Origin of the sequence: Streptomyces sp. NPDC058751 (assembly GCF_042746485.1) — a bacterium.
In the GTDB taxonomy this organism is placed as follows: domain Bacteria; phylum Actinomycetota; class Actinomycetes; order Streptomycetales; family Streptomycetaceae; genus Streptomyces.
The window spans coordinates 113,189-169,286 of the sequence record NZ_JBHYPZ010000007.1 but is presented as its reverse complement, the minus strand read 5'-3'; the positions used below and the strand labels follow the sequence as shown (position 1 = coordinate 169,286).

Genomic DNA, 56,098 nt, shown 5'->3' with positions numbered 1-56,098 from the left:
CTGCTGAACTGGCGGAAGGCGCTGGAATGGCTCGCCGGACGCTTCGCGGAACTGGCGCCGCCGCCGGACGCCTCCCCCGAGGACCGGAGCTGGCACCTGGAACGGGCCTGCGTACGGCTGGTGACCGTGGCGGTGGACTCGGGCACGGACTCCTGGCCCGGGCAGTCAGGCCGGCTCCTGCGCTGGTTCCTCACCAGCACCGGGATGGACCAGGAGGAGGCCGGACGGCTGGTGGAGGCCGCGATCGGCGGCCGGTTCGAGAGCTGGGTGACCCCCACGCCCTCGCTGATCGACTCGGTCGGGGAGCACATCGCCGTCGAGCTCACCGGCCACCTCCCCTACCGGGACCACCGTGAGCGGGCCGATCTGGAGGACTTCCATGACAACCGCCGCTGACAGCCTCGCGGTCTGGCTGCGGGTGCGCCGCGAGGCCGACTGGCAGGGGGCTCCGGCCCTGCGGCGGGGACCGTCCGGGCGCGACGGTTTCCGGGCCTGGTGCGCGGGACCGGTCCACCGGCGCGACCCCGTCCGCGCCGAGCGCCTGCTGCGCGCCCACGACCGGGCCCTCGCCGACGCCGGGCGGCGCGCTCCCCTGGACTTCGCCCTGCTGGCCGGCTGGCAGCGCGAGGTCCTCGGGGTGCCGGACGCGCCGTTCCGCACGGGGGACGCCCACGCGAAGGGCGGACGCGAGCGCTACGGCCTGACCGCGCGGACCCGGGACGACTTCGCCACCTGTCTGCGCGAGGCGGCCGACCCGGACGTGCCGCTCGCGGGCCGTGCGGCGCGCGCGTATCTCGACGTGGCGTTCTTCCATCCCTTCGCCGACGGCAACGCCCGTGCGGCCCTGCTGACCCTCGTGCACGTCCTGGCCCGCGAGGGCGTCGTGCTCCCGGAGGTCGGCCCGCTCCAGACGACGCGCTACGCCGACGATCCCGAGGGCGCCGCCGACCTGGCCGTCCTCGTCGGCGTGCTCGACCGCCGGCACCACGGCCCGGAGCGGCGCGAAGCCCCCGGCTCCCTGTTCGGGAACCGGGGGCTTCGTGCGCGCGTGGGTCAGCAGCCGACGAGACGGGCGGCCAGGTAGCCCTCGATCTGGTCGAGCGAGACGCGCTCCTGCTTCATCGAGTCGCGCTCGCGCACCGTGACGGCGTTGTCGTCGAGGGTGTCGAAGTCGACGGTGACGCAGAACGGCGTGCCGATCTCGTCCTGACGGCGGTAGCGGCGGCCGATGGCGCCGGCGTCGTCGAACTCGATGTTCCAGTGCTGGCGCAGCGCCGCGGCGAGGCCCTTGGCCTTCGGGGACAGGTCCGCGTTGCGGGACAGCGGCAGGACCGCGGCCTTCACCGGGGCGAGGCGGTGGTCGAGGCGCAGCACCGTGCGCTTCTCCATCTTGCCCTTGGCGTTCGGGGCCTCGTCCTCGACGTAGGCGTCGAGGAGGAAGGCGAGCATGGCGCGGCCGACACCGGCGGCGGGCTCGATGACGTAGGGGGTCCAGCGCTCCTGGGCCTCCTGGTCGTAGTAGACGAGGTCCTGGCCGGAGGCCTTGGAGTGCGCGTTGAGGTCGTAGTCGGTGCGGTTGGCGACGCCCTCCAGCTCACCCCACTCGTTGCCGCCGAACTGGAAGCGGTACTCGATGTCGGCGGTGCGCTTGGAGTAGTGGGAGAGCTTCTCCTTCGGGTGCTCGTACCACCGCATGTTCTCCTCGCGCATGCCGAGGCCGGTGTACCAGTTCCAGCGCTGCTGCATCCAGTACTCCTGCCACTGCTCGTCCTCGCCCGGCTTGACGAAGAACTCCATCTCCATCTGCTCGAACTCGCGGGTGCGGAAGATGAAGTTGCCGGGCGTGATCTCGTTGCGGAAGGACTTGCCCATCTGGGCGATGCCGAACGGCGGCTTCTTGCGCGCGGTGGTGTGCACCTGGGCGAAGTTGGTGAAGATGCCCTGGGCGGTCTCGGGACGCAGGTAGGCGACCGAGCCGCTGTCCTGGGTCGGGCCGAGGTGGGTGGAGAGCAGGCCCGAGAACTGCTTGGGCTCGGTGAAGGTGCCCTTGTTGCCGCAGTGCGGGCAGTTCAGGTCGGCCAGGCCGTTCTCCGGCAGGCGGCCGTGCTTGGCCTCGTAGGCCTCTTCCAGGTGGTCGGCGCGGAAGCGCTTGTGGCACGAGGTGCACTCGGTCAGCGGGTCCGTGAACGTGGCGACGTGACCGGAGGCGACCCACACCTCGGGGGCCAGGATCACGGACGAGTCGAGGCCGACCACGTCCTCGCGCGACGTGACCATGTAGCGCCACCACTGGCGCTTCAGGTTCTCCTTGAGTTCGACGCCGAGGGGACCGTAGTCCCAGGCGGCGCGCTGTCCGCCGTAGATCTCACTACAGGGGAAAACGAAGCCACGGCGCTTGCTCAGGCTGACGATGGTCTCGATCTTGTCGGCGGCCACGGTGCTCTCTTCATTACGAACGGACGGCAGCGAATGATTCAGGTTACCGGCGCCAGCCGCCCCTGTATCAAATCGGTTCGCGCAGTGGACTGCTTTCTGCCGGTTGGATCCGCTTGATGCCTGTTGCCGGAGGAGGCACGGGCGCCCGCACGAGGGCTTGTTGACAATCGTTTCCAAGTTTGTTGAAAATGACTGTCATGAACGTACGACGACGCCTCATACCGGGGGCCGCTGCCGTGGCGGCCACCGCCCTCGGCCTCGGCGCTCTCACGGCCTGCTCGGGTTCCGCCTCGGCCGACGCCCGGAACGACGGCAGACTCGACGTGGTGGCCTCGTTCTACCCGCTCCAGTACCTCGTCGAGGAGATCGGCGGGTCGCACGTGAGCGTCACGAACCTGACCCGTCCCGGCCAGGAACCGCACGACCTGGAGATCAGCGCCAGCAAGACCGCGCGGCTCCAGGAGGCCGACGCGGTGTTCTACATCAAGCACCTCCAGCCGGCCGTCGACGACGCGATCGCCCAGTCCGGGGTCGGGACCAAGGTCGACGCGGCCTCGCTGACGACGCTGGAGAAGCACGACGACGAGGTCGGCGGGCACGACCACGGCGACGACCACGACCACGACCACGGCGCCACCGACCCGCACGTCTGGCTCGACCCGGTGCGCTTCCGCCAGGTGGCCGAGGGCGTGTCGGCCGCTCTGAAGAAGGCCGACCCGAAGCACGCCGCGGACTACGACAAGAACATGGCGGCGCTGGGGAAGAAGTTCACCGCGCTGGACGAGGACTTCCGCGAGGGCCTCGCGAACACGAGGACCAGGACCTTCATCACCACCCACGCCGCGTTCGGCTACCTCGCCGAGCGCTACGGGCTGATCGAGGAGGCCGTGAACGGCATCGACCCCGAGTCGGAGCCCAGCGTGAACCGGGTGCGGGCCCTGGAGAACCTGGCGAAGGCCGACGGCGTCACGACGGTCTTCTACGAGACGCTCGTCAGCGACGAGACCGCCGGCACGATCGCCCGGGACGTGGGGCTGCGGACGGACGTCCTCGACCCCCTCGAAGGCATCACGGAAAAGTCCAGGGGCGACGACTACATGCAGGTCATGCGGTCGAACCTGAAAGCGCTCCAGTCAGCTCTCGGAACGAAGTGATCACTGTGGAGGACGTCGTGAACGAGTCCGTCGTGTCCCTGCGCGGCGTCCGGGCGGAGCTGGGTTCGCGCCCCGTCCTGCGCGGCGTGGACCTGACCGTGCGGCGCGGGGAGGTCGTCGCGCTGCTCGGCGCCAACGGCTCCGGCAAGTCGACCGCCGTGCGGGGCATCATCGGCCAGGTCGCCCCCAGCGCGGGCGAGATCGAGATCTTCGGCGTTCCGCGCCGCCGCTTCCGCGACTGGCACCGGGTGGGCTACGTCCCGCAGCGGACCACGGCCGCGGGCGGCGTGCCGGCGACGGTCACCGAGATCGTCGCCTCGGGGCGGCTCTCCCGTGCCCGCTTCGGCATCCTGCGCAAGGCCGACCACGCGGCCGTGCGACGGGCCCTGGAGCTCGTCGGGATGGCCGACCGCGCCAAGGACTCCGTGAACGCCCTGTCGGGCGGACAGCACCAGCGGGTCCTCATCGCCCGCGCGCTGGCCTCCGAGCCCGAACTGCTGATCATGGACGAGCCGATGGCGGGCGTGGACCTCGCCAGCCAGGAGGTGCTGGCGAAGACCCTGCGCGGCCAGGTCGACCGGGGCGCGTCCGTGCTGCTCGTCCTGCACGAACTGGGGCCCCTGGAGCCGCTGATCGACCGCGCGGTCGTCCTGCGGGACGGCTGCGTCCTGCACGACGGCCCGCCCCCGAGAGCGGTCGGCCAGCACGCCCTGCCCGGCCACGACCACGTACACCCGCACGCGGCTCACGACGCCGAACCGATCCGGACGGGACTCCTGAGCTGATGGACATCCTCGAATACTCCTTCATGCAGCGGGCGCTGCTCGCCGCCGTCCTGGTGGGCGTCATCGCGCCCGCCGTCGGCATCTACCTGGTCCAGCGCCGTCAGGCCCTGATGGGCGACGGCATCGGCCACGTGGCGATGACGGGCGTCGGCCTCGGTTTCCTGCTGTCCACGTCCCCGGTGTGGACGGCGACGGCCGTGTCCGTGCTGGGCGCCGTGCTCATGGAGCTGATCCGCTGGTACGGCAGGACCCGCGGGGACATCGCGCTGGCCATGCTCTTCTACGGGGGCATGGCGGGCGGCGTGATGTTCATCAACCTCGCGCCCGGCGGCTCGAACGCCAACCTGACCTCGTACCTCTTCGGCTCGCTGTCGACGGTGAGCGCGTCCGACGTGACGGCGATCTGCCTGCTGGCCGCCTTCGTCCTGGTGGTCACGCTCGGACTGCGCCGGCAGTTGTTCGCGGTCAGCCAGGACGAGGAGTTCGCCCGGGTGACCGGTCTGCCGGTGCGCGCCCTGAACCTGCTGACGGCGGTCACGGCGGCCGTCACGGTCACCGTCGCGATGCGCGTGGTCGGCCTGCTGCTGGTGAGCGCGCTGATGGTGGTGCCGGTGGCGGCGGCCCAGCAGCTCACCCGGAGTTTCGCGGCGACGTTCGCCGTCGCGGTGGCGATCGGGGTGAGCGTGACGATCGGCGGCACGGTGACGTCGTTCTACCAGGACGTGCCGCCCGGTTCGACGATCGTGCTCCTGACGATCGGCGCGTTCATCGCACTGACCGCGCTGGCGTCGCCGCTGGCCCGGCGCCGGGCCCGTGCGCTGGCCGCGGCGCAGACGGCCGGGGATCCCGCGGAGTGCGCAATTCCGGCCACACGCGGCCCGGAGAGCACCGCCGGCGTCTGAACACGCCCCGCCCGGACTGGCACAATGGCCGGGCAGGCGCAGACGCGAGGAGGCAACGGTGACAACCGCTGGATCGCCCGTCCGGGGCCGCTCCACCCGGCAGCGTGCCGCCGTGGCGGCGGCGCTCGACGAGGTGACCGAGTTCCGCAGCGCGCAAGAGCTGCACGACATGCTCAAGCACAAGGGCGACTCGGTCGGACTCACCACCGTCTACCGCACGCTCCAGTCCCTCGCCGACGCCGGCGAGGTCGACGTCCTGCGCACCTCCGACGGCGAGTCCGTCTACCGGCGCTGCTCCAGCGGCGAGCACCACCACCACCTGGTCTGCCGCGTCTGCGGCAAGGCCGTCGAGGTGGAGGGCCCCGCGGTGGAGAAGTGGGCCGAGGCCATCGCCGCGGAGCACGGCTACGTGAACGTGGCGCACACGGTGGAGATCTTCGGCACGTGCGCGGAGTGCGCGTCGGCGAACGCCTGAGCCCTCTGCGGGGCGCGGACGCTCAGACGCGGGTCAGGTTGCGGTCGAGGATCGCCCGCAGCCTGTCGACGTCCTCGGGGGTGCGGACGGCCCGCTTGGGCAGCAGGGTCATGCCGTCGATGCTCTTGTCGGGGCCGAGCACGACGAAGACGCCCCTCGTCTCCCGGTAGCGGGGCTGGGCGGCCCACTCGCGCACCTTGGTGGATCTGTCCGTGGTCACGATCACCCCGGTGTTCGTGACGGTCACCCGGGACGTGCCGTGGGGCTCCGCCTCACGTTGCAGCCGACGGGCCCAGGACACCGGCACGGACCAGGCTATGCACAGGAATACGGGCAGCCCGCCCAACCGGATCGCCACCGACGTCATGTGGCCCTCGGACCACGAGATCGCGGCACTCACGAAGCTGGCGACGACGAAGTAGACGAACCACCAGAACCACTTCCGGCTCTCCCGGCCGACGCGCATCAGCGCCCGCACCGCCGACGTGAAGTCCTCGGCCGTCGGCCGGTACTCCAGCTCGACGGCATCCGCCCCGTGCGCCCACTCCAGCATCCCGTACGGCCCGTACGGCCCAGCACCCTCGACCACGGCCCCTCCCCAGTCCTGTGGTGATGGGCCGTGATCGTAGCGCCGGATTCGAACAATGCCACCGGGCAGCGGGTGTTACGACCCGTCGCCCCGCATCGCCTGCTCCATCGCGAGCAGCTGCTCGTTCGGGACGGCGCCGCCGAAGCGGCGGTCGCGCTGGGCGTACTCGACGCAGGCCCGCCACAGGTCACGCCGGTCGAAGTCGGGCCACAGCACGTCCTGGAAGACCATCTCGGCGTACGCGCTCTGCCAGATCAGGTAGTTCGAGGTGCGCTGCTCGCCGCTCGGGCGCAGGAACAGGTCCACGTCCGGCATGTCCGGGTAGTACATGTACTTCGAGAGGGTCTTCTCGTTGACCTTCGACGGGTCGAGCCGGCCCGCCTTCACGTCCTCGGCCATCGCCTGCGCCGCGTCGGCGATCTCGGCGCGGCCGCCGTAGTTCATGCAGAAGTACAGCGTGAGCGCGTCGTTGTCCTTGGTCTGCTCCTGGGCGATCTGGAGCTCCTTGGCGACCGACTTCCACAGCTTGGGCATGCGGCCCACCCAGCGCACCCGGATGCCGAGCTCGTCGAGGGTGTCGCGGGTCTTGCGGATGAAGTCGCGGTTGAAGTTCATCAGGAAGCGCACCTCGTCGGGCGAGCGCTTCCAGTTCTCGGTGGAGAAGGCGTACAGGGAGATGCTGCCGACGCCGACCTCGACCGCGCCCTGGAGCACGTCGAGCACGCGCTCGGCGCCGACCTTGTGCCCCTCGGTGCGCGGCAGCCCGCGCTCCTTGGCCCAGCGGCCGTTCCCGTCCATGACGATCGCCACGTGGTTCGGGACGAGCTCGCCGGGGAGTTTGGGCGCACGGGCACCGGAGGGGTGCGGCTCCGGCGCCTTGTACTCGCGGCGCCGGCCGCCCAGGATCCCGCGTACGACCATGTGCTTCTCGTCTCCCTCTTGCTCGCGTGCGCCGGGCGCCCGTCTCGTTCTGCCTGCTGTTCACTGCCGCGCTCGCGCGCTCTCGCCGCCCGGACCTCCGGGCGTCGCCTACTTCTCCACGTACCGCAAGGAACGCAGCCCGCGCTCCAGGTGCCAGTGCAGATAGGCCGACACCAGCCCGCTGCCCTCCCGGACGTACCGCGGCTCGCACGCGTCCGCGGTCTCCCAGTCTCCCGTGAGCAGCGCGCCGAGGAGTTCGAGGGCCTGAGGCGAGGGTACGACGCTGCCGGGCACCCGGCAGTCGGCGCATACGGTTCCTCCCGCGGCGACCGAGAAGAAGCGGTTCGGTCCCGGCATGCCGCATTTGGCACAGTCGCTGAAGCTGGGCGCGTAGCCGTTGACCGCGAGGGAGCGCAGCAGGAAGGCGTCGAGGACGAGGTGCGGCTCGTGCTCACCGCGGGCCAGGGTGCGGAGCCCGCCGACCAGCAGCAGGTACTGCTGCACCGCCGGCTCCCCCTCGTGGTCGGTGAACCGCTCGGCGGTCTCCAGCATCGCGGTTCCCGCGGTGTAGCGCGGGTAGTCGGTGACGATCCCGCCACCGTACGGGGCGATCGTCTCGCTCTGGGTGCACAGGGGAAGCCCGCGGCCGATCAGCTCGCTGCCCCGCGCGAAGAACTGCACGTCCACGTGGGAGAAGGGTTCGAGGCGCGCCCCGAACTTCGACTTGGTCCGGCGGACCCCGCGCGCCACCGCCCGTACGCGGCCGTGACCGCGCGTGAGCAGCGTGATGATCCGGTCCGCCTCACCCAGCTTCTGGGTGCGCAGCACGATGCCGTCGTCGCGGAACAGACTCATGCGGCCCATTCTCGCCTACGGCGCGCCCGGGCCGCCCCGGTGGTCCGAGGGGCCCGGGCTTCGGGAGGGGCCGCGCTTCAGGGCACCTCGCCACGGCTGCGGGCGTTGACGTACGCGGTCGCCGCGCTGATCCGCTCCGTCGGGGTCGCCTGCCGGACGGCCTCCGGCAGGCAGTCCCACTCCCTGCCGCCACCGAGCGGTCTGAGCTGCACGTACGGCCCCTCGTGCCCCATGACCACGCCGACCCTGCCGGTGCGGGTGTCGACGGCGCAGGAGCCGGTCGGCGGCGGCACCTCCCTCATCGCAGGGCCGCCGCGAGCCGGGCCGCGACCTCGACGGAGCAGCCGCCCAGGACGATCAGCGGGCAGGGTGTGTCGCGCGCCACACTCGCGAGGTCGACTCCCAGGGAGGGCAAGGTGATGCCGGCTCCCGCGAGCGCCGTCCGTAAATCCTGCACGGTTTCCTCCGCCTCTTCGACGCGGTGCGCCGAGTCCCGCCGACCGTCAGGCGGCGTGTGTACGTGGGGTCGTCCTTGCGCCGGTACGTGTGCTCGTGCGTGTTCTTCCCTCACCTTGCCCCACCGATCTGCCGTTTTCACGCTTCGCATCTCCATCGTGACGCTCCGCATCTAGAATCGGCAGGGTCCCGTCCGCTACAAGCGTGGTGCAGCGCAGAAGGGTTGGCCCATGGCCAACGGTTCGCGGCAGGCCGCCTGGGAGTTTTTCGGTTCAGAACTGAAACGACGCAGGGAGGACGCGGGTTTCACCCAAGTGGAACTGGGGGCTCGGGTTTTCGTCTCCGGGGGCTATATCGGCCAGTTCGAACAGGCCGTCCGGAAGCCTCAGTTGGACGTGGCCCAGCGCATCGACTCACTGCTGCGGAGCGACGGCTTCTTCGAGCGGATGTGGCACAAGCTCATCGACGACAAGCGGTACGCGGGGTACTTCGCGACGGTCGTCGAACTGGAGCGCACGGCGACGAGGATCGCGGAGTTCGCGCCCGCGCTGGTGCCGGGTCTTCTGCAGACGGCGGGGTATGCGCGGGCGGTGACGCTGGCCTCCAATCCGTTCGCCACGGACGAGTACGCGGAGGAGAAGGTGACCGCCCGGCTCGAACGGGCCCATGTCCTCGCCGACGCTACAAGGCCCTTGTATTGGGCGGTGCTGCACGAGAACGTGCTGCGCATCCCGGTGGGCGGGGCGGTGACGATGTCCGGACAGCTCGGCCATCTCACGGGTGTGGTGCGGGAGCGGAAGGCCGTCGTGCAGGTGATCCCGTACGCGGCCGGGGCGCACGCGCTCATGGCCGGGGACCTCCGGCTCATGGAGTTCGAGGACGCTCCGCCGACCGCCTATACGGAGACGTCCTTTTCGGGAACGCTCGTCGACGATCCGGCTGTGGTGAAGCGTGCGCAGCACACCTACGATCTGCTCAGGGCCGTCGCGCTGTCGCCCGAGGCGTCCCTAGCCCTGATCGAGGCGGCGGCGGAGGACTTCAGACGATGCGCGCCCATGACCTGAGCAACACCCACTGGCGCAAGAGCAGTCACAGCAACGGCGAGGGCGGCAACTGCCTCGAAGTCGCCGACGGAGTCCCGGGGCTCGTTCCCGTCCGGGACAGCAAGGTGCCCGACGGGCCCGTCCTGCTGATCGGCACGAACGCCTGGACCGCGTTCGTCGCCGGCGTCACGGGCTGAACCTCCGCGTCACCGGGCCGTGTCACCGGGCCGCGTCACGGGTCCGCGCCGACCGGTTCACCGACACCAGCCCCGCCTCGTACGCGATGATCACCAGCTGGACGCGGTCCCTGGCGTCCAGCTTCGAGAGCAGCCGGGTGAGGTACGTCTTCGCCGTGGCCACGCTGATGAAGAGCCGCTCGGCGATCTCCGCGTTGGACAGCCCGCTGCCGACCAGTGTCAGGACCTCGCGCTCGCGGTCGGTGACGCCTTTCAACTCGGAATGCTTGCCCACCATTTCGGGGCGGGCGGCGGTGAAGTCCTGGATGAGCCGGCGGGTGACGCCGGGGGCGATGAGCGCGTCCCCGGCGGCCACCACGCGGATCGCCCCGATGATGTCGTCCAGGCCCATGTCCTTGACCAGGAACCCGGACGCGCCGGCGCGCAGCGCCCCGTACACGTAATCGTCGTCGTCGAACGTGGTGAGGACGACGATCCGCGTCGGGCCCGTCGGCGCGGAGGTGTCCGCCGTGATCCGGCGGGTCGCCTCGATGCCGTTCATGCCGGGCATGCGGATGTCCATGACGACGACGTCGGGGCGCAGTTCTCCGGCGAGCGCCACCGCCTCCTCGCCGTTCTCCGCCTCGCCCACCACCTCGATGTCCTCGATGTCGGCGATGACCATGCGCAGGGCCGTGCGGATGAGCTGCTGGTCGTCGGCGAGGACCACGCGCACCGTCATCGGGCGCCCGCCCCGCCCGTGGCCGGGAGCGGGAGGCGGGCGCTCACCCGGAACCCGCCCTCGGGGCGCGGGCCCGCGGTGAACTCGCCGTGCAGCAGGGCGGCCCGCTCGCGCATGCCGATGAGACCGAACCCGGTGTCCGTGCCTCCGCCCCCGCCCCGGCCGTCGTCGGTGATCTCGACCGCGACCTCCGTGTCACGGTGGTCGACGGTCACCCGGCAGACGGTCGTCGCCGCGTGCCGCAGGACGTTGGTGACGGACTCCTGCACGATCCGGAACGCGGACAGGTCGATCTCCGGCGGGAGCCGGCGCCGCTCGCCGGTCCAGTGGACGTCCACGCGGACCCCGGCCGCGGTCGCCGCGGCGGCCAGCCGGTCGAGGTCGGCCAGGCCCTCGGCCGGGCGCAGCGGCACGGTCCGCGCGGTCCCCGCCCCGTCCTCGCCGGGAGGGGCCGTCTCCGCGGCGCCGTGTTCCCGGGACCGGCCCCGCGGGTCCACGTCGCCGTCGCCGCCCGGATCCCCCGAGGGGCGGCGCCGCTCGCCCCCGTCCGTCCGGGCCTCCTGGTCCCCGTGGTCCGCCTCGCGCAGTGCGACGAGCATGCGGCGAAGCCCGGCGAGGGTCTCGCGGCCGGCCGTCTCGACCGCCGTCATCGCCTCGCGGGCGGCGTCCGGCTGGGTGTGCGCGACCCGGGCCGCCGCGCCCGCCTGGAGGGCGATGATGCCGATGCTGTGGGCGACCATGTCGTGCATCTCCCGGGCTATGCGCAGGCGTTCGTCGGTGACGGCCTGGCCCGCCGCCCGGGTCCGCAGTTGTTCGGCGTGGACACGGGTGCGGTGGGTGGCGTCGCCGAGCAGCCAGGAGACGACGACGGTCAGCGCCACGGTCAGCTCGACGAGGGTGTCGATTCCCCAGCCCTGCAACAGCCGTACCGACAGCCAGGCGACCAGGACGGCGAGCGCCATGGCGAGTCCGACGGCTCCGGTGCGGCGGGGCCGGGTGGCCGCGATGAAGTAGAGGGCGACGTCGACGGCCAGGTACTGGGCGAGCTGGATCGCTCCGACGCCGAGGTTGACGGTGAACAGGGCGCCCGCCGCGAGCAGGAGGCTCAGGGCGGCGAGGGGCCGGCGCCCGAGCCAGGCGCTGCCGGCCAGGGCCAGGCCGCAGGCCACGGTCAGGAACAGCATCCCGTTCCAGCGGTAGAACTGGGCGGCGGCCAGTTCGTTGGGCCCGCTCTGGCCGGGCAGCCGGATCCGCGCGAGGAACGTGAACACGGTGCTGGCGCACCAGGCCAGGACCACCCAGGCGCCGGGCGGAACACGTCTGAGCGAGGGGAGCGACGGCGTGACATGCATGTGCCCGATCGTAGGCAGGCGGTGCGGCCGGGGCATCGGACCGTGGACGTACGACCGGGGTCGACACGGGACATGACGAACGCATGTGCCCGTGATCGCTGGTGCGGGTGACGGTGGGGGAAGGGGGTACGGGTGTGCGTTGCTCGCACGTACGGTCCTGGTGTGCGGGGCGGAACGCCGCCCGTGGCGTGGGTGGGGAGGGGAGGGGTATGGCGGTCACCGTGGTGAGGGAACCGGGCGCTGCCGGTGGGCATGCCCGTTACACCTTCCGGCTCCGGGTGTCCGCCACGGGCCGGGCCGCGCTGGAGGCGGAGTGGGGGCGCTGCCGGTGGATCTGGAACGAGTGCGTGGCCAGGTCCAGGGCGGTGCACCTGCACAACAAGGCGCACCCTCAGGACAGGTGGACGTGCGGTCCCGCGCAGCTCGACAGGATGCTGACCGGGGCCCGCGCCCGCATTCCGTGGCTGGCCGGGGGCTCCTCGGTGGTGCAGCAGCAGACCGTCCGCGACTTCGCCAAGGCCCGTGCGAAGGCGCAGAAGGACGTCAAGGACCGGCTGCCGGTGCACCGCCGTGCTGGGATGCCCCGGCACAAGAAGAAGCGCGAGGCACTGCCCACGCTGAACCACACCAGGCGTGGATTCCGGCTGAAGGGCGGGCGCCTGCACCTCGCGGGCAAGATCGTGCTGACGGTGGTGCGGTCGCGGGACCTGCCGTCCGACCCGTCCTCGGTGCGCGTGTACCAGGACGCGCTGGGGCACTGGTACTGCTCGTTCGTCGTGCCTGCCCACGTGCAGCCACTGCCGAAGACGGGCCGCGTGCTCGGCGTGGACTGGGGGTGAAGGAGACCGCCACCACCACCTCCGACACGCATGACCTCCCGCACGCCCAGCACGGGAAGAAGGCTCGGCACAAGCTCTCGCGGTACGACCGGATGACGGCCCGCCGCAGACCGAAGAAGGGCCAGGCCGCCTCGAAGGGCTACCGCGAGGCGAAGAGGTGGCGGGCGAAGACCTACGCGAAGATCGCCCGCCAGCGGCAGGACACGGCCCGTAAATGGGCGAAGAAGGTCGTGACCGACCACGACGCCGTCGCTGTCGAGGACTTCCGCCCGAAGTTCCTCGCCAGGTCGTCGATGGCACGCAAGGCGGCGGACGCCGCGATCGGCGCCACGAAGAAGGCCCTGGTCGAAATGGGCCGCAAGCACGGACGGGACATCCGCCTCGTGCACCCCGCGCACACCACCATGGACTGCGCACAGTGCGGAGCGAGAACCAAGCACGCTCCCCCACTGCCTTAAAGGCGTGGGGGGACCCCCACCCGCTGTCCGAACGCACCTACACCTGCAACGCGTGCGGAGCCGTGTCCCCCAGGGACAAGAACTCCGCCCGCGTGATGCTCCACCGGGCTGGTCTCAACCCGGCTGGCGCCGAGGGCACAAGACCCCCGGGAGCGCCGCTCCCGGAGGCAGCCTGAGCCAGAAATCCCCTCCCCTTCAGGGCGGGGAGGATTCAAGGACGTGTCCGTGGCCGTGCACGCGGGAGGCGGCGTCCTGCGCTTCCGGGCGACACGGCCGTAGGGAGCTCAGAGGGCCTGATCAGTCGCGGGTGCCGAAGCGGCGTACGTACGCGCGCTGCCACGGCGTCTCCACCGCGTGCCGGTCGTAGTGCCGGCGCACGTACGCCACCGCTTCCTCCGGCGGCACCCCGTCAAGGACGGCGACGCAGGCCAGGGCCGTGCCGGTGCGGCCCCGGCCGCCGTGGCAGGCGATCTCGACGCGTTCACCGGCGGCCCGCTCCCACGCCCGGGCGATGACCTCGCGGGCCTCCGCCCGGTCGGCGGGCAGCCGGAAGTCGGGCCAGCGCAGCCAGTGGGCCTCCCAGGGGACCTGGGGCGGCTCCTTGCCGAGCAGGTACACGGCGTACGCGGGCTCGGGGCCGCCGTCGGCCGGGAGCGGCCGGCGCAGTCCCCGGCCCCGGATCAGCCGGCCGGAGGGCAACGCCAGCACCCCCGCGCCGTCCGCGTCCCAGGTGCCGCCGCCGGCCCGGGAAGCGGGCGAGGAGTCGGGCTGGATGTCGGTCATGCGGCCAGCCTAGGCCGGACACCGGTACGAAGGCGGCTCGGGAGAAACGCCTGGCCGAAAGCGGTCTCGTTTCAGCCCACGCCGCGGGAGCCCTGGGCGGCACGTGCCTCGATGCCCCGGAAGTGGTCGGCCATCGCGCGCCGGGCACCCTCGACGTCCTGTACCCGCAGGGCGTCGAGGATGTCCCGGTGGCGGCGGGCCGTGACCTCCGGGGTGATGTCGTCGGTCCAGCCGCGCACCGCGGCGACCCGCCGGAAGACGGTCCAGAACGCGCCGAGCAGCTGGGGGACGAGCGGGTTGCCGAGCGAGGCGTACAGCAACTCGTGGAACCTGATGTCGAGTTCGGGAAAGGAGCGGCCCTCGTCGCCCGCCGTCTCCATCTCCGCGACGACGGCTTCGAGCCGGTCCAGCTCCTCCTCGGTCAGCACTTCGGCCACCCGGCTTATCAGGCCCTCCTCCAGCACCTCGCGGACCTGGAGGATCTCGGCCAGTGCCCCGGTCGGATCGTCCGGACGGGCGAGCGTACGGAAGGTCAGCCCGTCGACGAACGGCGACATGGACGCCTCACCCACATAGGTGCCGTAGCCGTGCCGGATCTCGACTATGTCGAGCGCCTGAAGGGCCTTGAGCGCCTCGCGGACCGAATTGCGGCTCACCCCGAGATCGTTCATCAGCTCGGTCTCGGTGGGCAGCGGCGCACCGGCCGGAAGCCCCTGGTCGAGGATCAGCTGCATGACCTCGCGCTGGATCTGGCTGCTCACCCGGCGCTCGGGCCGGCGCCGGCTCCCGGTCTCCTCAGGCATGCGCCGCATCGTACGCTCGCTGGACATCGGACGTCCCACCTCCGGGCTGATCAAACGCCAAGTCTCGGCCAACTACCCCTGTTTCATACCGCCATTGGTCGCGCCTGTGGAAGATACGCCATTCGTGTGCGGGCCCTTGACCCCCTCCGCGCCCTTTCCTATGGTCGCGCTGCCCCCCCATGACGTAGGACGTCGTATCTCCTGTGTCCCGGGGCGGCCGTACCGACCGCTCGACCGCCCCACCGGACCGTTCAACTGGACCACTCCTTGCTGGAGGAACCGTGCGCGACGTGAACCCCGCTCCGGCGCCGCACCGCCGGTCGTTCCTGAAGTACACCGGGGCCCTGGGCGCGGCCGCCGCCCTCTCCTCGACGCTCGGCGCCTGCTCGTCCGGACCGGAGTCGACGAACGACACCGGCGGTCCGGGCAGCGGACGGAACGCCACGCTGACGGCCGTGATCGGCTACGGGAACGACGGGAGCTGGGACCCGACGCAGACCGCTTCCGCCTTCTGCATGGCGGCCAACAACCACATCTACGAGGGCCTGCTCGACACCGACCCGATCTCCCGCGAGCCCTACGCGGCGCTCGCCACCCGGGTGCCGGCCGACCTCACCGGCACGTCCTGGAAGTTCACGCTGCGGGCGGGAGCCACGTTCCACGACGGGAAGCCGGTCACCGCCGACGACGTGGTCTTCGTCTTCGACCGGATCCTCGACCCGAAGACCCAGACCCTCGCCAAGGGCTTCTTCGCCCCCTGGCTGAAGGAAGTGCGCAAGCTCGACGCGCGGAACGTCGAGCTGGTCCTCAGGTTCCCCTTCCCCGAGGGGATCTCCCGGCTCACCCTGGCGAAGATCATGCCGAAGCACGTCTTCTCGCAGCTGGGTGCCTGGGACGACGCGATCAAGGGCAAGGCGATCGGTTCGGGGCCCTACCGGCAGACCGCGCACCACCCGAAGTCCAACACGACGTTCGAGGCGTTCGCCGCCTACAACGGTCCGCGCAGGGCCGCCTTCAAGAAGATGAACTGGCTGACCATAGTGGACGCCGCGCCCCGCGTCGCGAAGATCTCCGGGGCGAGCGCCGGGGCCCAGATCGCCGACAACGTCCCGTACGCCAACATCGCGCGGCTCCGCGAGGGCGGCATGACCGTCCAGGGCGGGGCGGGCATGAACAACCTGTTCCTGATGTTCAACACGGCGCGCAAGCCGTTCGACGACGTGCGCGTCCGTCAGGCCCTGCACTACGCCATCGACACCGGCAAGATGGTCGAGGTTGCGCTCAAGGGCCACGGGAAGCCGTCGAGTTCCTTCCTCAACGAGGCCAACCCCTCCTACCGGCCCGCGAAGACCGTCTACGCCTACGACCCGGAGAAGGCGAAGAAGCTCCTGAAGGCGGCCGGGGTCGAGAAGCTGAAGATCGAGATCATGTCGGTGAACGTGAGCTGGATCGTCGACTGCCTGCCGACCGTCAAGGCCTCCTGGGACGCGATCGGCGTGGAGACGACGCTCGCCCCGCAGGAGACCACGGCCGTGTTCACCAAGATGGACCAGAAGCAGGACTACCAGGTCGTCGCCGCCGCCTCGAACCCCAACCAGTTCGGCCTCGACGCCGACCTGATCATGCACTACAACTACGGCCCCCAGAACCTGTGGATGGGCTACGCCCGCTGGGCCGGCGACCCGGTCGCCAGGCAGCTCTTCAAGGACATGGACCGGGCGACGCGGGAACCGGACGCCGACAAGAAGAAGGCGATGATCCAGGACTACATCGACGTCGTCGCCGAACAGGCCGTGCTCTACCCGGTCGTGCACAACGAGCTGATGACGGCCTGGAACCCGCGCCGCCTCGCGGGGATAAGGCCGCAGCCCTATCCGGGCATCAACCTGCTCCAGGCCAAGTGGGCCTAGGCGACAGAGGAGTCCGTACGTGGTCACCGTCGTCAGGATCCTGCTGCGCCGTATCGCGCTGCTCGTGCCGCTGATGCTCGGGATCGTCCTGTTCGTGTTCCTGGTGATGAGGTTCTCGGACGTCGATCCGGCGTCCGCGTTCTTCCAGGGAGCCAACCCGACCCCCGAGCAGCTGCACGACTTCAGGGAGGAGAACGGGCTGCTCGATCCGCTGCCCGTGCGCTACGTCCACTTCGTGGGGGACCTGGCGCACGGCGACATGGGCACCAGCGCGCTGACCCGGGCGCCGGTCGTCGAGCAGGTCACCACCGCGCTGCCGCTCACGCTCCAGCTCACCTTCCTGGGGCTCGGCATCGCGGTGGTGCTGGCGCTGATCGGCGGGGTCACGGCCGCGATCCACCGCGACCGGCTGCCCGACCAGATCATCCGGGTGGTGTCCCTGACCGGGGTCGCCGCACCGGGCTTCTGGCTGGCGCTGCTGATGATCCAGTACCTCGCCGTCGACCGGGGCTGGTTCCCGACCGGCGGCTACGTCAACCCGGCCGACTCGCTGTCCGGCTGGCTGAAGACCATGGCGCTGCCGGCGCTCGCGCTCTCCCTGCCGGTCGCCGCCCAGCTCACCCGGACCGTGCGCACCTCCGTGGTCGAGGAGCTCGACAAGGACTACGTCCGCACCGCGATCGGCAGCGGGCTGCCGCCCCGGGTGGTCGTCGGCCGCAACGTCCTGCGCAACGCCCTGATGAACCCGCTCACCGTGCTGGGCCTGCGCGTGGGCTATCTGCTCGGCGGGGCGGTCGTCATCGAGACGATCTTCTCGCTGCCCGGCATGGGCAAGCTGATGATCGACGCCGTGCAGAACGGCGACCCCGCCGTCGTGCAGGGCGTCGTCCTGACCACGGCCGTCGGCTTCGTGGTCGTGAACCTCGCCATCGACATCCTGTACCTGCTGGTCAACCCACGACTGAGGGAAGCGGCCTGATGTTCACGCGGAAGGATCTCGCGGGTGCCCTCGCCCGGCCCGGCGTCCGGCTGCGCGGCTGGCACAGGCTGCCGCCGCTGTCGCGGATCGCGGTCTGCTTCCTGGCCGTGGTCCTGGTGACGGCGGTGTTCGCCCCGCTGCTCGCGCCGCACGACCCGCTCGACCAGCAGCCCCAGGCGGACGGCACCGGGCATCCGTCGGCGGACCACTGGATGGGGCAGGACAGCCTCGGCCGGGACATCCTCAGCCGGCTGATGTACGGGGCGCGCTGGTCCCTGGCCATCGGGCTCGGCGCCACCGCCCTCGCCCTGGTCGTGGGAGCGCTGATCGGCGCGGTCGCCGCGACCTCGCGGGGGGCGGTCGACGAGACGCTGATGCGCGCCCTGGACGTGGTGATGGCGTTCCCCGGCATCGCGCTCGCCGCCGTGCTCGTCGCCGTGTTCGGCGGCGGCATCACCGTCCTGATCTGCGCGATCGCGTTCCTGTTCACCCCGCCCGTCGCCCGGGTCGTCCGGGCGAACGTCCTCTCCCAGTACGGCGAGGACTACGTCACCGCCGAGCGGGTGATCGGCGCCCGCACCCCGCACATCGTGCTCCGGCACGTGGCCGTCAACTGCGCGGCCCCGGTCCTGGTGTTCTGCACCGTGCAGGTCGCCGAGGCGATCGTGTTCGAGGCGTCGCTGTCCTTCATCGGCGCCGGTGTGCGGCCCCCGGACCCGTCCTGGGGCAGTGTCATCGCCGACGGCAAGAACATGGTGCTGACGGGCGGCTGGTGGGCCACCGTCTTCCCCGGACTGCTGATGCTTCTCACCGTGCTGTCGCTGAACGTCCTCTCCGAGGGCGTCTCCGACGCATGGGCCGCGCCGGCCGCCCGCGCGGTGTCCGTGCCGCCCGCCGAGGACCGGCTCGAAGCCCCGGAGCCGGGCGGCGGCACGGTCGTCGAACTGCCCGGCCTCGCCGGGGCCGCGGCCCGGCTGCGCGCGCGGGCCCGGCCGCCCGTCACGGGCGGGCAGCCCGTTCTCTCCGTCGAGCGCCTGGCCATCGGCTTCGACGACCGGCACGGCGGTGTCGACATCGTCGACGGCATCGGCTTCGAGGTGTACCCGGGTGAAGTACTCGGCCTGGTGGGCGAGTCGGGCTGCGGGAAGTCGCTGACGGCCCTGACGGTGATGGGCCTGGAACCGAAGGGCGCCCGGGTGCGCGGCCAGGTCCGGTTCCACGGACGGCAGCTGCTCGGCGAGCCGATGCGGGTACGGCGCCGGCTGCTCGGCCACGAGATGGCAATGGTCTACCAGGACGCGCTGTCCTCCCTGAACCCGGCGATGACGATCAGGGCGCAGCTGGGGCAGGTGGTACGGCGGGGCGGCAGGCGCACGGCGGCCGAGCTCCTGGCCCTGGTCGGCCTCGACCCCGAGCGGACCCTGCGCAGTTACCCCCACGAGCTCTCCGGGGGCCAGCGCCAGCGCGTGCTGATCGCGATGGCGCTGTCCCGCGAGCCCGCGCTGATCGTCGCGGACGAGCCGACGACGGCCCTGGACGTCACGGTCCAGGCGCAGGTCATGGAGCTGCTGCTGCGGCTGCGGGCGGAGCTGGACTTCGCCCTGGTCCTCGTCTCGCACGACCTGGCGCTGGTCTCGGCGGTCACCGACCGGGTGGTCGTGATGTACGGCGGGCAGATCGTCGAGACGGGGGTGACGGCGGACCTGGTGGAGTTCCCGGCCCACCACTACACGCGCGGGCTGCTGGGCAGCGTCCTGTCGCTGGAGTCGGCGGCCGAGCGCATGACGCAGATCAGGGGGGTCGTCCCCTCCCCCGCCGACTTCCCGGCCGGCTGCCGGTTCGCCGACCGCTGTCCGACGGCGGACGGGACGTGCCGGACGACGGCGCCGGACCTGATCGGCACCCCCACGCACACGGCGGCCTGCCACCACCCGGCCGTCGACCTGGTGACCACGGAGAGCGAGGCCGTGAAATGAGCACGTCCCCGGCACAGGCGCTCGTCCGGCTCACCGACGTGCACGTCGTCCACAAGGCGCGCAGCGGCGGTGTGTTCACCCGGGACCGGGTGTACGCGCTGACGGGCGCCGATCTCGTGGTCGCGCCCGGCGAGACGATCGGCGTCGTCGGCGAGTCGGGCTGCGGGAAGTCGACCCTGGCGAAGGTGCTGGTGGGAGTGCAGCGGCCGACCTCGGGCACGGTGGCCTTCGGCGGCCGTGACCTGTGGTCCCTGGGGCCGGACGAGCGGCGCACGGCCGTCGGCGCCGGCACGGGCATGATCTTCCAGGACCCCTCGACGGCCCTGAACCGCCGGATGCCCGTGCGCCGGATCCTGCGCGACCCGCTGGACGTGCACCGGCGCGGCGGCGCGGCCGAACGGGCCGACCGGGTGGACGAGTTGATGTCCCTGGTCGGGCTGCCCCGGGCGCTCGCGGACGCGTTGCCGGGCCAGCTCTCCGGCGGCCAGCGCCAGCGGGTGGCGATCGCCCGCGCCCTGGCCCTGGACCCCGGTCTCGTGGTGGCCGACGAGCCGACGAGCGCGCTGGACGTGTCGGTGCGCGCGCAGATCCTCAACCTCCTGCTGGATCTGAAGGAACGCCTCGGTCTGGCACTGGTGTTCGTGTCCCACGACATCCAGACGGTGCGCCGGATGAGCGACCGGGTGGTCACGATGTACCTGGGCCGGATCGTCGAGGAGTCCCCGGCCGGCGAGGTCACCGAGGGCTCCCGTCACCCGTACACCCGGGCGCTGTTCTCGGCGACCCCGGGCCTGCTGGACCCCGTCGAACCGATCCCGCTGACCGGGCCCGTCCCCTCGGCGACGCGCCCGCCGAGCGGCTGCCCGTTCCGCACCCGCTGCTGGAAGGCGGACGCGCGGTGCGCGACCCGGATGCCGGAGTTCACGGCCGCGTCGGCGCCCGGCCACCGCTTCCGGTGCCACCATCCTGTCGAGGAGGGCCGGGCGACGCGCACCCTCGTCGCGCAGGCCGAGTCCGCCGCCGTGGCCGACGTTCCGTTCCAGCAGCACATCCGGGAGCCCTCATGACCTTCCCCGCCCCGCTGACCGGTGTCGTACCGCCCGTCTGCACGCCCCTGACACCGGACCGCGAGGTGGACGTCCCGTCGCTCACCCGGCTGATCGACCATCTGGTGGACGCAGGGGTGCACGGCCTGTTCGTCCTCGGCTCGACGTCCGAGGTGGCCTATCTGACGGACGCCCAGCGCAGGCTCGTGGTGGAGACGACGGTGGCGCACGTCGCCGGCGGGCTCCCCGTCCTGGCCGGCGCGATCGACATGACCACGCCCCGCGTCCTGGACCACGCGCGCGCCGCCCGTGCCGCGGGCGCGGACGCGATCGTCGTCACGGCCCCCTTCTACACGCGCACCCATCCCGCCGAGATCGACCGGCACTTCCGTACGATCGCCGCCCGCGCCCCGCTCCCCCTGTTCGCGTACGACCTGCCGGCCTCCGTCCACACCAAGCTGAGCCCCGAACTGGTCCTCGAACTGGCCTCCGACGGTGTCCTGGCGGGCCTGAAGGACTCCAGCGGCGACCTCGGCGGCTTCCGGGCGGTCGTCACCGGCGTCCGCGGGCGCCCCGGCGCCGGCGGCTTCAGCGCGCTCACCGGCTCCGAGGTGGTCGTCGACTCGGCGCTGGCCCTCGGGGCGGACGGCGTGGTCCCCGGCCTCGCCAACGTCGACCCGGTGGGCTACGTGCGGCTGTACGAGCTGTGCGCGGCGGGCGACCAGCGGCGGGCGCGGGCGGAGCAGGAGCGGCTGTGCGAGCTGTTCGGCGTGGTGGGCGTCGGCGACCCGGCCCGGATGGGCGGCAGTTCCTCGGCGCTCGGCGCCTTCAAGGCCGCGCTGCACCTGCGGGGCGTCATCGACTGCCCCGCGACGGCGGAACCCCAGGTGCCGCTGTCGCAGGACGAGGTCGAACGGGTCGGGAAGTACCTGGCCTCGGCGGGGCTGCTCTGAGCCGCCCGGGCGGCTGAACTACCCGAGCGGCCCGCTCAGCGGCAGCCGCCGGAACTCGATGGTCTCGTACGGGCCCGCGTCGCCGGTCTCGTAGAGGACGCCGACCCGGAAGGCGCCGAGCTGGACGAGGTCCGAGTAGGCGGCCCGCCGCGTGGACAGCGTGGCCGCCCTCGTGAAGTCCGCGCCCGCGGTCGTGCTGCGCCAGACGGCCATGGACTGCCGGGCGGTGGGGACGGACGGGCCCGAGAAGAGGAGCGGGGCGGAGCGGCCGGTGAGCTGGAGGACGCTGCCCTGGACGACGGGGACGTCGTTCAGGGACGGCTGGACGGCGAAGGGGCGGTCCAGGGTCTCGGCGCCGTCGCTGGAGTAGGAGTCGAGGCGGTTGCCCGTGCTCGTGCCGTTCTGGTCGCGGGAGGTGAAGTAGAGCCTGCCGTCGGGGAGTTCGGCCACCGAACTCTCGTTGGCGTTGTCGGTGCCGTCGTAGGAGTCGTCGACGAAGCCGAGCCGCCAGGTGCGCCCGCCGTCGTCGCTGTAGAGGGCGTGCGCCCCGTAGTACCTGGCCTCCTGGCCGGTGTCCGCGGAGCCGGCGGGCGGGGCGGCGGAGTGGTTGGCGGGCACGACCAGGCGCCCCGCGTGCGGTCCGTGGCGCAGCGCGATCGCGTGGCCGGGCCCGGTGGCGTACCAGCGCCAGTCCGGCCGCTTCACCTGGTCCGTGATGTCCCGCGGGGCGGTGAAGTGCCGCCCGTCGTCGCGGCTGGTCTGGACGAAGACGCGTCGGCTCCGCTCCGCCGTGACCTCGCCGCGCATGATCTGCGCCTCGGTCACCGCACCGCTGTTGTAGGACGTGAGCAGGACGATCCGCCCGGTCCTCGGGTCCACCACCGGCGCCGGGTTGCCGCGGGTGTCGCCGTCCCCGGAGGCGACGACCCGCACCGGACTCCAGGTGCAGCCGCCGTCGAAGGAGCGCTTGAGGACGACGTCGATGTTCCCGGTGTCGCCCGCCCCGCTGCGCCGCCCCTCGGCGAAGGCGAGCAGCGTGCCCGCCCCGGTCGTGACGGTCGCCGGGATGCGGTAGGTGTCGTAGCCGTCCTGGCCCGATGTGTACGGGACGGAGGAGGCGCAGTCCCCGCCGCCCCGGGGCGCGGCCGAGGCGGCGTGGCCGGTGGCGACGAGCGCGGTGAGGAGTCCGGTGGCGGCGGCGAACGCGAGCGTGCGGCTCATGCTGGTCATGACACTCCCTGGCTGCGTCGGACACGGGGCGACCGCGTCGGGCACGGGACGACATGGGACGTGGGACGTCCTGGTGAACCTAATGCGCCCGGGGTGCCGCGGCAATGTCCGTGCCGTCACGGCGTGTTGACCGGGCGTCAGCCGTTCCGGCCGCGCCCGGGGCCGCCGCGGCCCGGGCCCGGGTCCCGGCTCTCGGCCGCCGCCGGGTCAGGCCCGGCCCACGTCTCCCGGGGTCACCAGGCCCGACTCGTACGCCACGATGACGAGCTGGGTCCGGTCGCGGGCGCCCAGCTTGCCCATGATGCGGCTGACATGGGTCTTCGCGGTGAGCGGACTGAGCCCCAACGCCGCCGCGATCTCGGTGTTGTTGAGGCCGCGCGCGACCAGGGTGAGCACCTCGCGCTCGCGCTCGGACAGCCCCTCGGGGCCGCCCACGGCGAGCGCGGGAACGGCGGGGGCGCGCAGGAAGCGGGCGACCAGGCGGGCGGTGGGGCCCGGCGAGAGCAGCGCGTCCCCGGCGGCCACCGTGCGGATCGCGTCGAGGAGTTCGGCGGGCCGGGTGTCCTTCACCAGGAAGCCGGAGGCGCCCGCGCGCAGCGCCTCCACGATGTGCTCGTCGGTGTCGTACGTGGTGAGCACGAGCACGCGGACCCCGGCGAGGTTCTCGTCGGCGGCGATGAGCCGGGTCGCCTCGATGCCGTCCAGGTCGGGCATGCGGATGTCCATCACGACGAGGTCGGCGCACCCCGTGCGGGCCAGCTCGACGGCCTCCCGTCCGGTGGCCGCCTGCCCGACCACCTCCATGTCCCGCGCCGACTCCACGAGCATGGCGAACGCGGCCCGTACGAGGTTCTGGTCGTCGGCGAGGACCACGCGGATGGTCATCGCGGCCCGTCCTCTCCCTGCTCGGCCACGGCCACGGGAGCGGTGCCGGGAGCGGGTACGGCCCCGGGTTCCCGCGCGGGGTCGCTGTCGCGCCCGGTCCCGGGATCCCGTACGGGCCGGGAAGCCTCCGGCGCTCCGGACGGGCCCGGCGTTCCGTAGGGAGCCGCTGCCCCGGACGGGCCCGGACCGTCCGCCGGTGTCCGCGGGTCAGGCTCCGTCCGCCGCTCCGGCACCGGCGGCCGATCGGGCTCCGTCCGCGGGCCGGGCTCCGGCCGCTGGTCCGGTACCGCCGTGCGCAGGGGCAGGACGGCCAACACCGCGAACCCGCCCTCCTCGCGCGTCCCGGTCTCCACGGTGCCGCCCACGCTGCGGGCCCGCTCCCGCATCCCCACCAGGCCGAAGCCGGGCGGCCCGCCCGTGTCCCCGGCGCCGTCGTCCGTGACCCTCACGCGCAGCACCCAGCCGTCCGTGTCCAGCTCCACGCGGACACGCGCCCCGGGGCCGGCGTGCCGTACCGCGTTGGTCAGCGCCTCCTGGACGATGCGGTAGGCGGCGGCGCCCACCGCGCTGGGAACACTCTCGGCCGCCGGCACGGACGACGCCTCCACGTCCGTACCCGCCGAACGGGCCGCCGCCACCAGATCGGCCACGCCGTCGAGGCCGGGCAGCGGGCCCCGGGTGTCGCCGCCGCCGTGCTCGGTGTCGCGCAGCACCTCCAGCGTGCTCCGCAGTTCGCCGCGCGCGCTCCGGCAGGTCTCGGAGATGTCGTCGAGCGCCTCGGCGACGGCCGTGCGGTCCAGGCGTTCGGGGTCGGCGGCCAGGACGTGCGCGGCGACGGAGGTCTGCACCCCGATCAGGGTGATGCTGTGGGCGAGCAGGTCGTGCAGGTCCCGGGCGATGCGCAGCCGCTCCTCGGCGACCCTGCGGCGGGCCTCCTCCTCGCGGGTGCGCTCGGCGCGCTCGGCGCGTTCGACGACCGAGGCGAGGTACTGCCCGTGCACCCGGGCGTACACGCCGAGCACGATGAACGCGACGATCCAGCCGGTGATGCGCAGCGCCTCGGTGCCCTCGGCGGCGCCCTTCTCGAACTTGACCGTGAGCATGATGCCGATGACACCGCCGCCGACGATCAGGGAGCGCAGCGGGCTCCCTGTGACGGCGACGGTGAACAGCGCGGTCATCGAGACGAGCAGCGGCGGATTGTGGTCGAAGTCGAGTGCGTGGTACGGGGCGACGCAGGCGACGAGCCCGAGGAACGCGGCGAGCGGGGCACGTCGCCGGAAGACCACAGGAAGGTGGGTGGCGACCAGCAGGGTCCAGCCGAGCGCGTCCAACCGCCGGCCGTCCATCGGCACGATGAGCGCCACGGCGGTGTCGAGGATCAGCAGCACGCCCGCGAGCAGCGCGTCCTGGCGCAGGACCCGCGCCGGGTCGGTGGTGCCCCGGTGTCCGAAGCCCATGAGGTGCAGCATGCGTTTGACGTCCACCGCTTCATCTTCCGTGAGGGGGGCGCCCCCGTGGGAGGCGGGGGCGCCCGGTGTCCGTTGTCCGGCGGGTACGGGTCAGCCGACGGGGACGGGGTCCTGCCGTCCGGCCTCCTCGGTGTCCGGCTCGCGGGAGAGGCCGCCCGGCCACCACACCTTCCGGCCCAGTGCCACGCTCGCGCTGGTCACCAGGTACGTACGGACGAGGAAGGTGTCGAGCAGCACTCCGACCGAGATGACGAAGCCGAGCTCGACGAGCTGGAGGAGCCCCATGTTCATGAGGACCGCGAAGGTGGCCGCGAGGACGAGCCCGGCCGAGGCGATCACGCCTCCGGTGGTGCGCAGGGCGGTGAGCGCGGCGGCGGCCGGTTCGGCGCCGGAGAGGGACTCCTCGCGCATCCGGTGCATGAGGAAGATCCCGTAGTCGACGCCGAGGGCGACCAGGAAGACGAAGGACAGCAGGCCGAGGCCGGGGTCGGTCCCCTCGAACCCGAACAGCGGGCCGAAGACGAGGCCGCCGATGCCGAGGGACGCGCCCCACACCGCGACGACGGCGGCGACGAGCAGCAGCGGTGCCACGAGCGAGCGCAGCAGCAGGATCAGGATCAGCAGCACCGAGACGAGCACGATCGGGACGACGACGAGCCGGTCGCGGGCGTTGGTGTCCTGGAGGTCGAGCTGCTCGGCGCTCGGGCCGCCGACGTACGATCCGTCGAGGTCGGCCCGCAGGGCCTTGATCGTGGCGGTCTCGGCGGCCGACTGCGGGGCGCCGCGCGCGATGACGGAGATCTCGGTCCAGCCTCCGCCGCCGCGTCCGCGTTCGGCGCTCGCGACCCCGGTGTTCCCGCGCACGGCGGAGAGCGTGGCGTCCGCGCGTCCGGTGGGGGTGATCACGGTGATCGGCTGGGTGCCCTGCCCCGGGTAGGCGCGGGCGAGGGTCTCCATGGCGGTGACCGAGTCGGGCCGGTGGACGAAGGAGTCCTCCTGCTTGAGCGCTCCCGGCAGGTTCAGGGTGCCGAGGGCGAGCGCTCCGAGCAGGGCGGCTCCGCTCGCCAGGACGACGAGCGGCCTGCGGCCGGCCGAGGACCCCATGGCGGCGAACAGGCTCCGCCGCTGCCGCGGCTCGCTGCCGTAGGCCGGGACGAGCGGCCAGAACACCCGCCGCCCGAGCAGGACGAGCACGGCGGGCAGCAGGGTCAGCATGGCGACGAGGGCGCAGAGCACGCCGACGGTGCCGGTCGGGCCCATGCCGCGGCTGCTGTTGAGGTCGGCGGCGAGCAGGCAGAGCAGTCCGGCCGCGACGGTCCCGGAGGAGGCGAGCACGGCGGGCCCGCAGCCGCGCAGGGCCTCCTTCATGGCGTCGTAGGGCCGCTCCACGCGCCGCAGTTCCTCGCGGTAGCGGGAGATGACCAGCAGGGCGTAGTCGGTTCCGGCGCCGAAGACGAGGATCGTCATCACACCCGAGCTCTGGCCGGAGACGCTGGTGCCGAACGCCTGGTTCAGTCCGTAGGCGACGCCCATCGACAGATAGTCGGCGACGCCCGCGACGGCGAGCGGTACGAGCCACAGCAGCGGGCTGCGGTAGATGAGGATCAGCAGGACGGCGACGACGGCGACGGTGGTGTAGAGCAGCGGTCCGCCGAGCGAGTCGTAGACCTCGCCCGCGTCGGTGGCCAGGGCGCCGGGTCCGCCGACGACGACGCTCATCCCGTCCGTGTCCCGGGCCACGTCGCGGACGTCGTTCACGAACGCGTCGCGCTTCTCCTCGTCGGTGCCGGGCGCGTTGCTGGCGAGGGGGTACATCAGGGTGGTGCCGTCGGAGGACGGCACGGCCCTGGGGGTTTCGGTGAGCGGGTTCGCCCGGGTGATCGCGGCGACCTGGCGGGCCGCGGTGTCCCGGTCGGCCTGCCGGAGCCCTCCGTCGCGGTGGTAGACGAGCACCAGCTCGGTGGTCTCGCCGCCGGGCAGTTGGTCCTCGATCTTCGCGACCTGTGTGGAGTCGGCGCTCGACGGCAGATAGTCGACGGCACGGTCGTGCTGCACGTCGGACAGCTTCGCGGCGAACGGGCCGACGACGGCCAGCAGTCCGATCCACAGCGCGAGCACCGCCCACGGCACGGCCCGCCGCCGCGATCGCGTACTTGTCTCTCCGGCCCCCATGGACAGGGCCTCCCTTCGGTCCGGATGTCTGGTTTCCGGGTTCCAGACTTCCGGGCCCAAGGGCCCCTTTCGTCGCCCGCGGGAGCGAGCCGGGTCCTACTGCCCCGGGTGTGCCACGGCGGCCGGTACTCCCCGGGGAGTACCGGGGCGGTGGGCGTCCGGGGCGCTACGAGGGGGTGCGGGCGGTGGCCAGGAGGCGGGTCACGTCGTCGGAGCAGATCGTCAGGGCCGCGCCCACGGTGGCGAGGACGTCCCGTTCGGCGGGGGTGTAGGGGCCGTCGGCGAGGGCGATGCGGGCACCCTGGAGGAGGATCACCTCGCGGCCCGGCGCGGCGAGGTGCGGGGCCAGCGGGTCCAGGGCCTCGTGGAGCTCTATGGCGAGGCTCGCTCCGCAGGGCTCGCCGAAGAAGCGGCCGGTGTCGGCGGCGAGGGCCTCGACGAGGGCGTTCAGCTGGTCCTCGGTGCAGTCGTCGAAGCCGGCCGAGCGGACGGTCGCGGCGGCGGTCTCCAGGGACGGGCGGGCGCAGCCGCCGCCCGCCGCGAGGACCGCGAGGGCGACGGTGTGGACGGCGTCGCGGAGCATCGCGGAGAAGCGGGTGGTGGTGGGGTGGTCGAGGACGTCGGTGCCGTAGTGGCTGCGGCAGGCCGCGCATTCGACGACGGGTCCCGTCTCGCCGCGCGGGAGGACGGGAACACCCAGAAGGGTGAAGCGGCGTCGGCCGGTCAGCCGCTGGTAGTTACGGTCGCCTCCGCAGCCCGGGCAGAAGAACTCCCCGTCGCCGACGGTGCTCCACGCCGTACGGGTGCCCAGGATGCGGGAAACCTGAACTGCACGACCGTTTCGTCCCCATCCTGGCAGCACGTCGCACACCTCCGTAACGCCACGGCAACATCGCCGCGCTGGCGTGATGTTAGCCACATTGTCGAGGTGTCGTCAGTACCTGGGACGAGACCCGCCCGTGACCCGCACACGGATTGGCCGGGACACGACCGGGCCCCGCCCGCCTCGAAAGGCGGACGGGGCCGGAAAGAAGCAGGTGGACGAGGTCAGCGGGCGGCGCGGTTGACGGCGGAGACGACGGCCTTCAGCGAGGCGCGTGTCGTGTTCGCGTCGATGCCGATTCCCCACAGGACCTTGTCGCCGATCGCGCACTCGATGTAGGAGGCGGCCTGCGCGGAGGCCCCCTCGCTCATCGTGTGCTCCTGGTAGTCGAGCAGGCGCACGTCGATGCCGACGGACTGCAGGGCGTCGAAGAAGGCGGAGATCGGTCCGTTGCCGCTGCCGCTCAGGACGGTGTCGGCGCCGTCGACGGTGGCCTCGACGGTCAGGGTGTCGACGCCGTCCTTGTCCGTGGTGGACTGGCCGGTCCTGACCTGGATGCGGCCCCACGCGTTGCCGGGGTTGGGCAGGTACTCGTCCTGGAAGGTCGCCCAGATGTCCTTCGGCGTGACCTCGCCGCCCTCGGCGTCGGTCTTCGCCTGGATGATCCTCGAGAACTCGATCTGCATCCGGCGCGGCAGGTCCAGCTTGTGGTCGTTCTTCAGGACGTACGCGATGCCGCCCTTGCCCGACTGCGAGTTGACCCGGATGACGGCCTCGTAGGAGCGGCCGACGTCCTTGGGGTCGATGGGCAGGTACGGGACGGCCCACTCGATGTCGTCGACGGTGACGCCCTTCGCGGCGGCCTCGGCCTCCATGGCGTCGAAGCCCTTCTTGATGGCGTCCTGGTGGGAGCCGGAGAAGGACGTGTAGACCAGGTCGCCCACGTACGGGTGGCGCGCGTGGACCTCCATCTGGTTGCAGTACTCCCACGTACGGCGGATCTCGTCGATGTCGGAGAAGTCGACCTGCGGGTCGACGCCCTGCGAGAACAGGTTCATGCCGAGGGTGACCAGGTCGACGTTGCCGGTGCGCTCGCCCTGGCCGAACAGGCAGCCCTCGACGCGGTCGGCGCCGGCCATCAGCGCCAGCTCGGCGGCGGCGACGGCGGTGCCGCGGTCGTTGTGCGGGTGGATCGACAGGCAGACGTACTCGCGGCGGGACAGGTTGCGGTGCATCCACTCGAAGCGGTCCGCGTGCGTGGACGGCGTCGAACGCTCCACGGTGGCGGGCAGGTTGAGGATGATCTCGCGGCCCGGGCCGGGCTGCCAGACGTCCATGACCGCCTCGCAGACCTCCAGGGCGAAGTCCAGCTCGGTGTCGGTGAAGATCTCGGGGCTGTACTGGTACCCGAACTCGGTCTCGGGGCCCAGCAGTTTCTCCGCGTACTCCACGACCAGACGCGTGCCGTCGACGGCGATCTGCTTGATGTCGTCCCTGGAGCCGCGGAAGACGACGCGGCGGAAGACCGGGGCGGTGGCGTTGTACAGGTGGACGTTGGCGCGCCTGGCGCCCTTCAGTGACTCGACGGTCCGTTCGATCAGGTCCTCGCGGGCCTGGGTCAGTACGGAGATCGTCACGTCGTCCGGGATCGCGGTCTCGTCCTCGATGATCGAGCGGACGAAGTCGAAGTCCGTCTGGCCCGACGCCGGGAAGCCGACCTCGATCTCCTTGTAGCCCATCTTGACCAGCAGGTCGAACATCTCGCGCTTGCGCGCGGGCGACATGGGGTCGATCAGTGCCTGGTTGCCGTCGCGCAGGTCCGTGGAGAGCCAGCGGGGGGCGACGGTGATCCGGTTGTCCGGCCAGGTCCGGTCGGGGATGTCGACCTGGTCGTACCGGCCGTACTTGTGGACCGGCATCGACGTGGGACGCTGACGGTTGGTGCGGGGGTGCTGGCTGATCTGGCTGTCCGCCATGATGCGTAGGCTCCTCAGGATGTCCGAAAGGACGGCCGACGGCGCAACGCCAGACTCCGCGGGGAGGGGGTCGGCCTCGACTACAGGCCCTCGCCGCGGCAGCTAAGAAGAAGCAGCCCGAAACGCATGATGCTCCGCAGCCTAGCGGAGTCGCGCTTCGTACGGAGGGCTGTATCAGTATGCGGGATCGCAAGCCCCAAAAGAGACAAAAAGTGCGCTATACCACTTCCGGCCGGAATCTCCGGCTCCTTGCTCCCCATTTCACCAATCATGGTTGCGCGTAGTGACATGTACGTCACTCAGTGCAAGGGTGCCGGGCATGACGACCAACGGGGGCTTCGAGCCCGTCCACTGCACCATCGTTCCGCCCCACGTCCTCGACAAGATGGCCCGGCACGAGGACCCCGCGCTCTCCGGTCCCGCGCGCCAGACCCTGGAGCGCGACGCGTACGAGCGCACCCACCGCCGGCTGACCACCGTCCTCGGCGCGCCCGCCGTCGCCGCGCCCGCGGAGGCCGCCGAGCGCACGCCGCACCGCACGATCTACGACGCCCGCCACCGCCAGGACCTCCCCGGCAGGAAGGTCCGCGGCGAGGGCGACAAGCCGGGCAAGGACGCCACCGTCAACCGCGCGTACGCCGGTCTCGGCGCGACCTTCGAGCTCTATCTGAACGCCTTTCAGCGCACCTCGATCAACGGCGAGGGCATCCCGCTCGACGCGACCGTGCACTTCGACACGAACTACAACAACGCCTTCTGGAACGGCGAGCAGATGGTGTTCGGCGACGGCGACGGCGAGATCTTCCTCGACTTCACCATCCCGGTCGACGTCATCGGCCACGAACTGACCCACGGTGTCACGCAGTACACGGCGAACCTCACCTACTTCGGCCAGCCGGGCGCCCTGAACGAGTCCATGTCGGACGTCTTCGGCTCGCTGATCAAGCAGTACACGCTCGGCCAGACCGCCGCCGAGGCCGACTGGCTGATCGGCGCCGGGCTGCTCGCCCCGCGGGTCACCGGCACCGCCCTGCGCTCCATGAAGGCACCGGGCACCGCGTACGACGACGACGTGCTCGGCAGGGACCCGCAGCCCGCGACGATGGACGGCTACGTCCGCACCGGCCGGGACAACGGCGGCGTCCACATCAACTCCGGCATCCCCAACCACGCCTTCTACCTCGTCGCCCAGGCCCTCGGCGGTCACGCGTGGGAGCGGGCCGGACAGATCTGGTACGACGTGCTGACCGGCGGGGAGCTGCCGCAGCAGGCCCTCTTCTCGGACTTCGCCCGGCTCACGCTCGCCGCCGCGCGGACCCGGTACGCCGAGGGCGAGGAACTGCAGGCCGTGTCGAAGGCGTGGGAAGAGGTCGGAGTCACCTCCGCATAACCCGGGATCCGCCGGGGGATCCCGGGGTACCCGACCCGCAGCCCGGAGGCACCAGGCCTCCGGCACCCGACTCGTACCGGACAGGACCCCATGCGTATCGAGGTACGGCGCACGGGCGGATTCGCGGGCATCGAGCGCCGTGCCGAGGTGGACACCTCGGCACGGTCCGACGCCTGCGAGTGGCACGCCCTCGCCGAACGCGCGCTCACCGCCGGCCGGGACACGCCCCCGGCCGGCGTCCCGGACGGCTTCCACTACGAGATCACCGTGGACGGCAGAACGGTCCACGCCGCCGACCCGTACCTCACGGAGGCCCAGCGCGAGCTGGTCTCCCGGGTCCTGAAGGAGGGGGTGTAGAGGGGGGAACCCCGGGGGGAGGACGCGGCGGGGCACGGGCGGCCGCGGGTTCACGCCGAACCGTTGACTTCCGTTACCGCGGGTACGGATGATCGCGCATGGCGACGAATCCCCTCCCCCAGTTCCCCTCCGGCTTCCTCTGGGGCGTGTCCACCTCGGCCCATCAGATCGAGGGGGCCGCGGACGAACGCGGCCCCTCGGTGTGGGACGCCTTCACCGCCGAACCCGGACGCGTCAAGGACGGCTCCACGGCCGCGGTGGCCTGCGACCACGTCCACCGCTACCCCGAGGACGTGGCGCTCCTCGCCGGCCTCGGCGTGGACGCGTACCGCTTCTCCGTCTCCTGGCCCCGGGTGAACTCCCCCGGCGGCCTGGACTTCTACGACCGTCTGGTCGACGCGCTGTGCGCGGCCGGCGTACGGCCCGTGCCGACCCTCTTCCACTGGGACCTGCCGGCGGAGCTGGACTGGACGGACCGGGACACCGCCGAGCGGTTCGCGGAGTACGCCTCGGTCGTCGCCGGCCGCCTCGGCGACCGCGTCAAGAAGTGGATCACCCTCAACGAACCCGCCGAACACACCCTGCTGGGGCACGCGCTCGGCGCGCACGCCCCCGGCAGGCGGCTCCTGTTCGACGCCCTGCCGGTGGCCCACCACCAGCTCCTCGCCCACGGCCTGGCCGTACGGGCCCTGCGCGCGGCCGGGGCGGGCGACATCGGGATCGCCAACTCGCACGGGCCGACCTGGGCGGCCTCGGACCGTACCGAGGACGTGGAGGCGGCCGACTTCTACGACCTCCTGCTCAACCGGCTCTTCGCCGACCCCGTCCTGCTGGGCCGCTACCCCGACGGCATCGCCGAACTGATGCCCGGCGACGTCGAGTCGGACCTGAAGGTCATCGGCGAGCCGGTCGACTGGTACGGGATCAACTACTACCAGCCGACGAAGGTGGGCGCCCCCGAGGGAGCCGAGATCGAGTTCGGCGGACTCACCCTGCCCGCCGAACTGCCCTTCACCGTCAAGGAACTGGAGGGGTACCCGGTCACCGACTTCGGCTGGCCGGTGGTGCCCGAGGCGCTGACCGAGCTGCTCACCGGCTTCCACGAGCGCTACGGCGACCGGCTCCCGCCCGTCGTCATCACCGAGAACGGCTGCAGCTACGACGGCATCGACGACCAGGAGCGGATCGCCTTCCTGGACGGTCATGTCCGCGCGCTGCACCGGGCGTTGGACCAGGGCGTCGACGTACGCGGCTACTTCGTCTGGTCGTTGATGGACAACTTCGAGTGGGCGGAGGGGTACGCGCGCCGCTTCGGCCTCGTGCACGTCGACCACGAGACCCAGGAGCGGACCCCGAAGGCCTCGTACACCTGGCTGCGGGACGCCCTGCGGGCGCAGAGGTGACCCCGGCCGGGCCGGCGACCCTCCCCGGACGGCCGCCGCGGCCGCGGGGGAAGGCCGCCGGCCCGGTCACAGGGCGCCGGCGTCGCGGGCCGTCCACAGGGACGGGTACACCGGGCGGAAGCCCAGGTCGCGGCGGATGCGGTCGGTCGACACGATGCCGTGCCAGGGGTCGGGGTCGGGGCGCTCGTACAGCGCGGGCGGTACCTCGACGCCGTTGATCCGGTGCAGGTCGACGGTGGTGACGGGGGCGTCGTCGGCGATGTTGTAGACCGGGGTGCCGCCCACGCCGGGCGCGTACAGCAGGCGGAGCAGGCCCTGGGCCACGTCCGCGTGGTGGACCATCTGGAGCCGCTGTCCCGCGGCCCAGTGCGCGGCCCACCTCATCGACGCGGCGAGATGCGGGTCGCCCTCCCCGTACACGAAGGAGAGGCGGCCGATCCGGACGTCCATGCCGCCCTCCAGGGCGAGCAGGCCGCGCTCCGCCTCCGCCTTGGAGGCGGGATAGGCGCCCCACATCTCACCGCCGGGCACGCTCGGGTCGTCCTCGGTGAGCGGGCGCCCCCGGCCCGTCCCGTACACCAGGTTGGTGCTGACCTGCACGAACCTGCGCACCCCCGCGGAGACGGCGGCGCGGCCCAGCTCCAGGGCGGCGTCGCGGTTGACCGCCCAGGCCTCGTCGTCCGGAACGCCGCGGAAGGCGGCCGCGACGTTCACCACCGCGTCGACGCCCGCGAGGGCCTTGCCCAGCACCTCGGCGTCGCGCAGGTCCCCGACGGCGATCTCCGGCCCGAGGCCGGCCGGGCCGGTGAGGCCGGACAGGGCCGCCGCCCGGGACTCGTCGCGGACCAGGACCCTCACCCGGTCACCCGGGGGCGCCTGCTGCAGAAGGCGGGGTACGAAGCGACGTCCGACCTCGCCGGTGGTCCCGGTCACCAGTGTCAGCATGATCTGCTCCTCTCGTCGGCCCCCACCGTCCCCCCGCGCCGGGCGGGGCGGGAGAGACCTCCTGATCCGGGGACCGGCGGTCCCTGGATGAGACCGGCGGCCCGCGTCACCCTGGAGAGGTGGACCGAACCGAACTCGCCGACTTCCTCCGCCGCGGCCGCGCCCGGCTGGAGCCCTCCGACGTGGGACTCGCGGCCGGTTCCCGCCGCCGCACCCCCGGGCTGCGCCGTGAGGAGGTGGCGGCGCTCGCGGGCATGTCCGTGGACTACTACACCCGGCTCGAACAGTCGCGCGGACCGCACCCCTCGCGCCAGATGCTCGGCGCGCTGGCGCGGGCGCTGCGGCTCACCGGCGACGAGCGGGACCACCTGTTCCACCTGGCCGGCGAACAGCCGCCGCGCGCCGCGGCCGCCTCGCCGCACGTCCGCCCCGGGCTGCTGCTGGTCCTCGACCGGCTGTACGACGCGCCCGCCCACGTCGTGACCGACTACGGCGAACTGCTCGCGCAGAACGCGATGTCGGCGGCGCTGACGGGCGAGGCCGGACCCGGGCGCAATCTCGTGCGCCGGTTCTTCACCGACCCCGCCTCCCGCGCCCTCTTCCCGCCCGAGGACCGCCCCGGGCACGCCCGCTCCCACGTCGCCAACCTGCGCGCGGTCACCGCGGCCCGCCCCGAGGACCCGGCCCCCGCCGCTCTGGTGGCCGAACTCCGCTCCACCAGCCGGGAGTTCGCGGACCTCTGGGAGTCCCACGAGGTCGCCGTGCGGCGCTCCGCGACGAAGCGGTTCCTGCATCCCACGGTCGGCCTGCTGGAACTCGACTGCGAGATCCTGATCGGCTCCGGCGACAACCAGCTCCTCGTCGTCCACACGGCGCGCCCCGGCACCGAGTCCCACGAGCGGCTGCGGCTGCTGCGCGTGGTGGGCCTGCAGGACCTCGCCCCCTCCGACGGCCGACGGTGAGCCTCCGGGTCCGGGAGCCGGGTCGGCGGCGGCCTTCCGGGCCAGGGGCCGACTTCGGCCACTTTTCATGACCGCCGGAGGAAAGGGCTCTCTGTCCCTTGCAATCGCGAGGCACCCGCGCCTCAATGGGAGCCGCACATTCCGACGGACCGTAGGTCACGCCTCCGCACGGCGTCCCGCACCCCACACGCGGACGGTCCGCGTACACGTCTCCCCGCACCCTCACCGGCACAGAGGTGAGGAGCCCGTGTGCCCGGCCCAGGGCCGACGGCTCCGTCCCGACCATCCCCACATGGCAATTCCCCACAAGGGAAGGGATATCGATGAGAGGCAAGCGACTCGCGACGGTCTCGGCGTTGGCCGCCGGCACCCTCGCGGCGACCGGTCTGGCCTTCGCGCCGGCCGCCGCGGCCGTCACTCCCCAGACGGCCACCATCAACGCGACCTGCACCATCGGCGGCGGTGGCGCCGCCACCCTCACGGCCACCCAGAACGGCACGGCCGCGACCATCACCCTCAGCTCCACCGCCATCACGGCGCCCATCCCCATCGCCGCGAACTCGGTCACCTCGACGCTCTCCCTGGTGAACGCGAGCGGCGGGAGCACCGTCTTCAGCGGCAAGAAGAACCCCGCGATGGCCATCGGCAGCGGAGTGTCCGTAGGTCCCCTCGACGGCACCGTCGCCTCCGGCGACAGCCTGGAGTTCTACGGCGGCTCCCTGAAGATGACCATCTTCGGCATCACGATCACCTGTACGGCGAACGCGCCGCAGTCCCCGGGCCCGTTCGTCTTCGACTGATCCCGCCGGTCCGCTGATCCGCTGATCCACCGCGCCACGACGTGAAGAGGGCCGGTGCCGCCCGCGCGCAGCGACACCGGCCCGGCTCCCGCGACAGCCCCCGCACCCTCCGCGCCCGGCGGCGACTTTGGCGTCCACGCGCCGGGCCGGTGACCATGACAGAAACTGATGGCCCATCAGTCAGTGCGCCGGGTCTCCATTGACTTCTCGCACGGCCGGCACATCAATGTCCCCCTGGCGGCGCAGAAGAGCCGCTGCGCCCGCATCCCTCAGGAGGGGGGCAACACCCATGTCAACCACGGGTCCGACAACCCGAAGACGCCGTAGCGCGGCACTGCTCGGGGCGGCCGTACTCGCGCTCACCGTGGGAGGTGCGCTGGCCGCTCCGGCCGGAGCCGCACCCACGAACGTGGACTTCCCCACGCACTGCATCCCGCCGGCGATCGCGGGCCTCCCGCCGATCGACGGCACCACCACCGCGAAGATCACGGTGGACAAGGCGAGTCCGAAGGTCGGCGACACGGTCACCGTGACCTACACGGTGGTCACTCCCGCCGCGAGCAACCCGGTCGACCTGGCGCTGCCGGCCGACATCATGACGCCCACCGGCAAGGTCGCCCTGGGCGGGGCGCAGACCGGCAGCGTCACCGTCGCCGGTCCCAGGAAGAACGACCCGGTGCCCGCCAAGGGCGCCTTCCCGTCGTTCAGCATGACCGGCACGTTCACCGTGACCGCGCCCGGCGCGATCACGCTCTCGCCCGGCGACTACAACATCCACACCAGCTACATCATGGAGCTGGACACCCCGTGCACGGTCACCAACCCGCCCGCCCCGGTGTCGGAGACGGTCACCGCGACCGGCGGACAGACCAACACCCGGGCCATCCAGCTCGGTTCGGCCTCCGGGAACCCCGGTGACAGCGTGACCGTCACCGGCAGCGGCTTCACCCCGGGCGCGAGCGTCACCCTCGCCGGACGGTCCGGGGCCACCCAGACCGCCGACACGGCGACCGTGACCGCGAACGCCCAGGGCTCCGTCAGCGGCTCGCTCGTCGTCAACGACAGGACGACGACCGGCGTGGTCGCCTACGAGGGAGGAAGCTGGGACCCGGACACCGGAGCGGGCCCCGCCGCGTACGTCGTCGTCGACGACACCCCCGTCCCCGACGGCAGCCAGAAGCTCACCACCACGGTGAGGGCGGGAACCCTGTCGATGACCCAGGCCGGGGACGCCGTCGCGCTGTCGGCCGTCGACTACGGCACGGGCGGCGCCTCCACGGGCGCCCTGAAGACGGTGACGGTCAAGGACTTCCGCGGCGGGCCCGCGGGCTGGTCCCTGACCGGCAAGGTCACCGACTTCACCGGCCCCGGCGCGAAGATCGACGCCGGTGCCCTGAGCTGGACCCCGGCCTGCGCGACCAAGGCCGGCAGCCCGAGCACCTGCCGGGCCGGCTCGTCCGGCACGGTCGGCACCTCGGGAGCGACCCTGGCGTCCACCCCCAACGGGACCCTCACCGGTGGTGAGTTCACCGTCGACGCCGGACTGTCGCTGAACGTACCGGGGTTCACGCCTCCAGGGTCCTACTCCGGTGTGCTCACGCTGACGCTCAGCTGACCGGTCCGCCGTCCGACCGGTCGTCCGCACCCCGGTGGCCGGGCGCGCACCCGCCCGTCCACGCAGGGGCGCTCACGCACGACGACAGCCGCCAGTCCGCCGATGCCGTCCGCGGGGGTCCGCACCCATGCGCAAGCCGTACGCCCTCCTCCTGAGCGTGTTCCTGGTCCTGCCCGCCCTCGTGGCCCTGACGGCCACACCCGCGCACGCGGCCGACAACGGGAGCTGGTCGGTCTACCCCGTCTCCTCGCGCATCGCCGAGCGGCCCTACTTCTACCTCTCCGCCGACCCCGGCCAGATCCTCCGGGACGAGGTCACCGTCACCAACAAGACCGACGGCCCGCTGACGTTCCGGCTGTACGCGGCCGACGCCTACAACACCGCCCGTGACGGCGGTTTCGCCGTCCGCACCCCGTCGGAGAAGCAGCGCGGGGTGGGGGTCTGGGCCGAGCCCGGCCGCTCCCGGGTCACCGTGCCCGCGCACGGCCGGGTGACCGTGCCCTTCACGCTCCACGTCCCCGAGGGGGCCGAGCCCGGCGACCATCCGGGCGCGCTGGTGGCGCTCGACGAACGGATCGAGACGGGCTCGGGCTCCCTGTCGGTCGGGGTGCGCCGGGCCGTCGCCGCCCGGGTCTACCTGCGGGTCGGCGGGCCCACGGTCCCCGCCCTCGCCGTGGAGAAGGTGCGTCTCGCCCACCACCGGCCGCTGGTCCCCGGCACCGGACCGAGCACGGCCACCGTCTCGTACACCCTCCACAACACGGGCAACGTGACGCTGAACCCGAAGGTGCGGCTGAGGGCCGAGGGGCTCTTCGGGCGCACGCTGCTGTCCCGCGAGCTCGCGGGCATCCCCTCGGAACTGCTTCCGGGCCAGCGGGTCAGGCTCACCGCGCCCTGGCACGGGGCGCCGCAGGCCGACTGGGGCGACGTGACGCTGACGGCCAGCGCGCCGGGGACCCGGGAGTCGGCGAGCGTGTCGTTCCTCGCACTGCCGTGGCTCGCGGCCGTGCTGGCCGTCGTCGCGTCCGCCGCTGCCGTCTGGGCGGTCAGAGCGCGTCGGGCCCGCGTTCGCCCGTCCGCACCCGTACGACCGTCTCCACGGGTACGGACCACACCTTTCCGTCTCCGATCTTTCCGGTCCGCGCGGCCTTCACCACCGCGTCGATGACCGCGTCGGCCTCGCCGTCCCCGACGACGACCTCGATGCGGGCCTTGGGGACCAGGTCGACCTGGTACTCGGCGCCGCGGTAGACCTCGGTGTGCCCGCGCTGACGCCCGTACCCGCTGGCCTCGGTGACGGTCATCCCGTGCACGCCGAGCTCCCGGAGGGCGGACTTGACCTCGTCGAGACGGTAGGGCTTGACGATCGCGGTGATGAGTTTCATGCCTGGGGCTTGGCCTTCTGCGCGGTGGGAAGGGACGACGACACCGGGGCGCCGTGGCCCAGGACCCCGTGATCGTAGGCGCTCTCGGCGTGCACCGTAAGGTCCAGGCCGGTCCGCTCCTGCTCCTCGTCCGCGCGCAGCCCCATGAACCGGTCGATCACGGTGCCGATGCCGTACGTGGCACCGAACGCGTACGCCCCGACGGCCAGGACACCGACGAGCTGCCGGCCGAGCTGCCCGAGCCCTCCGCCGTACAGCAGCCCCTCGGCGCCGCCGGTCATCGTGTGGACGGCGAAGACGCCGATGAGCAGCGTGCCGATGATCCCGCCGACCAGATGGACGCCGACGACGTCGAGGGAGTCGTCGTAGTTCAGCCTGAACTTCCAGCCCACGGCGTACGAGCAGACGACGCCCGCGGCGAGCCCGACGGCGAGCGCGCCCAGCAGGGACACCACCCCGCACGAGGGGGTGATGGCCACCAGACCGGCGACCGCGCCCGAGGCCGCGCCCAGGGTCGTCGGATGGCCGTCGCGGCGCTGCTCGACGAGGAGCCAGCCGAGCAGGCCCGTGCAGCCGGCGGCGAGGGTGTTGAGGAAGGCCGCGGCGGCCAGACCGTTCGCGCCGAGGGCGGACCCGGCGTTGAAGCCGAACCAGCCGAACCACAGGAGACCGGCGCCGAGCACGACCATGGGGAGGTTGTGCGGCCGCATGGCGTCCTTCTTGAAGCCGAGCCTCGGTCCGAGCACCAGGCACAGCGCGAGCCCGGAGGCGCCCGAGGCGATCTCGACCGGCATGCCGCCCGCGAAGTCGAGCGCGCCGAGGCCGTCGTGGATCCAGCCGCCCGGGCCCCACACCCAGTGCGCGACGGGAACGTATACGAGCAGGGTCCAGACGGGCACGAACACGAGCCAGGCCCCGAACTTCGTCCGGTCGGCGACCGCCCCGCTGATCAGCGCGGCGGTGATGATCGCGAAGGTGAGCTGGAAGGTGGCGAAGAGCAGGGTGGGGACGGACCCCTGCACGCTGTCCGGCCCGAGCCCGGCCATCCCGGCGTGCTCCAGACCGCCGACGAGCCCGCCGAACGCGTCCGGGCCGAACGCGAGGGAGTACCCGGCCGTCAGCCACACCACCGTGACCAGCGCGATCGACACGAAGCTCATCATCAGCATGTTGAGCACGCTCTTCGCGCGGACCATGCCCCCGTAGAACAGGGCGAGGCCGGGGGTCATCAGGAGGACGAGCGCGGTGGCGGCGAGCAGCCAGGCGGTGTCACCGGTGTCGATCCGGGAAGCGGCCAGGGTCACGGTCTCTCCAACGGAGTGGGGGCACGAGGTGGGGGTGTCGTCAGAGCGTCGTGGGCGCGGGTTTCCGGTTGCGCACGCCCGCGTTTCCGACATGTTTCATTGCGCCGTGATTTCCGATTCCTCACCGGGGAGGAGAGCGGCCCATGACCCCGGAACGTCCCGTGCGCGGGAACCGGAACGAACGCTTCACCGGTGCCGTGACGACCGCCTCACGACTGTCGGACGGCTTGGTGCGGCGGGCGTCCGGCGATCAGGGACAATGGGCGCCATGAGCGTTCGCAACCAGTCATCCGAGCCGTCCGAGGACAGGGGCACCACTCGCGCCCTCGACGCGGTGGAGAACCACCGCGCCGGCTTCGCCTGTTTCGTGGGCCGTCCCAACGCGGGCAAGTCCACCCTCACGAACGCTCTGGTCGGCCAGAAGGTCGCGATCACGGCGAACCAGCCGCAGACCACGCGGCACACCGTGCGCGGCATCGTGCACCGGCCCGACGCGCAGCTGATCCTCGTCGACACCCCCGGCCTGCACAAACCGCGCACCCTGCTGGGCGAGCGGCTCAACGACATCGTCCGCACCACCTGGGCCGAGGTCGACGTGATCGGCTTCTGCCTGCCCGCGAACGAGAAGCTCGGCCCGGGTGACCGTTTCATCGCGAAGGAACTGGCGTCGATCAAGAAGACGCCGAAGGTCGCGATCATCACCAAGACCGACCTCGTCGACAGCAAGACCCTCGCCGAGCAGCTCATCGCGATCGACCAGCTCGGCCGGGAGCTCGGGTTCGAGTGGGCCGAGATCGTCCCGGTGTCGGCGGTCGGCGACAAGCAGGTGGGTCTGCTGGCCAATCTGATCGTCCCGCTGCTGCCGGAGGGGCCCGCCCTCTACCCCGAGGGCGACCTGACGGACGAGCCGGAGCAGGTCATGATCGCGGAGCTGATCCGCGAGGCCGCCCTGGAGGGCGTCCGCGACGAGCTTCCGCACTCCATCGCCGTCGTGGTCGAGGAGATGCTGCCGCGCGAGGACCGCCCGGCCGACAAGCCGCTCCTCGACATCCACGCCTTCGTCTACATCGAGCGCCCCAGCCAGAAGGGCATCATCATCGGCCCCAAGGGCAAGCGCCTGAAGGACGTCGGCATCAAGTCCCGCAAGCAGATCGAGGCCCTGCTGGGCACTCCGGTCTTCCTCGACCTGCACGTGAAGGTCGCCAAGGACTGGCAGCGCGACCCCCGCCAGCTCCGCAAGCTCGGCTTCTGAGGGAGCTCCGGTCCGGGGGGGGGGGAGGGAGTCGGTCCCGCCCCCCGGGGACACCCGTGGGCTCAGCCCGCGGTCACCGTCGTGTGCACGACGCCGTCGGGCCCGGCGAGGAGCACCGGTGTGGCGGGCCCGCCGAGATCCCGTACGGCCGCGCGGTCCTCGTCGGTGACGGCCCCTGCCCCGGACACCACGGCCGCCGCCTCCAGGGACTTCGCCCCGGACGCCACGGCCATCGCCACGGCCGTCCGCAGGGCGCTCAGCCGCAGCGACTCCAGCTCCACGGTCCCGGCGACGTACGTACGTCCCGTCTCGTCGCGCACGGCCGCGCCCTCGGGCACGCCGTTGCGGGCCCGCGCGGAACGGGCCAGGGTGACGATCTTGCGGTCCTCGGGGTCGAGCGCGCTGCTGTCGGTCATGACCAGAGCATACGAAGTGCCGGCACCGTCTCCCGCCGAAGGGTCAGCCGGCCACCGGGTACATCGACCCGCGGCGCCCCTCCGGGGAGGCGAGCCACTCCAGCTTCGCGGCCGTGTTCGCCTCGGGCAGCGGCGTGTGCAGCACGATCGTGAGGTCGGGCCGGGCCGGCACCTTCATCGCCGTGGACTCGACGGAGAGCAGCCCCACCAGGGGGTGGTCGAGCTCCTTGCGGATCTGCCCGGCGTCCTCGATGTCCCGCCGCCCCCACAGCTCCGCGAACTCGGCGCTGGCCCCGGTCAGCCGGTCCAGCAGTTCGCGCAGCCCCTCGTCGTCCGGCGCCGCGGCGCACGAGGCGCGGAACTGGGCCACCACGCTTCGGGCGTTGTGCTCCCAGGTGCGCGAACGGCCGCGGTAGAGCGGGTCGGTGAAGAAGTCGAGGATGCAGTTCTGGGTGATCTCCGGACGCATGCCGAGGACCACCGCGGCGGCGTCGTTGTACATGACGCAGTTGTAGTACGGGTCCATGATGTGCGCCGGATACGGCATCCACGTGTCGATCAGCCGCCGCAGTCCGTCGCACATGTCCAGGTTCCCCGGGGCGACTTCGGGCGCGGGCGGGTTCAGACCGGCCAGCGTGTACAGATGGCGCCGCTCGGTGTTGCTGAGCCGCAGCACCCGGGAGACGGAGTCCAGGACCTGCGGCGACACGGATATGTCCCGCCCCTGTTCGAGCCATTGGTACCAGGAGGCGCCGACTCCCGCGAGGACGGCGACCTCCTCGCGGCGCAGCCCCGGTGTGCGGCGGCGGGCTCCGCCGCCCGGGAGCCCGGCCTCCGCCGGTGACACCCGCGCCCTGCGGCTCATCAGGAACTCACGGAGTTCCGGGCGTCGTTGGGTCCTCTGCGCGTCCTCCGTCACGTGTCTCCCCCTTCGGTGACTGGTGGTGCGGCCACCAGCATAAGTTCCGGCTCCCCACGGATGTTCCGGCCGCCGCACGCTCTTGCCATGACCACGAACACGACCGCCGGGTCCACCGCCCGCACCCCCGGCACCGGCACGCCGGGCATCGATCCGGGCACCACGAACGGTCCCCGGGCCAGCACCTCCACCGCTTCCCCCGCCCGCGCGAAGGACGGCCGGCCACCGCGCGCGGACCGGCTGTCGCGGCGCGACGCGCTCGTCCTCTTCGTGCTGTGCGCCGCCCAGTTCATGGTCGCGCTGGACTTCTCCGTCCTGAACGTGGCCCTGCCCGTCCTCGGCCGGGACCTCGGCATGAGCCCGTCCGCGTTCCAGTGGGCGGTCACCGCCTTCGCGCTGCCCTCCGGCGGCTTCCTGCTCCTCTTCGGCCGCGTCGGTGACCTGTTCGGCCGCCGGGGGCTCTTCCTCACGGGGCTGGCCGTGTTCGGGGCGGCCTCCCTGCTCGCGACCTTCGCCTGGGACCCGGCGTCGTTCCTGGCCGGACGGGCGCTGCAGGGGCTCGGCGCGGCGGCGATCGTGCCGACCGGCATGTCGCTGCTGACCACGACCTTCCCGGAGGGTCCCGCACGGGACCGCGCGCTCGGCGTCTCCGGCACGCTCCTGTCGCTGGGCTTCACCGTCGGCATGGTGGCGGGCGGTGTCCTGACCGACGTGCTCGGCTGGCGTTCGACGATGGGGCTGCTGTCGCTGTTCGCGCTGGTCGTGCTGCCGCTCGCCGCCGGTCTGCTGCCCGCGTCCGGCCCGCGGCGCACGGACGCGGCGGACCGCCCCCGTCTGGACGTCCCCGGCGCGGTCACCGTCACCGGCGGCCTGCTGGCCCTGATCTACGCGCTGTCGACGGCGGCGGGGCACGGCTTCGGCGGCGCGGACGTCATCACGACGCTCGCCCTGGGCCTGCTGCTGCTCGGCGCCTTCGTCCGGATCGAGTCCCGTGCCGAGACCCCGCTCGTCCGCCTGAGGATGCTGCGCCGCCCCACGGTGGCGTGGGGCAGCCTGGGCGGCCTGGTCACCTTCTCGATGATGTCGACGGTCGTCTTCGCGCTGACCCTCTACCTCCAGGAGACGCTCGGCCTCTCCGCCTTCGAGACCGGCCTGGTCTTCGGCGCGCAGGGTCTGCTGTCGGCCGTCGCGGGAGGGTACGCCCCGAAGGTCATCGGCCGCTTCGGCGCCCGGCGCACACTGGCCGGCTCGCTGGCGGGCCAGGGGCTGTTCGTGGCGGCGATGCTGCTGCTGGACGCGCACGCCTGGTCCGTCTGGATCGCCACCGCCGCGGTGTCGCTGGCCAGCGTGTGCCACCTGGGCGCGATCATCTCGTACGGCCTGACCGTCACCTCGGGCGTCCCGGACGAGGAACAGGGCCTGGCCACCGGCCTGGTGACCTCCACCCAGCAGGTGGGCATCACCGTCGGCATCCCGCTCCTCGGGGTCCTCGCGACCACCTCGGACGATCTGCTGAGCGGCGTCCGCACGGTCCTCGCCCTGGACGCGGCGATCGTGCTCGCGGCGGCGGCGCTGGTCGCGGCCGCACTCGGGCGGCGGGCCGCGGCGCGCACCCGCTGAGACGGCGCCGGGCCCTGCCGGGTCAGGGCCGGTCGAGGCGCAGGCGCTCGGCGCGCGGCAGGCCGGACACGACGAGGTCGTACGAGTCCTCGACGAGCTCCCGGACCAGGCGGTCCGGGAGCTCGCCGTCGGCGGTCACCGTGTTCCAGTGCCGCTTGTTCATGTGATAGCCGGGGACGATCAGTCCCGGGTACCGCTCGCGCAGCCTGACCGCGTCGTCCGGGTCGCACTTCAGGTTGACCGTGAGCGGGCGCCCGTCGAGGTTCGACAGCGCGAAGAGCTTGCCCAGCACCTTGAAGACCGAGGTCTCGGGGTTGAAGGGGAAGTCCTCGACGGTGGCATTGAAGGACAGGCAGAACGCGCGCAGTTCCTGCGGGGTCACTCCGGCTTCTCCTCCTCGGGGGGTTCCGCCGGGCCGGCCGGCTCGACGAGCACCGTGACGATCTTGTTCCGGCGGCCGGCCGCGGCCTCCGCGGTGAGCCGCAGCTCGCGCCCGTCGGGCAGTTTCACGGCCGAGGAGGCACCGGCGATGGGGACGCGCCCCAGGGCCTTGGCCAGCAGCCCGCCGACGGTCTCCACGTCCTCGTCGTCGTAGGCCTCGAAGCCGTACAGCTCGCCGAGGTCGGTGATGTCGAGGCGGGCGGTCACCCGGAAGCGGTCGTCGCCGAGCTCCTGGACGGGCGGCAGCTCGCGGTCGTACTCGTCGGTGATCTCGCCGACGATCTCCTCGAGGATGTCCTCGATGGTGACGATGCCGGCCGTGCCGCCGTACTCGTCGATGACGACGGCCACGTGGTTGCGCTCCTGCTGCATCTCGCGCAGCAGGTCCCCGGCGTTCTTGGTGTCGGGCACGAACGCGGCGGGACGCATGGCCGTGGACACCAGCTCGGACTCGGCGTCGCGGCTGATGTGCGTCTTGCGGGCCAGGTCCTTGAGGTAGACGATCCCGACGATGTCGTCCTCGTTCTCGCCCGTGACGGGTATGCGCGAGAAGCCGGAGCGCAGGGCGAGGGTGAGGGCCTGCCTGATGGTCTTGTAGCGCTCGATGACGACGAGGTCCGTGCGGGGCACCATGACCTCGCGCACGAGGGTGTCGCCGAGCTCGAAGACGGAGTGCACCATGCGGCGCTCCTCGTCCTCGATGAGCGACTCCTTCTCGGCGAGGTCGACCATCGCCCGCAGCTCCGCCTCGGAGGCGAACGGACCGCGCCGGAAGCCCTTGCCGGGGGTGAGCGCGTTGCCGATGAGGATCAGCAGCGGCGGGATCGGGCCCATGACCCGGGCGAGCGGCAGCAGGACGTACGCCGCCGCCGTCGCGGTGTTCAGCGGGTGCTGGCGGCCGATGGTGCGCGGCGAGACACCGACCGCGACGTACGACACGAGGACCATCACGGCGATGGCGGCGGCCAGTGCCTGCCAGGTCTTGTCGAACTCCTTGAGACAGGCGAAGACGACGAGTGCCGCGGCCGCCATCTCGCAGGTCACGCGGACCAGCAGCGCCACGTTCAGGTAGCGCGTCGGGTCCGCGGCGACCTGTGCGAGCTTGGCGCTGCCGCGCCGGCCGCTGCGGACCGCCTCCTCTGCGCGGAAGCTGGAGACCCGCGCGAGGCCTGCCTCCGCGCAGGCGGCGAGCCAGGCGACGACGACGAGGACGATGGCGCCGATGACGAGCTGAGGACTCATGACACGGTCGGGGCCGGAGACGGACCCGTGAAGCCCTTCTCCGCACGCCAGCCGTCCACGATGGCGGCCTGCAGGCCGAACATCTCGGCCTTCTCGTCGGCTTCCTCGTGGTCGTAGCCCAGGAGGTGCAGCACGCCGTGGACGGTGAGGAGCTGGAGCTCCTCGTCCATGGAGTGCTGCGTCGGGGCGTCCTTGCCCTGCCGCTCGGCGACCTCGGGACAGAGCACGATGTCGCCGAGCAGGCCCTGCGGCGGCTCGTCGTCGTCCTTCGACGGCGGACGCAGCTCGTCCATCGGGAAGGACATGACGTCCGTGGGTCCCGGCAGGTCCATCCACTGGATGTGGAGCTGCTCCATGGCGTCGGTGTCCACGACGATCACCGAGAGCTCGGAGAGCGGGTGGATGCGCATCCGTGCGAGCGCGTAGCGGGCGATGTCGAGGATCGCCTGCTCGTCGACCTCGGTTCCGGACTCGTTGTTGACGTCGATCGACATGGCGGTGCTGGTCTACTTCCCCTTGTGGCCCCGGCTCTTGTGGGAGCCGTTCTCGGTGCCGTTCTCGCTGTCGTACTTCTCGTACGCGTCGACGATACGGCCGACCAGCTTGTGCCGGACGACATCCTGGGACGTGAGCCGCGAGAAGTGGACGTCCTCGACCCCGTCCAGGATGTCCTGGACCTGCCGCAGACCCGACTTCGTGCCGCTCGGGAGGTCGACCTGCGTCACGTCACCCGTGATGACGATCTTCGAGTCGAAGCCGAGCCGGGTGAGGAACATCTTCATCTGCTCGGGGCTCGTGTTCTGGGCCTCGTCCAGGATGATGAAGGCGTCGTTGAGGGTCCGGCCGCGCATGTACGCCAGCGGCGCGACCTCGATCGTGCCCGCGGCCATCAGGCGCGGGATCGAGTCGGGGTCGAGCATGTCGTGCAGCGCGTCGTAGAGCGGGCGCAGGTAGGGGTCGATCTTCTCGTAGAGCGTGCCGGGCAGGAAGCCGAGGCGCTCGCCGGCCTCGACCGCCGGGCGGGTCAGGATGATCCGGTTGACCTGCTTGGACTGGAGCGCCTGGACGGCCTTCGCCATGGCGAGGTACGTCTTGCCGGTGCCGGCGGGACCGATGCCGAACACGACGGTGTGCTTGTCGATGGCGTCGACGTAGCGCTTCTGGTTGAGCGTCTTGGGGCGGATGGTGCGGCCCCGCGAGGACAGGATGTTCTGCGTGAGCACCTCGGCCGGGGTCTCCTGGCCGTCGCCCGTCCCGTTCTCGCTCGCCCTGAGCATGGCGATCGAGCGTTCCACTGCGTCCTCCGTCATGGGCTGCCCCGTGCGGAGCACCAGCATCATCTCGTCGAACAGGCGCTGGACGAGCGCGACTTCACCGGCGTCGCCCACCGCGCTGATCTCGTTTCCCCGGACGTGTATGTCGGCCGCCGGGAAGGCCTTCTCGATCACGCGCAGCAGGGCGTCTCCGGAACCGAGAACGGTCACCATGGGGTGCTTGGCCGGGACGGTGAAGTGTGCGCGCGCCTGCCCCTGGGCGGGGCCGTGAGCTGTGGGTGTCTGAGTCATGGGCCGGCTCTTAAGGCCTGCGTATCCTCCTCGGTCGGCACGCTTGCCACACGGGCAGCCTTGCGGTTCCCAGCGTACGTCGCACCGCTCACGGAGCCGTAGGGCTTTTCTTCCGGTGACGAGGTCGTGACCTGAGGCCCCCGCCCGGGGCCGCCGGGCCGGATCAGGCCGAGCGGCCGAAGCCGATCGTCGGCACCGCCCGGCGCAGCGGCCAGGGGCGGGTGACCTCGGGGAGCAGTCCCTCCAGGAAGGCGTACCGGTCCAGGGCCGCCGGATCCTGGTCGTCGACCGACTGGACCCGGCGCCACCAGGCGGCGATCTCCGACCAGCCGGGCGCCGACAGCGATCCGCCGAACTCCTGGACCGAGAGCGCGGCGGTCAGCCCGGCGAAGGCGAGCCGGTCGGCGAGCGGCCAGCCGGCCAGGGTCCCGGTGACGAAACCGGCGACGAAGACGTCCCCGGCGCCGGTGGGGTCCAGCGCCTCGACGGCGATCGCCGGGACCTCGGCGCTCTCCCCGGAGCGCCCGTCCACGGCGTAGGCGCCGTCGGAGCCGAGGGTGACGACCGCCAGCGGCACGTGCTCGGCCAGCGCGTGCGCCGCCGCGCGGGGGCAGTCGGCGCCGGTGTAGCGCATGGCCTCCTCGGCGTTCGGCAGGAACGCCTCGCAGTACGCCAGGTCGGCGAGGCCCGCCAGGTCCCAGCGGCCGGTGTCGTCCCAGCCGACGTCCGCGAAGATCCGGGTGCCCCGGCCCGCGGCCTGCTCGATCCAGGGCGCGCGGACCCCGGGGGTCAGCGAGGCGACGGCGGCACGCGCGTGCGGCGGGTACTCGGGCGCGGGTTCCTCGTGCGGCGGCTCGTGCCCGTGGCTGACCATGGTCCGCTCGCCCTCGTACGCCATCGACACGGTGACCGGCGAGTGCCAGCCGGGCACGGTCCGCGAGGGCCCCAGGTCGATGCGCTCGCCCTGTTCCAGGGCGTCCCAGCAGTACTCCCCGTAGTGGTCGTCGCCGAAGGCGGCGGCGAGGGAGGTCCGCAGGCCGAGGCGGGCGAGGGCGGTGGCCATGTTGGCGACGCCGCCGGGGCTCGACCCCATGCCCCGCGCCCAGGACTCGGTGCCGCGCACGGGGGCGGAATCGAGCCCGGTGAAGATGATGTCCAGGAAGACCGTGCCCGTCAGATAGACGTCCCAGGGCGGGTCGTCGGCGGTGCGCAGCCCGGCGAGCGGGTCGACATGAGCCTGGCGGAACGGTCCCTCGCCGTCGATCACGGTGTGCTCCCTGGGGGGTGGTCCGGATCTGGCCAGTGTGCACCACGAAGTCCCCGCGGGCCCTGGTTCACCACGGGACACCGGCGCCCCGTGGGGCGCACGGAACCCGCTCCCGCCCGCCCCCGCAGTCAGCCGCACACGGAACGGACCGGCCACCAAGGCGCACCCGCGGCCGGGATCCGGCGGGAGGGGCCGTGCCGGTACATCAGATGCCCGTCGCCACCGACGGTCACATCTGCGTCCAACGGCGACGGGCGGATGTACCGGCACGGCCCCGACCCACCCACCGGGACCCCGCCCGACGCGGGGCACAGCGCGCGGTACCTTCGAGCCGCGACCCGGCGCAGCATTCGCGGTCGCGTCAGGCGAGAGGGAGAGTGAACCCGTGAGTAAGTTCGTGCGGCCGGCTGCCGAGGGTGCGGACCCGTTCGGCACGGCCCGCCTGCGCCGCGGAGTACTGGACGCCTGGGCCGCCAGCCCGGCCAGGTTCCGCGAGGACGCCAACGCCGAGGAGGACCTCGTCCTCGGCGGGTACCGCGACCGCCTCGTCGTGGAACTCGCCCAGAACGCCGCCGACGCCGCGGCCCGCTCCGGCACCCCGGGCCGGCTGCGTCTGACGCTCCGCGACGGCGTCCTGGTGGCGGCCAACACCGGTGCCCCCCTGGACGCGGCCGGCGTCGAGTCCCTCGCGACCCTCAGGGCCTCCGCGAAGCGGGACGCGCACGACACGGCCGTGGGCCGCTTCGGCGTCGGCTTCGCCGCGGTCCTCGCCGTCACCGACGAGCCCGCCGTCGTGGGACGGCACGGCGGCGTCCGCTGGGCGCTCGCCGAGGCCCGTGACCTCGCCTCCGGCACCGCCGGGGACAGCCCCGGCCTCGGCGACGAGATCCGCCGCCGGGACGGCCACGTACCGCTGCTGAGGCTGCCGTTCGCGGCCGAGGGCACCGCCCCGGACCCGTACGACACCGCCGTGATCCTGCCGCTGCGCGACACCGCCGCGGAGGACCTCGCCGAGCGCCTGCTGAGGAACGTCGACGACGCCCTCCTGCTGGCCCTGCCCGGCCTGGAGGAGGTGGTCGTGGAGATCGGCGACGCGGAGGCCCGCACCCTGCGCCGGACCCCCGCCGAGCACGGTGCCGTCATCGACGACTCCCGCGACGGCACGACCCGCTACCGCACCGTCGCGGCGCACGGCCCCCTGGACCCCGCCCTGCTCGCCGACCGCCCGGTCGAGGAGCGCCTGCGTCCGCACTGGTCCGTGACCTGGGCCGTCCCGGTCGGCGCCGAGGGATCCCCGGCCCGCCCGAGGACCAGCCCCGTCGTGCACGCGCCGACGCCGAGCGACGAAGCCCTCGGCGTGCCCGCGCTGCTCATCGCCTCCCTCCCGCTCGACACCACCCGGCGCCACGCCGCCCCCGGCCCGCTGACGGACTTCCTGGTGGAGCGCGCGGCGGACGCCTACGCCGAACTCCTCGCCTCCTGGAGGCCGGTGGACGCCGGGATCATCGACCTGGTGCCCGGCCCGCTCGGCAAGGGCGAGCTGGACGGAGCGCTGCGCCAGGCGATCCTGGACCGGCTGCCGCGCACCGCGTTCCTGCCGCCCGCCGCCCCGCCGGACCGGCTGCCGGCCGTCGACGCCCCCGAGGACTGGCCCGCGAGCAGCACCGCGGAGAACCCCGCCGCGCTGCGGCCGCGGGACGCCGAGGTGGTGGAGGGCGCGGGCGCCGAGACCGTCCGCGTGCTCGCCGAGGTGCTGACGGGCCTGCTGCCCGCCGGGCTCGAACGGCGGGTGGAGCTGCGCACGCTGGGCGTCGCCCGGGTCGCGCTCACCGAGGCCGTGGACCGGCTGGCCGGCCTGGAGAAGGACCCCGAGTGGTGGTACCGCCTGTACGACAGCCTCGCCGGGGTCGACCCGGACCGGCTGTCGGGCCTGCCGGTGCCGCTGGCCGACGGCCGTACGACGATCGGGCCCCGCCAGATCCTGCTGCCCACCCCCGAAGGGTCCCTGGTGGCCCCCGGCACGCTCGCCAGGCTCGGCCTCAAGGTCGCGCACCCGGACGCGGCCCACCCCCTCCTGGAGAAGCTGGGCGCCCTCCCGGCCTCGCCCCGCGCGGTGCTCACGACGCCGCAGGTGCGGGCCGCGGTGGCCGCCTCGCTGGACGACGAGGGCGGGGCGTGGGACGAGGACACCCTGGACGCGGAGGAGCTCGCGGACACCGTCCTCGCGCTGGTCCGTGACGCCGCGCTCGAACCCGGCGACGAGCCCTGGCTCGGCGCGCTCGCCCTGCCCGACGACGAGGGCGAGCTCGTACCCGCCGGTGAACTCGTGCTGCCCGGCAGCCCGTTCGCCGAGATCATGCGCGAGGACGAACTTGCCTCGGTAGACGCGGAGTTGGCCGAACGCTGGGGCGAGCAGCCACTGGCGGCCTGCGGCGTCCTCGCGGGCTTCGCCCTGGTCCGCGCCACCGACGTCGTACTGGACCCGGACGAACTGGAGCCGCGCGAAGGGGACTTCGCCGAGCCCGACGACGCGGGGCTGCTGGACGCGGTGGACGTGTGGTGCGAGGACGTCCTCGACCGGCTGCCCGACTCGCCGGTGCCGCCCGTCGCCACCGAGATCGTGGCCGTACGGGACCTGGACCTGGTGGACGACGACCAGTGGCCGGCGGCCCTCGCGCTGCTGGCCCGGCCGCCGCTGCGGGACGCGATCATCCAGCAGGTGCGCATCCTGCTCCCGGACGGCACGCACGAGATCGTCCGGCCGTACACGGCGTGGTGGCTGCGCGGGCATCCGGTGCTCGACGGGCGCCGGCCGGCCGGTCTGCTGGCCGCCGGCGGCGATCCGCTGCTGCGCGGCCTGTACGACGAGGCGGACGCGACCGGCTTCGACGACGAGCAGGTCCTGCGGGCGCTCGGCGTCCGTACGTCCGTGGCCGCCCTGCTCGACGAGCCGGGCGGCGCGGCCGAACTGCTCGACCGGCTCGCCGATCCCGGGCGCCGGGTCTCCGGAGCCCAACTGCACGCCCTGTACGGGGCTCTGGCCGATCTCGACCCGGAGCAGGTGACGCTGCCCGACGAGCTGCGGGCGGTCGTCGACGGCGAGGTGCGGGTCGTGGACGCGGCCGACGCGGTGGTCGTGGACTCCCCCGACCTGCTGGCCTTCACCGACGGGGTGCCGCTGCTGCCGGTGCCGCCGTCGCGGGCCGCCGAGCTCGCCGAGCTGTTCCAGGTGCGGCGGCTCAGCGAGTCCGTCACCGGCGAGGTGACCTCCGAGGGCACCGAGCACGACGTACCGGAGTCCGTACGGGTCCTGCTGGGCCCCGCGACCCCCGCCTCGTACGTCGAGCACGAGGAGCTCGTGGTCGACGGCACCGAACTCGACTGGCGCCGCACCCGGGACGGGGTGCTGCACGCCGCCACGCTGGAGGGCGTCGCCGCCGGACTCGCCTGGGCGGCGGGCCAGTGGCCGCGCCGCTTCGAGGTCGCCGCGCTGCTGGAGGACCCGTCCCGCACGGAGGAGCTGGCCCGGGACCGCTGGTTCGACTGACCCGCCGGATCCGACGGTCCGCCCGAAACACCTGACTCGCCCGGTTCCGTAGGCATGTGGAGCCGGGCGTTTCTCCGCGCTTCCCCGTCGCCGGGTGACGCGGACCCAAAAACTACGGCTCCATCACGGGATCTGTGCAACCAGTCGCACGTCTCACTAATCTCACCCTTTGAGTCAACAGACTCACCGATCACTTGGGTCCCGTGCCGACGACGAGCCGTGAGGAACGACCACCGCCGGGACCCCTTTCTCCACCTGGGGAATCCCATGCGCATACGAGCCACCGTGGCCGCCGTGTCCGGCGCCCTGGCCCTTTCCGCTCTCGCCGTGCCGGCCGCGCAGGCCGCAGGCAACCCGGTGTCCGGCGTCACCTTCTCCAACGTCGTGATCAACAGTGGCAAGAACATCGTGGTCGGCGCCTCGGCACAGGTCACGGTCAGCGCGACCTACACCGTGACGAAGCCCTCGACCGTCAGCGCGAGCTCCTTCCAGAGCGGTCCGGTGCTCTACCGCGGCACCTCGATCACCTCGCCGACCGACATCCTCGGCGGCGACGACGCCGGCACCTGCACCGCGTCCTCCTCGACGGTGCTCAAGTGCACGGCCGAGCTCCAGTTCCGTCCGGACACCGGCATCGCACTCGGTGACCTGACCTCCGACGAAGCGGGCGCCTGGAAGGTCGGCGCGGTCGCCGTCGACGTCAACAACGAGAACAACGTCAAGTGGCAGGGCGACCTGGGCGCCAAGAACCTCCAGCGCCTGTCGAAGCTGACGGTCAACGCCGCGCCGGAGCCGGTGAAGAAGGGCAAGACCGTCACGGTCACCGGCGCCCTGACCCGCGCCAACTGGGACAGCAACAAGTACCTGGGCTACACGGGCCAGCCGGTGAAGCTCCAGTTCCGCAAGGCGGGCAGCACCACCTACACCACGCTGAAGACGGTCACCACGGACAGCTCCGGCAACCTGAAGACGACCACCACGGCCACCGCCGACGGTTACTTCCGCTACAGCTTCGCGGGCACCACGACCACCCCGGCCGTCAGCGCCGCGGGCGACTACGTCGACGTCCAGTGACAGCCGTTCCGGCCGGACGCTGATCCGGCCGGGCGCCTGACGCGAGACCGGGATCCCCGGCCCTCTACGGGCCGGGGATTCCTGTTTGTCCCCGCCCGTTCACACGGCCGCGAAAAAAAGTTCGTCCAGCGTGCAACTGTTCGAGGGTCTGGGTGATCTTCTCTGATGAGTCATCAGACTCCACGATCACTTGGGCCCAGTGACCCCGAGCCGCGAGGCACGACCACGTCAAGGCCCCGTAACCACTGGGGGATTGCATGCGCGTAAGTGCCACCGTGGCCGCCGTCACCGGCGCCCTGGCCCTTTCCGCCCTCGCCGTGCCCGCCGCCCAGGCGACCGGCCACGGCTCGCTCGCCTCGCTGGCGCCGTCCACCTCGAAGGCCACGCCGTTCACCGGCTCCCTGCCCATAGGCGAGACGGTCGGTGACACCAAGATCACGGGCGTCGTCGTCAACGGCGGCAAGGACATCGTCGTCGGCACCACGGTCAAGAAGACCTTCACCATCTCGGTGTCGGCCAGCGACCCGACCGGCATCTACGACGGCTACGCCGCCCTCTGGCACGGCCCGAACTCCGAGCACCCCAACAGCACGATGACCCCGGACGCCGAGATGGGCACCTGCACCGCCACCGGCGCCACCACCGGCACCTGCAAGGTCACGGTCGTCGCCGACCCGAACGAGAACATCTACTCGAACATCCTGGCAGGCACCTGGAAGGTGTGGGTCGGCGCCATGGGCAACGACTACGACTACACCATCGAGGACGCCTACGACACCGTCCAGGTCCAGCGCGCCTCCAAGCTGACGGTCAACGCCGCTCCGGAGCCGGTCAAGAAGGGCAAGACCGTCACGGTCACCGGCAAGCTGTCCCGCGCCAACTGGGACGACCTCCAGTACCACGGCTACACGAACCAGGCGGTGCAGCTCCAGTTCCGCAAGAAGAACAGCAACACGTACAACACGCTGAAGACCATCAGGTCGGACTCGACGGGCAACCTGAAGACGACCACGACGGCCACCGTCGACGGTTACTTCCGCTACAGCTTCGTCGGCACCGCGACCACCCCGGCCGTCAAGGCCACGGGTGACTACGTCGACGTGCAGTAACACCTGACGCGGCCTTGGACCCCCGGCCCGGGGAGGGCCGGGGGTCCAAGGCCGTCCAGCGGTGCTTCACGAAAAGTTCACCCCGCGTACAACCTTTTGCACGCCTGGGCGATCATGTCTTCCGAGTCAACAGATTCAATGATCATTTGGGCCCCTGCGACCGCGAACCGTCAGGGCCGACCGTCGTCGGGGCCCCTTTCTCCCTGTGGGGATCGCATGCGTATCCGTGCCACCGTGGCCGCCGTCTCCGGCGCCCTGGCCCTTTCCGCTCTCGCCGTGCCGGCCGCCCAGGCGGACGGCCACGGCTCGCTCGCCTCGATGGTGCCGTCCACCTCGAAGGCCACGCCGTTCACCGGTTCCTCGCCCGCCGACGAGACGATCGGCGACACCAAGATCACGGGCGTCACCGTCAACGGCGGCAAGGACATCGTCGTCGGCACCACGCTCAAGAAGACCTTCACCATCTCGGTGTCCGCCAGCGACCCGAGCGGCATCTACGACGGCTACGCCGTCCTCTGGCACGGCTCGGACGTCGAGTACCCCGACGGCGGGATCGTCCCGGACGCCGAGATGGGCACCTGCACCGCCACCGGCGCCACCACCGGCACCTGCAAGGTGACGGTCGTCGCCGACCCGAACGAGAACATCTACTCCAACATCCTGGCCGGCACCTGGAAGGTGTGGGCCGGCGCCATGGGCAACGACTACGACTACACCATCGTCGACGCCTACAAGACCGCCCGGGTGCAGCGTGCCTCCAAGCTGACGGTCAACGCCGCGCCGGAGCCGGTGAAGAAGGGCAGGACCGTCACGGTCACCGGCAAGCTGTCCCGCGCCAACTGGGACGACCTCCAGTACCACGGCTACACGAACCAGGCGGTGCAGCTGCAGTTCCGCAAGAAGAGCAGCGACACGTACACCACGCTGAAGACCATCAAGTCGGACAGCGTCGGCAACCTGAAGACGACCACGACGGCCACCGTCGACGGTTACTTCCGCTACAGCTTCGCGGGCACCACGACCACCCCGGCCGTCAAGGCCACGGGTGACTACGTCGACGTGCAGTAACACCTGAAGCGACCAGAGGTCCCCGGCCCCAGGGAGGGCCGGGGACCTCTGTCCGTTCCGGCAGGGTGACCACGTCGACGTGCGGCAAGGCGCGCGGCAGCCGGTGACGCGGCCCTACGCGGGAACGCGGCGGTCGACCCATCTCCACAGGAACTCCAGGGACGCCGCCGCCGTCACCGAGATCAGCACCGCGACCCACGGCATCGTCGTGCCGACCAGCTTCAGC

Annotated in this window: 51 protein-coding genes and 3 pseudogenes (2 of these 54 cut by a window edge); 27 read left to right on the top strand and 27 right to left on the bottom strand. The window is 72.1% G+C overall.

Annotated elements, in window-relative coordinates:
* Together ACFW6B_RS09660 and ACFW6B_RS09655 are read left to right on the top strand one after the other, a co-directional pair.
* Nucleotides 1-396 carry the 3' portion of a hypothetical protein gene (locus ACFW6B_RS09660; RefSeq protein ID WP_386593830.1) on the top strand. The gene continues 324 nt to the left of window position 1, outside the view, so 396 of the gene's 720 nt are visible here — the last part of the coding sequence; its start codon lies off the left edge, out of view; its stop codon occupies nt 394-396.
* On the top strand, nt 380-1,084 hold the full coding sequence (locus ACFW6B_RS09655) for a Fic family protein (RefSeq protein WP_386593828.1): 705 nt from the start codon (nt 380-382) through the stop codon (nt 1,082-1,084). Before ACFW6B_RS09660 ends, ACFW6B_RS09655 begins: the two co-directional genes overlap by 17 nt.
* Here the strand turns inward: ACFW6B_RS09655 and ACFW6B_RS09650 are convergent.
* Nucleotides 1,054-2,436, bottom strand: a complete 1,383-nt coding sequence (locus ACFW6B_RS09650) for a glycine--tRNA ligase (RefSeq protein ID WP_386593826.1) — start codon at nt 2,434-2,436, stop codon at nt 1,054-1,056. The genes ACFW6B_RS09655 and ACFW6B_RS09650 overlap by 31 nt on opposite strands.
* A gap of 197 nt (nt 2,437-2,633) precedes the next feature.
* Between ACFW6B_RS09650 and ACFW6B_RS09645 the strand changes: the two genes are divergently transcribed.
* The 4 genes from ACFW6B_RS09645 to ACFW6B_RS09630 are packed head-to-tail and all read left to right on the top strand — an operon-like array spanning nt 2,634 to nt 5,752.
* Nucleotides 2,634-3,590 carry a metal ABC transporter substrate-binding protein gene (locus tag ACFW6B_RS09645; RefSeq protein ID WP_386593825.1) on the top strand — a complete coding sequence of 319 codons (957 nt, stop codon included), beginning with the start codon at nt 2,634-2,636 and terminating at the stop codon, nt 3,588-3,590.
* Nucleotides 3,590-4,375 (top strand): metal ABC transporter ATP-binding protein, encoded by a 786-nt coding sequence (locus ACFW6B_RS09640; protein WP_386593917.1) that lies wholly within the window; start codon nt 3,590-3,592, stop codon nt 4,373-4,375. Before ACFW6B_RS09645 ends, ACFW6B_RS09640 begins: the two co-directional genes overlap by 1 nt.
* Nucleotides 4,375-5,277, top strand: coding sequence for a metal ABC transporter permease (locus ACFW6B_RS09635; RefSeq protein ID WP_386593824.1), 903 nt, complete (start codon nt 4,375-4,377; stop codon nt 5,275-5,277). The genes ACFW6B_RS09640 and ACFW6B_RS09635 overlap by 1 nt, the downstream gene beginning before the upstream one ends.
* 58 nt (nt 5,278-5,335) lie before the next feature.
* Nucleotides 5,336-5,752, top strand: coding sequence for a Fur family transcriptional regulator (locus tag ACFW6B_RS09630; protein WP_386593822.1), 417 nt, complete (start codon nt 5,336-5,338; stop codon nt 5,750-5,752).
* A 22-nt stretch (nt 5,753-5,774) separates the two neighbouring features.
* On the opposite strand, the gene ACFW6B_RS09625 is transcribed toward ACFW6B_RS09630, so the two are convergent.
* From ACFW6B_RS09625 to ACFW6B_RS09605, 5 genes are all read right to left on the bottom strand, one after another.
* Nucleotides 5,775-6,341: a hypothetical protein gene (locus ACFW6B_RS09625; RefSeq protein WP_386593820.1), complete on the bottom strand. Its 567-nt coding sequence runs from the start codon at nt 6,339-6,341 to the stop codon at nt 5,775-5,777.
* Between the two features lie 75 nt (nt 6,342-6,416).
* Nucleotides 6,417-7,262, bottom strand: a complete 846-nt coding sequence (locus ACFW6B_RS09620; protein ID WP_386593818.1) for an isoprenyl transferase — start codon at nt 7,260-7,262, stop codon at nt 6,417-6,419.
* Between the two features lie 108 nt (nt 7,263-7,370).
* Complete coding sequence (gene recO / locus ACFW6B_RS09615) at nt 7,371-8,117, bottom strand: DNA repair protein RecO (protein WP_386593816.1); 747 nt, start codon at nt 8,115-8,117, stop codon at nt 7,371-7,373.
* A 77-nt stretch (nt 8,118-8,194) separates the two neighbouring features.
* Complete coding sequence (locus ACFW6B_RS09610; protein WP_386593813.1) at nt 8,195-8,419, bottom strand: hypothetical protein; 225 nt, start codon at nt 8,417-8,419, stop codon at nt 8,195-8,197.
* Complete coding sequence (locus ACFW6B_RS09605; RefSeq protein ID WP_386593811.1) at nt 8,416-8,574, bottom strand: hypothetical protein; 159 nt, start codon at nt 8,572-8,574, stop codon at nt 8,416-8,418. Before ACFW6B_RS09605 ends, ACFW6B_RS09610 begins: the two co-directional genes overlap by 4 nt.
* Before the next feature lie 229 nt (nt 8,575-8,803).
* On the opposite strand from ACFW6B_RS09605, the gene ACFW6B_RS09600 reads away from it, so the two are divergent.
* Both ACFW6B_RS09600 and ACFW6B_RS09595 read left to right on the top strand, forming a co-directional pair.
* A complete protein-coding gene (locus ACFW6B_RS09600; protein WP_386593809.1) occupies nt 8,804-9,637 on the top strand; it encodes a helix-turn-helix domain-containing protein in 834 nt (277 codons plus the stop codon).
* Complete coding sequence (locus ACFW6B_RS09595) at nt 9,619-9,813, top strand: DUF397 domain-containing protein (protein ID WP_386593806.1); 195 nt, start codon at nt 9,619-9,621, stop codon at nt 9,811-9,813. Before ACFW6B_RS09600 ends, ACFW6B_RS09595 begins: the two co-directional genes overlap by 19 nt.
* Before the next feature lie 22 nt (nt 9,814-9,835).
* Here the strand turns inward: ACFW6B_RS09595 and ACFW6B_RS09590 are convergent, their stop codons facing one another.
* Both ACFW6B_RS09590 and ACFW6B_RS09585 read right to left on the bottom strand, forming a co-directional pair.
* On the bottom strand, nt 9,836-10,534 hold the full coding sequence (locus ACFW6B_RS09590; protein ID WP_386593804.1) for a response regulator: 699 nt from the start codon (nt 10,532-10,534) through the stop codon (nt 9,836-9,838).
* Nucleotides 10,531-11,886 (bottom strand): sensor histidine kinase, encoded by a 1,356-nt coding sequence (locus tag ACFW6B_RS09585; RefSeq protein WP_386593802.1) that lies wholly within the window; start codon nt 11,884-11,886, stop codon nt 10,531-10,533. The genes ACFW6B_RS09590 and ACFW6B_RS09585 overlap by 4 nt, the downstream gene beginning before the upstream one ends.
* 209 nt (nt 11,887-12,095) lie before the next feature.
* Between ACFW6B_RS09585 and ACFW6B_RS09580 the strand changes: the two are divergent.
* Nucleotides 12,096-13,359, top strand: a pseudogene (locus ACFW6B_RS09580) (RNA-guided endonuclease InsQ/TnpB family protein).
* Nucleotides 13,360-13,480: 121 nt separating this feature from the next.
* On the opposite strand, the gene ACFW6B_RS09575 reads toward ACFW6B_RS09580, so the two are convergent.
* Both ACFW6B_RS09575 and ACFW6B_RS09570 read right to left on the bottom strand, forming a co-directional pair.
* Complete coding sequence (locus ACFW6B_RS09575; protein WP_386593801.1) at nt 13,481-13,966, bottom strand: protein-tyrosine phosphatase family protein; 486 nt, start codon at nt 13,964-13,966, stop codon at nt 13,481-13,483.
* 71 nt (nt 13,967-14,037) lie between these two features.
* The gene (locus ACFW6B_RS09570; protein ID WP_386593915.1) at nt 14,038-14,778 is read right to left on the bottom strand and encodes a FadR/GntR family transcriptional regulator; all 741 of its coding nucleotides are present in this window, start codon (nt 14,776-14,778) and stop codon (nt 14,038-14,040) included.
* Between the two features lie 272 nt (nt 14,779-15,050).
* On the opposite strand from ACFW6B_RS09570, the gene ACFW6B_RS09565 reads away from it, so the two are divergent.
* Genes ACFW6B_RS09565 through ACFW6B_RS09545 form a run of 5 tightly spaced genes read left to right on the top strand, consistent with a single transcriptional unit; the run spans nt 15,051 to nt 21,633 of the window.
* Nucleotides 15,051-16,679, top strand: a complete 1,629-nt coding sequence (locus ACFW6B_RS09565; protein ID WP_386593799.1) for an ABC transporter substrate-binding protein — start codon at nt 15,051-15,053, stop codon at nt 16,677-16,679.
* A gap of 19 nt (nt 16,680-16,698) precedes the next feature.
* Nucleotides 16,699-17,658, top strand: a complete 960-nt coding sequence (locus tag ACFW6B_RS09560) for an ABC transporter permease (RefSeq protein WP_386593797.1) — start codon at nt 16,699-16,701, stop codon at nt 17,656-17,658.
* The gene (locus ACFW6B_RS09555) at nt 17,658-19,634 is read left to right on the top strand and encodes a dipeptide/oligopeptide/nickel ABC transporter permease/ATP-binding protein (protein ID WP_386593794.1); all 1,977 of its coding nucleotides are present in this window, start codon (nt 17,658-17,660) and stop codon (nt 19,632-19,634) included. The genes ACFW6B_RS09560 and ACFW6B_RS09555 overlap by 1 nt, the downstream gene beginning before the upstream one ends.
* Nucleotides 19,631-20,701, top strand: coding sequence for an oligopeptide/dipeptide ABC transporter ATP-binding protein (locus ACFW6B_RS09550; RefSeq protein ID WP_386593792.1), 1,071 nt, complete (start codon nt 19,631-19,633; stop codon nt 20,699-20,701). Before ACFW6B_RS09555 ends, ACFW6B_RS09550 begins: the two co-directional genes overlap by 4 nt.
* Nucleotides 20,698-21,633: a dihydrodipicolinate synthase family protein gene (locus tag ACFW6B_RS09545; RefSeq protein WP_386593790.1), complete on the top strand. Its 936-nt coding sequence runs from the start codon at nt 20,698-20,700 to the stop codon at nt 21,631-21,633. Before ACFW6B_RS09550 ends, ACFW6B_RS09545 begins: the two co-directional genes overlap by 4 nt.
* 18 nt (nt 21,634-21,651) lie before the next feature.
* Here the strand turns inward: ACFW6B_RS09545 and ACFW6B_RS09540 are convergent, their stop codons facing one another.
* From ACFW6B_RS09540 to leuA, 6 genes and pseudogenes are all read right to left on the bottom strand, one after another.
* The gene (locus ACFW6B_RS09540; protein ID WP_386593788.1) at nt 21,652-22,863 is read right to left on the bottom strand and encodes an exo-alpha-sialidase; all 1,212 of its coding nucleotides are present in this window, start codon (nt 22,861-22,863) and stop codon (nt 21,652-21,654) included.
* Between the two features lie 207 nt (nt 22,864-23,070).
* On the bottom strand, nt 23,071-23,748 hold the full coding sequence (locus ACFW6B_RS09535; RefSeq protein ID WP_386593786.1) for a response regulator: 678 nt from the start codon (nt 23,746-23,748) through the stop codon (nt 23,071-23,073).
* Nucleotides 23,749-24,044: 296 nt separating this feature from the next.
* Nucleotides 24,045-25,220: pseudogene (locus ACFW6B_RS09530) on the bottom strand (sensor histidine kinase); the annotation flags it as partial.
* 90 nt (nt 25,221-25,310) lie between these two features.
* On the bottom strand, nt 25,311-27,392 hold the full coding sequence (locus tag ACFW6B_RS09525) for an MMPL family transporter (RefSeq protein WP_386593784.1): 2,082 nt from the start codon (nt 27,390-27,392) through the stop codon (nt 25,311-25,313).
* A gap of 166 nt (nt 27,393-27,558) precedes the next feature.
* Nucleotides 27,559-28,254, bottom strand: coding sequence for a TerB family tellurite resistance protein (locus ACFW6B_RS09520; RefSeq protein ID WP_386593781.1), 696 nt, complete (start codon nt 28,252-28,254; stop codon nt 27,559-27,561).
* Nucleotides 28,255-28,439: 185 nt separating this feature from the next.
* Nucleotides 28,440-30,191 (bottom strand): 2-isopropylmalate synthase, encoded by a 1,752-nt coding sequence (gene leuA, locus ACFW6B_RS09515; protein WP_386593779.1) that lies wholly within the window; start codon nt 30,189-30,191, stop codon nt 28,440-28,442.
* 319 nt (nt 30,192-30,510) lie between these two features.
* Between leuA and ACFW6B_RS09510 the strand changes: the two genes are divergently transcribed.
* The 3 genes from ACFW6B_RS09510 to ACFW6B_RS09500 all read left to right on the top strand — a co-directional run bounded on the left by ACFW6B_RS09510 (nt 30,511) and on the right by ACFW6B_RS09500 (nt 33,341).
* Nucleotides 30,511-31,581 (top strand): M4 family metallopeptidase, encoded by a 1,071-nt coding sequence (locus tag ACFW6B_RS09510; RefSeq protein ID WP_386593777.1) that lies wholly within the window; start codon nt 30,511-30,513, stop codon nt 31,579-31,581.
* A 90-nt stretch (nt 31,582-31,671) separates the two neighbouring features.
* Nucleotides 31,672-31,938, top strand: a complete 267-nt coding sequence (locus tag ACFW6B_RS09505; protein ID WP_386593775.1) for a protealysin inhibitor emfourin — start codon at nt 31,672-31,674, stop codon at nt 31,936-31,938.
* A gap of 98 nt (nt 31,939-32,036) precedes the next feature.
* Nucleotides 32,037-33,341: a GH1 family beta-glucosidase gene (locus ACFW6B_RS09500; protein WP_386593773.1), complete on the top strand. Its 1,305-nt coding sequence runs from the start codon at nt 32,037-32,039 to the stop codon at nt 33,339-33,341.
* A 66-nt stretch (nt 33,342-33,407) separates the two neighbouring features.
* Here the strand turns inward: ACFW6B_RS09500 and ACFW6B_RS09495 are convergent, their stop codons facing one another.
* Nucleotides 33,408-34,286, bottom strand: coding sequence for an NAD-dependent epimerase/dehydratase family protein (locus tag ACFW6B_RS09495; RefSeq protein ID WP_386593771.1), 879 nt, complete (start codon nt 34,284-34,286; stop codon nt 33,408-33,410).
* Nucleotides 34,287-34,405: 119 nt separating this feature from the next.
* Here ACFW6B_RS09495 and ACFW6B_RS09490 point away from each other — a divergent pair, with 119 nt between their 5' ends.
* The 4 genes and pseudogenes from ACFW6B_RS09490 to ACFW6B_RS09475 form a co-directional block, all read left to right on the top strand.
* Complete coding sequence (locus tag ACFW6B_RS09490; protein ID WP_386593770.1) at nt 34,406-35,248, top strand: helix-turn-helix transcriptional regulator; 843 nt, start codon at nt 34,406-34,408, stop codon at nt 35,246-35,248.
* Nucleotides 35,249-35,571: 323 nt separating this feature from the next.
* Nucleotides 35,572-36,048, top strand: a complete 477-nt coding sequence (locus ACFW6B_RS09485) for a hypothetical protein (protein ID WP_386593768.1) — start codon at nt 35,572-35,574, stop codon at nt 36,046-36,048.
* A 289-nt stretch (nt 36,049-36,337) separates the two neighbouring features.
* Entirely contained in the window at nt 36,338-37,663 is a 1,326-nt protein-coding gene (locus ACFW6B_RS09480) for a beta-xylosidase (protein WP_386593766.1), read from the top strand.
* Between the two features lie 127 nt (nt 37,664-37,790).
* A pseudogene (locus tag ACFW6B_RS09475) lies at nt 37,791-38,813 on the top strand (WxL protein peptidoglycan domain-containing protein); the annotation flags it as partial.
* Here ACFW6B_RS09475 and ACFW6B_RS09470 read toward each other — a convergent pair.
* Both ACFW6B_RS09470 and ACFW6B_RS09465 read right to left on the bottom strand, forming a co-directional pair.
* Nucleotides 38,710-39,048 (bottom strand): P-II family nitrogen regulator, encoded by a 339-nt coding sequence (locus ACFW6B_RS09470; protein ID WP_386593764.1) that lies wholly within the window; start codon nt 39,046-39,048, stop codon nt 38,710-38,712. The pseudogene ACFW6B_RS09475 and the gene ACFW6B_RS09470 sit on opposite strands and share 104 nt — an antisense overlap.
* Nucleotides 39,045-40,352 carry an ammonium transporter gene (locus ACFW6B_RS09465; RefSeq protein WP_386593762.1) on the bottom strand — a complete coding sequence of 436 codons (1,308 nt, stop codon included), beginning with the start codon at nt 40,350-40,352 and terminating at the stop codon, nt 39,045-39,047. Before ACFW6B_RS09465 ends, ACFW6B_RS09470 begins: the two co-directional genes overlap by 4 nt.
* 259 nt (nt 40,353-40,611) lie before the next feature.
* On the opposite strand from ACFW6B_RS09465, the gene era reads away from it, so the two are divergent.
* A complete protein-coding gene (gene era, locus ACFW6B_RS09460; protein ID WP_386593760.1) occupies nt 40,612-41,604 on the top strand; it encodes a GTPase Era in 993 nt (330 codons plus the stop codon).
* Nucleotides 41,605-41,666: 62 nt separating this feature from the next.
* On the opposite strand, the gene ACFW6B_RS09455 is transcribed toward era, so the two are convergent.
* Both ACFW6B_RS09455 and ACFW6B_RS09450 read right to left on the bottom strand, forming a co-directional pair.
* Nucleotides 41,667-42,020, bottom strand: coding sequence for a cytidine deaminase (locus ACFW6B_RS09455; RefSeq protein ID WP_386593759.1), 354 nt, complete (start codon nt 42,018-42,020; stop codon nt 41,667-41,669).
* 43 nt (nt 42,021-42,063) lie between these two features.
* A complete protein-coding gene (locus ACFW6B_RS09450; RefSeq protein WP_386593913.1) occupies nt 42,064-42,885 on the bottom strand; it encodes a helix-turn-helix transcriptional regulator in 822 nt (273 codons plus the stop codon).
* Between the two features lie 141 nt (nt 42,886-43,026).
* Here ACFW6B_RS09450 and ACFW6B_RS09445 point away from each other — a divergent pair, with 141 nt between their 5' ends.
* Nucleotides 43,027-44,559: an MFS transporter gene (locus ACFW6B_RS09445; protein WP_386593757.1), complete on the top strand. Its 1,533-nt coding sequence runs from the start codon at nt 43,027-43,029 to the stop codon at nt 44,557-44,559.
* Between the two features lie 22 nt (nt 44,560-44,581).
* Here the strand turns inward: ACFW6B_RS09445 and ACFW6B_RS09440 are convergent, their stop codons facing one another.
* The 5 genes from ACFW6B_RS09440 to ACFW6B_RS09420 all read right to left on the bottom strand — a co-directional run bounded on the left by ACFW6B_RS09440 (nt 44,582) and on the right by ACFW6B_RS09420 (nt 49,074).
* Nucleotides 44,582-44,941, bottom strand: a complete 360-nt coding sequence (locus tag ACFW6B_RS09440) for an MmcQ/YjbR family DNA-binding protein (protein WP_386593755.1) — start codon at nt 44,939-44,941, stop codon at nt 44,582-44,584.
* Nucleotides 44,938-46,242, bottom strand: a complete 1,305-nt coding sequence (locus ACFW6B_RS09435; RefSeq protein ID WP_386593753.1) for a hemolysin family protein — start codon at nt 46,240-46,242, stop codon at nt 44,938-44,940. Before ACFW6B_RS09435 ends, ACFW6B_RS09440 begins: the two co-directional genes overlap by 4 nt.
* Nucleotides 46,239-46,736 (bottom strand): rRNA maturation RNase YbeY, encoded by a 498-nt coding sequence (gene ybeY, locus ACFW6B_RS09430; RefSeq protein ID WP_386593751.1) that lies wholly within the window; start codon nt 46,734-46,736, stop codon nt 46,239-46,241. The genes ACFW6B_RS09435 and ybeY overlap by 4 nt, the downstream gene beginning before the upstream one ends.
* A gap of 12 nt (nt 46,737-46,748) precedes the next feature.
* Entirely contained in the window at nt 46,749-47,807 is a 1,059-nt protein-coding gene (locus tag ACFW6B_RS09425) for a PhoH family protein (protein WP_386593749.1), read from the bottom strand.
* Between the two features lie 163 nt (nt 47,808-47,970).
* Entirely contained in the window at nt 47,971-49,074 is a 1,104-nt protein-coding gene (locus ACFW6B_RS09420) for a carbohydrate kinase family protein (RefSeq protein WP_386593747.1), read from the bottom strand.
* Nucleotides 49,075-49,459: 385 nt separating this feature from the next.
* Here ACFW6B_RS09420 and ACFW6B_RS09415 point away from each other — a divergent pair, with 385 nt between their 5' ends.
* The 4 genes from ACFW6B_RS09415 (at nt 49,460) to ACFW6B_RS09400 (ending at nt 55,872) form a co-directional block, all read left to right on the top strand.
* Nucleotides 49,460-52,621 (top strand): sacsin N-terminal ATP-binding-like domain-containing protein, encoded by a 3,162-nt coding sequence (locus tag ACFW6B_RS09415; protein WP_386593746.1) that lies wholly within the window; start codon nt 49,460-49,462, stop codon nt 52,619-52,621.
* Nucleotides 52,622-52,888: 267 nt separating this feature from the next.
* Nucleotides 52,889-53,695, top strand: coding sequence for a hypothetical protein (locus ACFW6B_RS09410; RefSeq protein WP_386593744.1), 807 nt, complete (start codon nt 52,889-52,891; stop codon nt 53,693-53,695).
* Between the two features lie 257 nt (nt 53,696-53,952).
* Nucleotides 53,953-54,804 carry a calcium-binding protein gene (locus ACFW6B_RS09405; RefSeq protein ID WP_386593742.1) on the top strand — a complete coding sequence of 284 codons (852 nt, stop codon included), beginning with the start codon at nt 53,953-53,955 and terminating at the stop codon, nt 54,802-54,804.
* Between the two features lie 216 nt (nt 54,805-55,020).
* Nucleotides 55,021-55,872 (top strand): calcium-binding protein, encoded by an 852-nt coding sequence (locus ACFW6B_RS09400; RefSeq protein ID WP_386593740.1) that lies wholly within the window; start codon nt 55,021-55,023, stop codon nt 55,870-55,872.
* 114 nt (nt 55,873-55,986) lie between these two features.
* Here ACFW6B_RS09400 and ACFW6B_RS09395 read toward each other — a convergent pair whose 3' ends face one another.
* Nucleotides 55,987-56,098 carry the end of an HAD-IC family P-type ATPase gene (locus ACFW6B_RS09395; protein WP_386593738.1) on the bottom strand. Its footprint extends 2,288 nt past the window's final position, so only the last 112 of its 2,400 coding nucleotides appear in the window; its start codon lies beyond the right edge, outside the window; the stop codon is at nt 55,987-55,989.

Coding starts and splice junctions, on each gene's coding strand:
- ACFW6B_RS09655 (WP_386593828.1), top strand. CDS start 380: ATGACAACCGCCGCTGACAGCCTCGCGGTCTGGCTGCGGGTGCGCCGC.
- ACFW6B_RS09405 (WP_386593742.1), top strand. CDS start 53,953: ATGCGCGTAAGTGCCACCGTGGCCGCCGTCACCGGCGCCCTGGCCCTT.
- ACFW6B_RS09505 (WP_386593775.1), top strand. CDS start 31,672: ATGCGTATCGAGGTACGGCGCACGGGCGGATTCGCGGGCATCGAGCGC.
- ACFW6B_RS09485 (WP_386593768.1), top strand. CDS start 35,572: ATGAGAGGCAAGCGACTCGCGACGGTCTCGGCGTTGGCCGCCGGCACC.
- ACFW6B_RS09535 (WP_386593786.1), bottom strand. CDS start 23,748: ATGACCATCCGCGTGGTCCTCGCCGACGACCAGAACCTCGTACGGGCC.
- ACFW6B_RS09450 (WP_386593913.1), bottom strand. CDS start 42,885: ATGAGCCGCAGGGCGCGGGTGTCACCGGCGGAGGCCGGGCTCCCGGGC.
- ACFW6B_RS09645 (WP_386593825.1), top strand. CDS start 2,634: ATGAACGTACGACGACGCCTCATACCGGGGGCCGCTGCCGTGGCGGCC.
- ACFW6B_RS09545 (WP_386593790.1), top strand. CDS start 20,698: ATGACCTTCCCCGCCCCGCTGACCGGTGTCGTACCGCCCGTCTGCACG.
- ACFW6B_RS09595 (WP_386593806.1), top strand. CDS start 9,619: ATGCGCGCCCATGACCTGAGCAACACCCACTGGCGCAAGAGCAGTCAC.
- ACFW6B_RS09470 (WP_386593764.1), bottom strand. CDS start 39,048: ATGAAACTCATCACCGCGATCGTCAAGCCCTACCGTCTCGACGAGGTC.
- ACFW6B_RS09455 (WP_386593759.1), bottom strand. CDS start 42,020: ATGACCGACAGCAGCGCGCTCGACCCCGAGGACCGCAAGATCGTCACC.
- ACFW6B_RS09550 (WP_386593792.1), top strand. CDS start 19,631: ATGAGCACGTCCCCGGCACAGGCGCTCGTCCGGCTCACCGACGTGCAC.
- ACFW6B_RS09590 (WP_386593804.1), bottom strand. CDS start 10,534: ATGACGGTGCGCGTGGTCCTCGCCGACGACCAGCAGCTCATCCGCACG.
- ACFW6B_RS09425 (WP_386593749.1), bottom strand. CDS start 47,807: ATGACTCAGACACCCACAGCTCACGGCCCCGCCCAGGGGCAGGCGCGC.
- ACFW6B_RS09495 (WP_386593771.1), bottom strand. CDS start 34,286: ATGCTGACACTGGTGACCGGGACCACCGGCGAGGTCGGACGTCGCTTC.
- ACFW6B_RS09525 (WP_386593784.1), bottom strand. CDS start 27,392: ATGGGGGCCGGAGAGACAAGTACGCGATCGCGGCGGCGGGCCGTGCCG.
- ACFW6B_RS09620 (WP_386593818.1), bottom strand. CDS start 7,262: ATGGTCGTACGCGGGATCCTGGGCGGCCGGCGCCGCGAGTACAAGGCG.
- ACFW6B_RS09600 (WP_386593809.1), top strand. CDS start 8,804: ATGGCCAACGGTTCGCGGCAGGCCGCCTGGGAGTTTTTCGGTTCAGAA.
- era (WP_386593760.1), top strand. CDS start 40,612: ATGGGCGCCATGAGCGTTCGCAACCAGTCATCCGAGCCGTCCGAGGAC.
- ACFW6B_RS09445 (WP_386593757.1), top strand. CDS start 43,027: ATGACCACGAACACGACCGCCGGGTCCACCGCCCGCACCCCCGGCACC.
- ACFW6B_RS09510 (WP_386593777.1), top strand. CDS start 30,511: ATGACGACCAACGGGGGCTTCGAGCCCGTCCACTGCACCATCGTTCCG.
- ACFW6B_RS09400 (WP_386593740.1), top strand. CDS start 55,021: ATGCGTATCCGTGCCACCGTGGCCGCCGTCTCCGGCGCCCTGGCCCTT.
- ACFW6B_RS09480 (WP_386593766.1), top strand. CDS start 36,338: ATGTCAACCACGGGTCCGACAACCCGAAGACGCCGTAGCGCGGCACTG.
- ACFW6B_RS09635 (WP_386593824.1), top strand. CDS start 4,375: ATGGACATCCTCGAATACTCCTTCATGCAGCGGGCGCTGCTCGCCGCC.
- ACFW6B_RS09570 (WP_386593915.1), bottom strand. CDS start 14,778: ATGCGGCGCATGCCTGAGGAGACCGGGAGCCGGCGCCGGCCCGAGCGC.
- ACFW6B_RS09435 (WP_386593753.1), bottom strand. CDS start 46,242: ATGAGTCCTCAGCTCGTCATCGGCGCCATCGTCCTCGTCGTCGTCGCC.
- ACFW6B_RS09500 (WP_386593773.1), top strand. CDS start 32,037: ATGGCGACGAATCCCCTCCCCCAGTTCCCCTCCGGCTTCCTCTGGGGC.
- ACFW6B_RS09585 (WP_386593802.1), bottom strand. CDS start 11,886: ATGCATGTCACGCCGTCGCTCCCCTCGCTCAGACGTGTTCCGCCCGGC.
- ACFW6B_RS09410 (WP_386593744.1), top strand. CDS start 52,889: ATGCGCATACGAGCCACCGTGGCCGCCGTGTCCGGCGCCCTGGCCCTT.
- recO (WP_386593816.1), bottom strand. CDS start 8,117: ATGAGTCTGTTCCGCGACGACGGCATCGTGCTGCGCACCCAGAAGCTG.
- ACFW6B_RS09575 (WP_386593801.1), bottom strand. CDS start 13,966: ATGACCGACATCCAGCCCGACTCCTCGCCCGCTTCCCGGGCCGGCGGC.
- ACFW6B_RS09555 (WP_386593794.1), top strand. CDS start 17,658: ATGTTCACGCGGAAGGATCTCGCGGGTGCCCTCGCCCGGCCCGGCGTC.
- ACFW6B_RS09610 (WP_386593813.1), bottom strand. CDS start 8,419: ATGAGGGAGGTGCCGCCGCCGACCGGCTCCTGCGCCGTCGACACCCGC.
- ACFW6B_RS09540 (WP_386593788.1), bottom strand. CDS start 22,863: ATGACCAGCATGAGCCGCACGCTCGCGTTCGCCGCCGCCACCGGACTC.
- leuA (WP_386593779.1), bottom strand. CDS start 30,191: ATGGCGGACAGCCAGATCAGCCAGCACCCCCGCACCAACCGTCAGCGT.
- ybeY (WP_386593751.1), bottom strand. CDS start 46,736: ATGTCGATCGACGTCAACAACGAGTCCGGAACCGAGGTCGACGAGCAG.